The sequence below is a fragment of the Pseudomonas sp. SJZ079 genome, from assembly GCF_007993865.1.
Taxonomy (GTDB): domain Bacteria; phylum Pseudomonadota; class Gammaproteobacteria; order Pseudomonadales; family Pseudomonadaceae; genus Aquipseudomonas.
In genome coordinates this window covers 55,135-105,981 of the sequence record NZ_VIUH01000018.1, presented here as the reverse complement: position 1 = coordinate 105,981, position 50,847 = coordinate 55,135, and the positions used below count along the sequence as shown (strand labels likewise).

Annotated in this window: 44 protein-coding genes and 4 pseudogenes (1 of these 48 only partly in view); 23 read left to right on the top strand and 25 right to left on the bottom strand. The window is 62.8% G+C overall.

Annotated elements, in window-relative coordinates; all coding sequences use genetic code 11:
- Nucleotides 1-433 precede the first annotated feature (433 nt).
- A pseudogene (locus tag FBY03_RS23520) lies at nucleotides 434-1,210 on the top strand (cache domain-containing protein); the annotation flags it as partial.
- Nucleotides 1,211-1,876: 666 nt separating this feature from the next.
- Nucleotides 1,877-2,392 (top strand): annotated as a pseudogene (locus FBY03_RS23515) (methyl-accepting chemotaxis protein); the annotation flags it as partial.
- On the opposite strand, the gene FBY03_RS16370 reads toward FBY03_RS23515, so the two are convergent.
- Nucleotides 2,389-3,285, bottom strand: coding sequence for a LysR family transcriptional regulator ArgP (locus FBY03_RS16370; protein ID WP_147173427.1), 897 nt, complete (start codon nucleotides 3,283-3,285; stop codon nucleotides 2,389-2,391). The pseudogene FBY03_RS23515 and the gene FBY03_RS16370 sit on opposite strands and share 4 nt — an antisense overlap.
- Before the next feature lie 95 nt (nucleotides 3,286-3,380).
- On the opposite strand from FBY03_RS16370, the gene FBY03_RS16365 reads away from it, so the two are divergent.
- From FBY03_RS16365 to FBY03_RS16350, 4 genes are all read left to right on the top strand, one after another.
- Nucleotides 3,381-3,782 carry an ACT domain-containing protein gene (locus FBY03_RS16365; protein WP_147173426.1) on the top strand — a complete coding sequence of 134 codons (402 nt, stop codon included), beginning with the start codon at nucleotides 3,381-3,383 and terminating at the stop codon, nucleotides 3,780-3,782.
- A 5-nt stretch (nucleotides 3,783-3,787) separates the two neighbouring features.
- Nucleotides 3,788-4,399 carry a LysE/ArgO family amino acid transporter gene (locus FBY03_RS16360; protein ID WP_147173425.1) on the top strand — a complete coding sequence of 204 codons (612 nt, stop codon included), beginning with the start codon at nucleotides 3,788-3,790 and terminating at the stop codon, nucleotides 4,397-4,399.
- A 189-nt stretch (nucleotides 4,400-4,588) separates the two neighbouring features.
- Nucleotides 4,589-5,170, top strand: a complete 582-nt coding sequence (gene sodB / locus FBY03_RS16355) for a superoxide dismutase [Fe] (RefSeq protein ID WP_147173424.1) — start codon at nucleotides 4,589-4,591, stop codon at nucleotides 5,168-5,170.
- Nucleotides 5,171-5,703: 533 nt separating this feature from the next.
- On the top strand, nucleotides 5,704-7,767 hold the full coding sequence (locus FBY03_RS16350; RefSeq protein WP_147173423.1) for a bifunctional diguanylate cyclase/phosphodiesterase: 2,064 nt from the start codon (nucleotides 5,704-5,706) through the stop codon (nucleotides 7,765-7,767).
- 103 nt (nucleotides 7,768-7,870) lie between these two features.
- Here FBY03_RS16350 and FBY03_RS16345 read toward each other — a convergent pair whose 3' ends face one another.
- The gene (locus FBY03_RS16345; RefSeq protein ID WP_147173422.1) at nucleotides 7,871-8,761 is read right to left on the bottom strand and encodes a GIDE domain-containing protein; all 891 of its coding nucleotides are present in this window, start codon (nucleotides 8,759-8,761) and stop codon (nucleotides 7,871-7,873) included.
- Between the two features lie 3 nt (nucleotides 8,762-8,764).
- Nucleotides 8,765-9,337 (bottom strand): LemA family protein, encoded by a 573-nt coding sequence (locus FBY03_RS16340; protein ID WP_147173421.1) that lies wholly within the window; start codon nucleotides 9,335-9,337, stop codon nucleotides 8,765-8,767.
- Nucleotides 9,338-9,535: 198 nt separating this feature from the next.
- Between FBY03_RS16340 and FBY03_RS16335 the strand changes: the two genes are divergently transcribed.
- The 6 genes from FBY03_RS16335 (at nucleotide 9,536) to FBY03_RS16310 (ending at nucleotide 19,032) form a co-directional block, all read left to right on the top strand.
- Nucleotides 9,536-10,870, top strand: coding sequence for an imelysin family protein (locus tag FBY03_RS16335; protein ID WP_147173420.1), 1,335 nt, complete (start codon nucleotides 9,536-9,538; stop codon nucleotides 10,868-10,870).
- Nucleotides 10,871-11,022: 152 nt separating this feature from the next.
- Entirely contained in the window at nucleotides 11,023-12,435 is a 1,413-nt protein-coding gene (locus tag FBY03_RS16330) for a di-heme oxidoredictase family protein (protein ID WP_147173419.1), read from the top strand.
- A 10-nt stretch (nucleotides 12,436-12,445) separates the two neighbouring features.
- The gene (locus FBY03_RS16325; RefSeq protein ID WP_147173418.1) at nucleotides 12,446-13,507 is read left to right on the top strand and encodes an imelysin family protein; all 1,062 of its coding nucleotides are present in this window, start codon (nucleotides 12,446-12,448) and stop codon (nucleotides 13,505-13,507) included.
- A gap of 9 nt (nucleotides 13,508-13,516) precedes the next feature.
- A complete protein-coding gene (locus FBY03_RS16320) occupies nucleotides 13,517-14,614 on the top strand; it encodes a DUF1513 domain-containing protein (RefSeq protein ID WP_147173417.1) in 1,098 nt (365 codons plus the stop codon).
- A gap of 190 nt (nucleotides 14,615-14,804) precedes the next feature.
- A complete protein-coding gene (locus tag FBY03_RS16315) occupies nucleotides 14,805-15,950 on the top strand; it encodes an efflux RND transporter periplasmic adaptor subunit (protein WP_147173416.1) in 1,146 nt (381 codons plus the stop codon).
- Nucleotides 15,951-15,978: 28 nt separating this feature from the next.
- Nucleotides 15,979-19,032: a multidrug efflux RND transporter permease subunit gene (locus tag FBY03_RS16310; RefSeq protein WP_147173415.1), complete on the top strand. Its 3,054-nt coding sequence runs from the start codon at nucleotides 15,979-15,981 to the stop codon at nucleotides 19,030-19,032.
- A 60-nt stretch (nucleotides 19,033-19,092) separates the two neighbouring features.
- Here the strand turns inward: FBY03_RS16310 and FBY03_RS23510 are convergent, their stop codons facing one another.
- The 5 genes from FBY03_RS23510 to FBY03_RS16285 form a co-directional block, all read right to left on the bottom strand.
- Nucleotides 19,093-19,221 (bottom strand): hypothetical protein, encoded by a 129-nt coding sequence (locus FBY03_RS23510; RefSeq protein WP_371920785.1) that lies wholly within the window; start codon nucleotides 19,219-19,221, stop codon nucleotides 19,093-19,095.
- 696 nt (nucleotides 19,222-19,917) lie between these two features.
- Nucleotides 19,918-21,564: a chaperonin GroEL gene (gene groL / locus FBY03_RS16300; protein WP_147173413.1), complete on the bottom strand. Its 1,647-nt coding sequence runs from the start codon at nucleotides 21,562-21,564 to the stop codon at nucleotides 19,918-19,920.
- A gap of 47 nt (nucleotides 21,565-21,611) precedes the next feature.
- On the bottom strand, nucleotides 21,612-21,905 hold the full coding sequence (locus tag FBY03_RS16295; RefSeq protein WP_131175485.1) for a co-chaperone GroES: 294 nt from the start codon (nucleotides 21,903-21,905) through the stop codon (nucleotides 21,612-21,614).
- A 295-nt stretch (nucleotides 21,906-22,200) separates the two neighbouring features.
- Entirely contained in the window at nucleotides 22,201-22,650 is a 450-nt protein-coding gene (locus FBY03_RS16290) for an FxsA family protein (RefSeq protein WP_147173412.1), read from the bottom strand.
- A gap of 63 nt (nucleotides 22,651-22,713) precedes the next feature.
- A complete protein-coding gene (locus FBY03_RS16285; RefSeq protein ID WP_147173411.1) occupies nucleotides 22,714-23,445 on the bottom strand; it encodes a HugZ family protein in 732 nt (243 codons plus the stop codon).
- 103 nt (nucleotides 23,446-23,548) lie between these two features.
- Here FBY03_RS16285 and FBY03_RS16280 point away from each other — a divergent pair, with 103 nt between their 5' ends.
- A complete protein-coding gene (locus FBY03_RS16280) occupies nucleotides 23,549-24,307 on the top strand; it encodes an SDR family oxidoreductase (RefSeq protein ID WP_147173410.1) in 759 nt (252 codons plus the stop codon).
- A gap of 75 nt (nucleotides 24,308-24,382) precedes the next feature.
- On the opposite strand, the gene FBY03_RS16275 is transcribed toward FBY03_RS16280, so the two are convergent.
- Nucleotides 24,383-25,387, bottom strand: coding sequence for a DUF481 domain-containing protein (locus FBY03_RS16275; protein ID WP_147173409.1), 1,005 nt, complete (start codon nucleotides 25,385-25,387; stop codon nucleotides 24,383-24,385).
- Nucleotides 25,388-25,594: 207 nt separating this feature from the next.
- Between FBY03_RS16275 and FBY03_RS16270 the strand changes: the two genes are divergently transcribed.
- The 3 genes and pseudogenes from FBY03_RS16270 to FBY03_RS23505 all read left to right on the top strand — a co-directional run.
- The gene (locus FBY03_RS16270; RefSeq protein WP_147173408.1) at nucleotides 25,595-25,972 is read left to right on the top strand and encodes an MGMT family protein; all 378 of its coding nucleotides are present in this window, start codon (nucleotides 25,595-25,597) and stop codon (nucleotides 25,970-25,972) included.
- 43 nt (nucleotides 25,973-26,015) lie between these two features.
- Nucleotides 26,016-27,560 carry an AmpG family muropeptide MFS transporter gene (locus FBY03_RS16265; RefSeq protein ID WP_147173407.1) on the top strand — a complete coding sequence of 515 codons (1,545 nt, stop codon included), beginning with the start codon at nucleotides 26,016-26,018 and terminating at the stop codon, nucleotides 27,558-27,560.
- A gap of 448 nt (nucleotides 27,561-28,008) precedes the next feature.
- Nucleotides 28,009-28,188, top strand: a pseudogene (locus FBY03_RS23505) (lipopolysaccharide kinase InaA family protein); the annotation flags it as partial.
- A 154-nt stretch (nucleotides 28,189-28,342) separates the two neighbouring features.
- Here FBY03_RS23505 and FBY03_RS16255 read toward each other — a convergent pair.
- Both FBY03_RS16255 and FBY03_RS16250 read right to left on the bottom strand, forming a co-directional pair.
- Nucleotides 28,343-29,170, bottom strand: a complete 828-nt coding sequence (locus tag FBY03_RS16255) for a mechanosensitive ion channel family protein (protein ID WP_147173405.1) — start codon at nucleotides 29,168-29,170, stop codon at nucleotides 28,343-28,345.
- 142 nt (nucleotides 29,171-29,312) lie between these two features.
- Nucleotides 29,313-29,792 carry a YajQ family cyclic di-GMP-binding protein gene (locus tag FBY03_RS16250; protein ID WP_147173404.1) on the bottom strand — a complete coding sequence of 160 codons (480 nt, stop codon included), beginning with the start codon at nucleotides 29,790-29,792 and terminating at the stop codon, nucleotides 29,313-29,315.
- A 97-nt stretch (nucleotides 29,793-29,889) separates the two neighbouring features.
- On the opposite strand from FBY03_RS16250, the pseudogene FBY03_RS16245 reads away from it, so the two are divergent.
- The 4 genes and pseudogenes from FBY03_RS16245 to FBY03_RS16230 all read left to right on the top strand — a co-directional run.
- Nucleotides 29,890-30,909: pseudogene (locus FBY03_RS16245) on the top strand (response regulator); the annotation flags it as partial.
- A 45-nt stretch (nucleotides 30,910-30,954) separates the two neighbouring features.
- Nucleotides 30,955-31,866, top strand: a complete 912-nt coding sequence (locus FBY03_RS16240) for a putative 2-dehydropantoate 2-reductase (RefSeq protein ID WP_147173402.1) — start codon at nucleotides 30,955-30,957, stop codon at nucleotides 31,864-31,866.
- 48 nt (nucleotides 31,867-31,914) lie between these two features.
- Nucleotides 31,915-33,933, top strand: coding sequence for an ATP-binding protein (locus FBY03_RS16235; RefSeq protein ID WP_147173401.1), 2,019 nt, complete (start codon nucleotides 31,915-31,917; stop codon nucleotides 33,931-33,933).
- Nucleotides 33,934-33,935: 2 nt separating this feature from the next.
- On the top strand, nucleotides 33,936-34,517 hold the full coding sequence (locus FBY03_RS16230) for a cob(I)yrinic acid a,c-diamide adenosyltransferase (protein WP_147173400.1): 582 nt from the start codon (nucleotides 33,936-33,938) through the stop codon (nucleotides 34,515-34,517).
- 48 nt (nucleotides 34,518-34,565) lie between these two features.
- Here the strand turns inward: FBY03_RS16230 and FBY03_RS16225 are convergent, their stop codons facing one another.
- The 6 genes from FBY03_RS16225 to FBY03_RS16200 form a co-directional block, all read right to left on the bottom strand.
- Nucleotides 34,566-35,459 carry an RluA family pseudouridine synthase gene (locus FBY03_RS16225; protein ID WP_147173399.1) on the bottom strand — a complete coding sequence of 298 codons (894 nt, stop codon included), beginning with the start codon at nucleotides 35,457-35,459 and terminating at the stop codon, nucleotides 34,566-34,568.
- Between the two features lie 377 nt (nucleotides 35,460-35,836).
- On the bottom strand, nucleotides 35,837-36,232 hold the full coding sequence (locus tag FBY03_RS16220; RefSeq protein ID WP_371920787.1) for a diacylglycerol kinase: 396 nt from the start codon (nucleotides 36,230-36,232) through the stop codon (nucleotides 35,837-35,839).
- A complete protein-coding gene (locus tag FBY03_RS16215; RefSeq protein WP_371920784.1) occupies nucleotides 36,222-36,947 on the bottom strand; it encodes a lipopolysaccharide kinase InaA family protein in 726 nt (241 codons plus the stop codon). The genes FBY03_RS16220 and FBY03_RS16215 overlap by 11 nt, the downstream gene beginning before the upstream one ends.
- A 2-nt stretch (nucleotides 36,948-36,949) precedes the next feature.
- Nucleotides 36,950-37,639 carry a class I SAM-dependent methyltransferase gene (locus FBY03_RS16210; protein ID WP_147173397.1) on the bottom strand — a complete coding sequence of 230 codons (690 nt, stop codon included), beginning with the start codon at nucleotides 37,637-37,639 and terminating at the stop codon, nucleotides 36,950-36,952.
- A gap of 90 nt (nucleotides 37,640-37,729) precedes the next feature.
- Nucleotides 37,730-38,998: a HAMP domain-containing sensor histidine kinase gene (locus FBY03_RS16205; protein WP_147173396.1), complete on the bottom strand. Its 1,269-nt coding sequence runs from the start codon at nucleotides 38,996-38,998 to the stop codon at nucleotides 37,730-37,732.
- Nucleotides 38,988-39,671, bottom strand: a complete 684-nt coding sequence (locus FBY03_RS16200) for a response regulator transcription factor (RefSeq protein ID WP_147173395.1) — start codon at nucleotides 39,669-39,671, stop codon at nucleotides 38,988-38,990. The genes FBY03_RS16205 and FBY03_RS16200 overlap by 11 nt, the downstream gene beginning before the upstream one ends.
- A 122-nt stretch (nucleotides 39,672-39,793) precedes the next feature.
- Between FBY03_RS16200 and FBY03_RS16195 the strand changes: the two genes are divergently transcribed.
- On the top strand, nucleotides 39,794-40,069 hold the full coding sequence (locus FBY03_RS16195) for a hypothetical protein (RefSeq protein ID WP_147173394.1): 276 nt from the start codon (nucleotides 39,794-39,796) through the stop codon (nucleotides 40,067-40,069).
- Nucleotides 40,070-40,167: 98 nt separating this feature from the next.
- Nucleotides 40,168-40,917: a phosphatase PAP2 family protein gene (locus FBY03_RS16190; RefSeq protein ID WP_147173393.1), complete on the top strand. Its 750-nt coding sequence runs from the start codon at nucleotides 40,168-40,170 to the stop codon at nucleotides 40,915-40,917.
- A 39-nt stretch (nucleotides 40,918-40,956) separates the two neighbouring features.
- On the opposite strand, the gene FBY03_RS16185 is transcribed toward FBY03_RS16190, so the two are convergent.
- From FBY03_RS16185 to FBY03_RS16160, 6 genes are all read right to left on the bottom strand, one after another.
- Nucleotides 40,957-42,075 carry an HPP family protein gene (locus FBY03_RS16185; protein WP_218570789.1) on the bottom strand — a complete coding sequence of 373 codons (1,119 nt, stop codon included), beginning with the start codon at nucleotides 42,073-42,075 and terminating at the stop codon, nucleotides 40,957-40,959.
- Between the two features lie 82 nt (nucleotides 42,076-42,157).
- Nucleotides 42,158-43,099 carry a Nudix family hydrolase gene (locus tag FBY03_RS16180; protein WP_147173392.1) on the bottom strand — a complete coding sequence of 314 codons (942 nt, stop codon included), beginning with the start codon at nucleotides 43,097-43,099 and terminating at the stop codon, nucleotides 42,158-42,160.
- Nucleotides 43,096-43,728: a glutathione S-transferase family protein gene (locus tag FBY03_RS16175; protein ID WP_147173391.1), complete on the bottom strand. Its 633-nt coding sequence runs from the start codon at nucleotides 43,726-43,728 to the stop codon at nucleotides 43,096-43,098. Before FBY03_RS16175 ends, FBY03_RS16180 begins: the two co-directional genes overlap by 4 nt.
- Before the next feature lie 136 nt (nucleotides 43,729-43,864).
- Nucleotides 43,865-45,082, bottom strand: a complete 1,218-nt coding sequence (gene argJ / locus FBY03_RS16170) for a bifunctional glutamate N-acetyltransferase/amino-acid acetyltransferase ArgJ (RefSeq protein WP_147173390.1) — start codon at nucleotides 45,080-45,082, stop codon at nucleotides 43,865-43,867.
- A 165-nt stretch (nucleotides 45,083-45,247) separates the two neighbouring features.
- Nucleotides 45,248-47,983, bottom strand: coding sequence for a preprotein translocase subunit SecA (secA, locus tag FBY03_RS16165; protein ID WP_147173389.1), 2,736 nt, complete (start codon nucleotides 47,981-47,983; stop codon nucleotides 45,248-45,250).
- A 119-nt stretch (nucleotides 47,984-48,102) separates the two neighbouring features.
- On the bottom strand, nucleotides 48,103-49,029 hold the full coding sequence (locus tag FBY03_RS16160) for a M23 family metallopeptidase (RefSeq protein WP_147173388.1): 927 nt from the start codon (nucleotides 49,027-49,029) through the stop codon (nucleotides 48,103-48,105).
- Nucleotides 49,030-49,110: 81 nt separating this feature from the next.
- Between FBY03_RS16160 and FBY03_RS16155 the strand changes: the two genes are divergently transcribed.
- Nucleotides 49,111-49,566 carry a DciA family protein gene (locus FBY03_RS16155; RefSeq protein ID WP_147173387.1) on the top strand — a complete coding sequence of 152 codons (456 nt, stop codon included), beginning with the start codon at nucleotides 49,111-49,113 and terminating at the stop codon, nucleotides 49,564-49,566.
- 93 nt (nucleotides 49,567-49,659) lie between these two features.
- Here the strand turns inward: FBY03_RS16155 and lpxC are convergent, their stop codons facing one another.
- Nucleotides 49,660-50,571, bottom strand: a complete 912-nt coding sequence (gene lpxC, locus FBY03_RS16150; protein WP_147173386.1) for a UDP-3-O-acyl-N-acetylglucosamine deacetylase — start codon at nucleotides 50,569-50,571, stop codon at nucleotides 49,660-49,662.
- 111 nt (nucleotides 50,572-50,682) lie between these two features.
- On the bottom strand, nucleotides 50,683-50,847 hold the 3' end of the coding sequence (gene ftsZ, locus FBY03_RS16145; protein ID WP_147173385.1) for a cell division protein FtsZ. The gene runs 1,029 nt beyond the window's last position; only the last 165 of its 1,194 coding nucleotides appear in the window; the start codon falls outside the window, past its right edge; it ends in the stop codon at nucleotides 50,683-50,685.

Sequence of the window (50,847 nt, the reverse complement as noted above, 5' to 3'; positions counted from 1 at the left end):
ACCAGCTCAGCCTTCGGTCGGCCTGTTCTCATAGCCCCGCCTCCGCCCCTCAATACACTCGATTAATAGTAGTTATTTGAGGGACGGAACACTAGGGGCCCGCTTGAGGGGAAACAGCAACGCCCCCCCACAGTGAACCGCTCGGACTCGCAACGGCAGCGCTCAGGCCCCCTGCGCCGCCACACGAGTTGCGCAGCGCTGCACAGCCGAGCGCCACGCTCGGCCTGCCTCTCCCACGAGTCGCCCCTGACTCCGTCCCCTCGCGCCTAGGCGTATTCACGGTGCCTGTGGCGCTTTCGCTGTCGCGCCTGCACAACACGCCTGGGCCGATTCGATCAGTATTTTTTACGATCGTTAATTTAATTGCACGAATATTGCAGGATTTCAAACACCCATAGCGATCTGTCACTCTTCTACCCACGGAGCCCTATCCATGTCGTTACGCCTGAAGCTTGCGCTGAGTTACCTGATTATTGGTCTGCTTCCGGTCTTGGCCATGGCGTTCACCGTGTACCACCAGGCCAGTCAGGCGCTCCAGGAGCAGACGCTGAATGCCTTGGAAGCCGTAGCGAATATCAAACAACAACAACTGCAGGACAACTGGCAATCCCGGCGTAACCAGCTCAATACCCTGGCCCGCAACCTCGGCGCCAGCTATCTCGGTTTGGACAGCCAGGCACTGATCAGCGCCGCCAACTATGATCGGGCGATCTTCGAGAACTTCATTGCAACCTTCGGCTACCGCGAACTGAAACTGATCTCCAGCGAAGGCAAGGTGGTGTTCAGCGTGTTGCGCGGTGATGACTACCAGCAGAACCTCAACGACAGCCGCTGGCGCGATACGCCCATGGCCCGTCTGGCCCTGCTTGGTCTGCACAGCCCGCAGGCGCTGATCGGCGACCTGGACGTCAACCCGCAAACCGGTGAGCCCAGCCAGTTCCTGGTCGCGCCGGTGCTCAGCGAGGGCGAGTTGCAGGCCCTGCTGATGCTGGAGTTACCCATCGCCCCACTGAACAGCGTGATGCAAACCCGCCAGGGTCTCGGTGACGCGGGTGAAACCTATCTGGTCGGTGCCGACGGCCTGCTGCGTTCCGACTCGGTGCGCTTCGCCGAACAGCAGGTCCTGCGCGGCGAGCGACAGGCTTCGCCACTACTCGGCCAGGCCATCAACCTGGCGCTGCAAGGCCAGCAGGGCCGCCTGAGCGAACCGGGGCTCGATGGCCTGCCCGCGCTCAAAGCCTTTGTCCCGCTGCAGGTCGGCGAGCAACGCTGGGCGCTGATCGCCGAGATGGATCAAGCCCAGGCATTTGCCCCGGTACGCGGACTGATGTGGCAGGTGCTCCTGCTGGGTCTGGCGACCATCGCGGCAGTGCTGTTGGCCACCTGGCTGATCAGCCGCAGCGTGATGCGCCCGCTGGGCGGCGAACCGAGCAGTATGGCCGCCCTGGCGCGACGTCTGGCAGCCGGTGAGCTGCATATAACCAGCGGGGAGCAGAACCACAGCGGTTTGATGCAAGCCTTGCATGAGATGGCCGCCGCCTGGCGCGAGGTAATCGAACGCCTACGCCAAGCCAGCCAGGCGGTGGGTGATGCCAGCGGTGACATTCTCGGCGCCGCCGGACGCACCAGCAGCAGCCTCGATCAGCAGCAGGAAGCACTGGAAATGGTGGTCAGCGCGGTCGACCAGATGGCCGCAACAGTGCAGGAGATCGCCGCCAGTGCCAGCCAGAGCGCCGATGGCAGCGCCGCCGCCCGCGAGGCCTTCACCACCATGCAGGCCACCCTGCAACGCATGATCGGCCGCCAGGATCAACTCCTCGGCGGCTTGCGCCAGGCCGACCACGTGGTACAGGCGCTGGCCGGCGACAGCCAGCAGATCGGCTCGGTGCTGGAGGTGATCCGTGGCATCGCCGAACAGACCAACCTGCTCGCCCTCAACGCCGCCATCGAAGCCGCACGCGCCGGCGAACAGGGCCGCGGCTTTGCCGTGGTCGCCGACGAAGTGCGCAACCTGGCCATGCGCACCCGCACCGCCACCGAAGAGATCGTGCAGATCATCGGCGCGCTCGGCGACTCCTCCAGCGAGGCACTGACCAGCATGCAGGGTTCCACCGAGCAGGCCCGCGCCCTGGAAGACGAAACCCAAGCGGTGCTCGGCTCCCTCAACCACCTCGACGACTCGCTGCAGAGTGTGCATGCCCTGGCGTTCCAGATTGCTGCCGCCGCCGAGGAGCAAGCCTCAACCACCCAGGAGGTCAATCAGCACATGCATCGCCTGCACGCCATGACCGGAGAGAACCGGCAGACCGCCGCGCACACCCGCGACTGTGGCGAACACTTGCAGAAGGTAGCGGGAAGCCAGGAGCAATTGGTGGCGCATTTCCAGCTTTAGCCGTCGGGCGCAACCAGCCAGACGCGCGCTGCGCGCTGCAGATGACCGGTGAGGGTGGCCAGTAACTCACCGCCGCTGCGCCAGTGATGCCAGTACAGCGGTACGTCCAGCGGACGCTCGGGGATTATTTCGACTAACGCGCCGCTGGCCAGCTCTTGCTCGACCTGCAGCTCGGGCACCAGCCCCCAGCCAAAGCCCGCGCAGGCCAGGCGCACGAACCCCTCCGAAGACGGACACAGGTGGTGGGCGAAACCGCCTGGTACGCCCAGTCCGGTCAGGTAGCGATGCTGCAACAGATCGTCCGGGCCGAAGACAATCGCCGGAACCCGGGCCAGTTGCTGCGCCTCGACCCCGTGGGGGAAATGCCGAGTGATGAACGCCGGACTGGCCAGGGCGCGGTAACGCATAGCCCCCAGTGCCAGTGACCGCGCCCCTGCGACCGGGCGCTCGGCGGCACATACGCAAGCCGCCACTTCGCCCGCGCGCATGCGCTTGAGGCCGACGTCCTGATCCTCCACCACCAGATCCAGCAACACGCCATGGTTGGCGCAAAAATCGCCCACCGCCTGTGCCCACCAGGTGGCCAGGCTATCGGCATTCAGGGCGATGCGCAGACGTTCGGGCAGCCCTCCTTCATCCAGTGCCGGCACCTGCCCCTGCAGGTCGCGCTCCAATAGTCGTACCTGCTGCACATGGTTGAGCAGGCGCCGGCCGACGTCAGTCGGTACCGGGGGCGTCACCCGCACCAATACCGGCTGGCCGACCCGGGCCTCGAGCAGCTTGATCCGCTGCGACACGGCCGACTGCGACAACCCCAGTACCTGGGCGGCCCGCTCGAATCCGGCCTGCTCCACCACTGCGGCCAGGGCCGCCAACAACTTGTAGTCGAACAAATCAGTTTTCCTAATGATAGATCAGCATGATTTGTTTCTCTTATACAGCCACGCACAGCAGACTGGCTACCTCCCCACCACTCAAGGACATCCTCATGACCGGCGAGACTTCGCTCCCCACGCTACTGCGGAGCATGAGCCCAACCCTGAACGACGGCGACTACGTGTTCTGCTGCCTGGCAGATGCCACGCCACCGGCGAACCTGCAAGCGCTCGGCAGTTTCCGCGAGCGCGAGGGCCTGAGCCTGATCCTGCCGCGCCAGCAGGCCGAGCGGCTGGGCCTGGCGTTCGACTATATCGCCGCCTGGATCACCCTCGAGGTGCACTCGGCGCTCAATGCGGTCGGCCTCACCGCCGCGGTGGCCAGCGCCCTGGCCGACCATGGCATCAGCTGCAACGTGATCGCCGGTTACCACCACGATCACCTGTTCGTCGCTAAAACCGATGGCCAACGCGCCGTGGCAGTGCTGCAACAACTGGCCAAGCAGGCGGAGTGACAAGCATGTGGCAGAGCTATTTGAACGGTTTGCTGATCGCCGCCGGACTGATCATCGCTTTGGGCGCACAAAACGCCTTCGTCCTGGCGCAGAGCCTGCGCCGTGAACATCACCTGCCGGTGGCGGTGCTCTGCGTACTCTGCGATGCCCTGCTGGTCACCGCCGGGGTGTTCGGCCTGGCCAGCCTGCTAGCGCAGAACCCGACGCTGCTGACCATCGCCCGCTGGGGCGGCGCGGCTTTTCTGCTGTGGCTGGGCGTTCAGGCGCTGCGCCGCGCGCTGCACCCGCAGGCACTGAGCCAGGCCAGCCAAACCGGCCCGCGCTCACGCCGTGCGGTCCTGATGACGGCCCTGGCGGTGACGCTGCTGAACCCCCACGTCTATCTGGACACCGTACTGCTGATCGGCTCCCTCGGCGCGCAACAGGCGGTGCCCGGCGCCTACGCGCTGGGCGCCGCCAGTGCCTCGCTGATCTGGTTCTTCAGCCTGGCGCTCGGTGCCGCCTGGCTGGCGCCCTGGCTGGCGCGCCCGGCGACCTGGCGCCTGATCGATCTGGCGGTGGCCTTGATGATGTTTGCCGTAGCCGGGCAATTGCTGAGCAATCCCCCAGGCGCTTGAGCCTACGCAGAGCTGCGCGCGAAAAGGCCCTGGCACCGGCTTTTCCACACAGTTGCTGCGTGGTTATGGCGGAGACCCGGTGCTATGATCTCGGGTCTGCGGCGCAAGGAGGACAAACTCCCGCCGCTTGTCTGGCCGCCCGTGATCGGCCTCGCGCTCAACGCACCTGTCCTGATTAGGAGATAAACCATGGCTTTCGAATTGCCGCCGCTGCCGTACGAGAAAAACGCCCTCGAGCCACACATTTCCGCCGAGACCTTGGACTACCACCACGGCAAGCACCACAACGCCTACGTGGTGAACCTGAACAACCTGGTGCCCGGCACCGAGTTCGAAGGCAAAACCCTGGAAGAGATCATCAAGACTTCCTCGGGCGGTGTTTTCAATAACGCGGCACAAATCTGGAACCACACCTTCTACTGGAACTGCCTGAGCCCGAACGGCGGCGGCCAACCGACTGGTGCCCTGGCCGACGCGATCAACGCGGCCTTCGGTTCCTTCGACAAGTTCAAGGAAGAGTTCAGCAAGACCTCCATCGGCACCTTCGGCTCCGGCTGGGGCTGGCTGGTGAAGAAGGCCGACGGCTCCCTGGCCCTGGCCAGCACCATCGGCGCCGGCTGCCCGCTGACCAGCGGCGACACCCCGCTGCTGACCTGCGACGTGTGGGAACATGCCTACTACATCGACTACCGCAATGCCCGTCCGAAGTATGTCGAGGCATTCTGGAACCTGGTCAACTGGGACTTCGTAGCCAAGAACTACGCAGCCTAAGCGTTTAGGTGCAGGTACGAAAAACCCGGTTTAGACCGGGTTTTTCGCTATTGGCAGGTGCTGCGCCACTCGCGCCCCGGTTACCACCTGTTCACGCGGCGGATGGCCGTAATGCCAAAAAAGCTACTCCTCCAGGAACACCCCATCGTCCCGACGCAACCGCCCCCATGCAGGCCCGCCGACCAGAGCCCAATCCTGAGCATCGACGCCAGCAACAGCTGCAGTTAGCTCGGTCGCGACAGGCGCAAATTAACGCACCTGCATCGGCCCGAGCCAGTTAAACGCTTCCGCCTGTCACTGGACAGGCTACCGCAAGGCCCTGTATCAAATGCTAAAGTGCCGAACGGTACTCAAGTCCGCGCCACATTGCACCGACACACTGATACAAGGTCAACGCCCGCCGACCCCCGCACCCTTGCCGTGCAGTCGGTCGGCAAGCGCCCGATTGGAGTAATGGCCCTTTGACGGCAACCGCGAGTTTGCTAATACTCACACCCGTCTGATGCCTCAGGTATCGAACAAGGAATCGTCACTTGAAGCTGGAACTCAAGAACAGCCTGTCCCTAAAATTACTGCGCGTCGTATTGCTCTCGGCCCTGGTCGTCGGGGTGGTATTGAGCTGCGCGCAAATAGTCTTCGACGTGTACAAGACCCGTCAGGCGATAAACAACGACGCCCAGCGGATTCTCGGCATGTTCCGTGACCCCTCGACCCAGGCGGTGTACAGCCTGGATCGCGAAATGGGCATGCAGGTCGTCGAAGGCTTGTTCCAGCACGAGTCCGTGCGCGTCGCCGCCATCGGCCACCCCAACGAACCGATGCTCGCGGAAAAATCGCGCAAGCCGGTGCAGCTGCCCACCCGCTGGCTGACCGACCCGATCCTCGGCCAGGAACAGCACTACACCACCAAATTGGTCGGCCGCGGCCCCTACAGCGAGTATTACGGCGACCTCAGCATCACCCTCGACACCGCCCCCTATGGCGAGGACTTCGTCACCAGTTCGGTGATCATCTTCATCTCCGGCGTGCTCCGCGCCCTGGCCATGGGCCTGGTGCTCTACCTGGTCTACCACTGGATGCTGACCAAACCGCTGGCGAAAATCATCGAGCACCTGAGCAACATCAACCCGGACCGGCCCAGCGAGCACAAGTTGCCGATGCTCAAAGGCAACGAGAAGAACGAACTCGGGCTGTGGATCAATACGGCCAACCAGCTGCTCTCCTCCATCGAGCGCAACACCCACCTGCGCCGCGAAGCGGAAAACAGCCTGCAACGCCTGGCCCAGTACGACTTCCTCACCGGTCTGCCGAACCGCCAGCAATTGCAGCAGCAACTCGATCAGATCCTCGAAGATGGCGGTCGCCTGCAGCGACGGGTCGCGGTGCTCTGCGTGGGTCTGGACGACTTCAAGGGGATCAACGAACAGTTCAGCTACCAGACCGGCGACCAGCTGCTGCTGGCCCTGTCAGACCGCCTGCGCAGCCACAGCGGTCGTCTCGGCGCCCTGGCTCGACTAGGCGGCGACCAGTTCGCCCTGATCCAGGCCAACATCGAGCAACCCTACGAGGCCGCGGAGCTTGCCCAAAGCGTGCTGGACGACCTGGAAACGCCGTTCATGCTCGATGACCAGGAAGTCCATCTACGCGCCACCATCGGCATCACCCTGTTCCCAGAAGACGGCGACAGCACCGAGAAGTTGCTGCAGAAAGCCGAGCAGACCATGACTCTGGCCAAGAATCGCTCGCGCAACCGTTACCAGTTCTATATCGCCAGCGTCGACAGCGAAATGCGCCGGCGCCGGGAACTGGAGAAAGACCTGCGCGAGGCCCTGACGCAAAACCAGCTGTACCTGGTCTACCAACCGCAAATCAATTACCGCGATCATCGGGTAGTCGGCGTCGAGGCCCTGTTGCGCTGGCAGCACCCGCAGCACGGTTTGGTCCCGCCGGATCTCTTCATTCCACTGGCCGAGCAGAACGGCACCATCATCGCCATCGGCGAGTGGATTCTCGACCAGGCCTGCCGCCAGTTACGCGAATGGCTCGACCAGGGCTTCAGCGACCTGCGCATGGCGATCAACCTGTCGACCGTGCAACTGCATCACGCCGAACTACCGCGCGTGGTCAACAACCTGATGCAGGCCTATCGCCTGCCGCCACGCAGCCTCGAGCTCGAAGTCACCGAGACCGGTCTGATGGAAGACATCAGCACCGCCACCCAGCACCTGCTCAGCCTGCGCCGCTCCGGTGCGCTGATCGCCATCGACGACTTCGGCACCGGTTACTCCTCGCTGAGTTACCTGAAGAGCCTGCCACTGGACAAGATCAAGATCGACAAGAGCTTCGTCCAGGACCTGTTGGAAGACGATGACGACGCCACCATCGTGCGCGCCATCATCCAGCTCGGTAAGAACCTGGGCATGCAGGTGATCGCCGAGGGCGTGGAAACCGCCGAACAAGAGGCCTACATCATTGCCCAGGGCTGCCACGAAGGTCAGGGCTATTTCTACAGCAAACCGCTGCCAGCCCGCGAGCTGACCCTCTACCTCAGGCAGGCCCGGCGCCTCAGCACCGAAACCAACTCAGCCACGCTGTAACTGCCCATCAAAAGCCCGCTGCGGCGGGCTTGTGATTTTCGCAGAGCCGGCCATCCCCACTTGCGCATCGCAGGCCAGCGCAGCACTAGCGCCTGGTCGAGCGCTACGTCACCCCCAGCAACCAGGCCGCAGCCAAGGCCCCGGCCAGGCACAGCACGGCGCCACCGGCGGCCTGCCAATAAAACTGCCGCGCCAGCTCGTCCTCCCCGGCGCACGACAGGATAAACGGCATCGCTTCACGCGGCTGGCCCAGCTGGTGCTGCGCAGGCTGCAGACTCTGTCGGCGGTGGCGATCTTCGGCCTCCAGCTGCGCGGACAGACGCACACGATTCCATTCCTGCGGGTCGAGCTGGCCATTGTTATCGCTGTCGAAGCGCTGCAGCAAACCGGCGAAATCGCCCTTCCACTCGCGGATCACCGCGCCCTGTGCCGTGCTCAGATCAAGGCCCTGGCGGCCACCGCCGCTGCTGCGGAAATCGCCGATGGCATACAGCGGCTGCCCGGCATGCAGGCGCTCCTCGGTGTAGCGATAACGCTTGCCACTGCTCAGCAAGCCCAGCCAGCCGCTGTTCACCGGCCCGCGCGGATGGCGCAAGTGGCCCTGCCATACCTCGCGCGTGGAGGGGCGCACTTCGGCACCGCGCGGGTTGATCAGACAATGACCAGTGCCGTCGTCCAACCGCAGCCAACTCTCGCAACTGCCGCTTTCCAGGATCCGCCAGCTGCGTTTCTTGTCATCGTCCCGGTATTCCTCGATCTTGAAACGCCACCACAGGCAGGGCTTTCCGCTCAGCGGCGCGACTATCACGCTGTCCGGCTGTGGCTGCAATACACCATAGAACTCGGCATAGCCCTGCGCCGCCGAACGGATTTTCGAGGTCGGCGTATCCAGCAGATGGCGTGCCTGGACCAAGCGCCGCAGGCACCACCAGCCACCGCCGGCCGTTGCGCCGACGCTGAGTGCCAGACCGATCAGCAACCCGTCGATGGCCACGCCTCAGCCGAACAGGGCTTTGAGGTCGACGTCGGCCTTCTCCGCCTCGCTGAACTCCAGCAGTTCCCTGGAGTTGAAGGCAAAGGCCCGAGCGAGCAGCACATCGGGAAACTGCTCGATGCGCACGTTGTTCAGGTTGACCGCCTCGTTGTACAGCTCGCGGCGGTCGGCGATGCCGTTTTCCAAACCACTGATGCGCTGCTGCAGGTGCTGGAAATTGTCATTGGCTTTCAGCTGCGGATAGTTCTCGGCCAACGCGAACAGCTGCCCGAGACCGGCCCGTAAACCACTTTCCGCCTGGCCGAGGGCGCCGATGTCGCCCTTCTCGCGGGCACTGGACACGGCCTGACGCGCGGCGATCACCCGCTCCAGGGTGGTGCGCTCATGCAGCATGTACTGCTTGCAGGTCTCGACCAGCTTGGGCAACTCTTCGTGGCGCTGCTTGAGCAACACATCGATATTGGCCCACGCCTTGCTCACCCCATGCTTCAAGCGCACCAGGCCGTTGTAGAGGATCACCGCGTAGGCGGCGGCGAGAATCAGAACCACGATAACGGCGACACTGGTCAGGCTCATGCAGGTTTCTCCATCTCAACTGCAGGGTTGGAGGCGGCATTCTAGTGGCAGCAGGCCATCCAGGCCGAGAAATTGCGCACGCTCCACCCGACAATTCCATCACGGCCCTTTACACATAATGCAAATCTTTCGCATTATGGTAGCGTTTTACAGGTACTGCCGAGTGCCTCTCTCACTTACCTCGCAAAGGATTTCGTCATGATTCGTATGCCCCTGGCCTCCGCCAGCCTGCTGGCTATCGCCATTTCTCTCGCCGGTTGCGGCGAAGAAAAGACTGCTGCCACCCAGACCACGGCGTCCGTCGCCACTGCCGCCAGCGCCCCGGCCGCCGCTACGAGCCAATTCGACGAAACCGCCGCCAGCGCAGTAGTCGTGCATTACGCCGACCTCGCCCTGGCGGTATTCAGCGACGCGGCCAGCACCGGCAAAACCCTGCAAAGCGCCATCGACGCGCTGCTCGCGCAGCCCAACGCTGACACCCTGAAAGCCGCTCGCGAAGCCTGGCTGGCAGCTCGCGCGCCCTACATGCAGAGCGAAGTGTTCCGTTTTGGCAACGCCGTGGTGGATGACTGGGAAGGCCAGCTGAATGCCTGGCCGCTGGACGAGGGCTTGATCGACTACGTCGCGACCGACTACCAGCACGCCCTGGGCAACCCCGGCGCCAGTGCCAACATCATCGCCAACAGCACGATCCAGGTCGGTGAAGACAAGCTCGATGTGAGCACTCTCACCCCCGACACCCTGGCCAGCCTGAACGAGCTGGGTGGCTCCGAAGCCAACGTCGCCACCGGCTACCACGCCATCGAATTCCTGCTCTGGGGCCAGGACCTGAACGGCAGCAACCCTGGTGCCGGCGAGCGCCCGGCGACTGACTTCGTGGTCGGCGATGGCGCCACCGGCGGCCACAACGAGCGCCGCCGTGCCTACCTGAAGGCCGCCGTTGACCTGCTGGTCACCGACCTGGACGAGATGGTCGGCCAGTGGCAGCCCGGCGTGGCCGACAACTACCGCGCCAGCCTGGAAGCCGACTCGGCGGCAAACGGCCTGCGCAAGATGCTCTTCGGCATGGGCAGCCTGTCCCTCGGCGAACTGGCGGGCGAGCGGATGAAGGTCGCCCTGGAAGCCAACTCCACCGAAGACGAGCAGGACTGCTTCAGCGACAACACCCACAACTCGCATTTCTACGACGCCAAAGGCGTGCGCAACGTCTACCTGGGCGAGTACCGCAAGGTCGACGGCAGCACCCTGCAAGGCCCAAGCCTGTCCTCGCTGGTGGCCAAGGCGGACGCCCAGGTCGACGCCACCCTGCAAGCCGACCTGCAAGCCACCGAAGGCAAGCTGCAAGCCATGGTCGACAGCGCCAACGGTGGCCAGCACTTCGATCAACTGATCGCGGCTGACAACAGCGCCGGTCAGCAGATCGTCCGCGACGCCATCGCCGCCTTGGTCAAGCAGACCGGTGCCATCGAGCAAGTTGCCGGCAAGCTGGGCATCGGTGACCTCAACCCGGACACCGCCGACCACCAGTTCTAAGCAACCCGCGCATCACGCCGATGCCTGTCAGGGCATCGGCTTTTTTATGCCTGCGGCTTTTTGCCCTATCGCTAACGCAAATCCGTCTTATTTAAATTCAGCCAAACTGATAAGCTTACCCGCCTCGAAATTGCTGCCGCGGATATTTGTCGATGCTTGCGCTGTCTCGTCGCCTGCTGCCCTTCCTGGCCTTGGCCCTGGCTGCCTGTGACCAGTCGCCGCGCTTCACCCAGGCCGAGCCCGGCGAAGCCCTTTCCGCCGGGAGCGCCACGGTATTCAAGCGCGACCACAACGCCTTCTCCCTGCCGTCCGCCAACCTCTCGCCGCTGCGCCGCCTGGACTTCAGCGTCGGTAACAGTTTCTTCCGTAATCCCTGGGTGATTGCCCCCTCGACCACCATCGCACGCGACGGCCTGGGTCCGCTGTTCAACACCAATGCCTGCCAGAACTGCCATATCAAGGACGGTCGCGGCCACCCGCCTGGCCCGGATGCGCTCAGCGCCGCCTCGATGCTGGTGCGCCTGTCGGTGCCGGCCACCGGCGCACAGGCCGACACCTTGCAACGCCTAGGGGTTATCCCCGAGCCCACGTACGGCGGTCAGCTGCAGGACATGGCCAATCCCGGCGTTGCCCCCGAAGGCAAGGTGCGCATCCGCTATAGCCCGCTCACGGTGCAATTCGCCGACGGCAGCCAGGTCGAGCTGCGCCAGCCGACGCTGGCAATCAGCCAGTTAGGCTACGGCCCCCTGCACCCGCAGAGCTTATTCTCCGCACGGGTCGCCCCGCCGATGATCGGCCTCGGCCTGCTCGAAGCCATTCCCGAGGCTGCACTGATGGCCCATGCCGATCCGGACGACACCGACGAGGATGGAATTTCCGGGCGGGCCAATCGGGTCTGGGACGATGTACGGGAAAAGACCGTACTCGGGCGCTTCGGTTGGAAGGCCGGGCAACCCACGCTGAACCAGCAGAACGCGCACGCCTTTGCCGGCGACATGGGTTTGACCAGCAGCCTGATGGCGAGCGATGACTGCACCGCCTGGCAAACCGCGTGTCGTAATGCGGTCAACGGCGGCGAGCCCGAAGTCAGCCCGGAGCTGCTCGCCAGCGTGCTGTTCTACACCCGCAATCTGGCCGTGCCGGCCCGCCGCGATGTCGACGCGACGCAGGTCCTGAGTGGCAAGGGCCTGTTCCACCAGGCCGGTTGCCAGAAATGTCATGTGCCCAGCTTTACCACCGCCACCGAGGCCGCCGAACCCGAACTGGCCAAGCAGTTGATCCGCCCCTATAGCGACCTGCTGTTGCACGACATGGGCGAGGGCCTGGCCGATAATCGCGGCGAGTTCCTGGCCAACGGTCGCGAGTGGCGTACCGCACCGCTGTGGGGCATCGGCCTGACCGAGGCGGTCAACGGTCATACCCAGTTCCTGCATGACGGCCGCGCGCGTAATCTGCTGGAGGCCATTCTCTGGCACGGCGGCGAAGCCGAAGCGGCCAAGCAACAGGTCCTCACCTTCACAGCCGAAGAGCGCAGCGCGCTCTTGGCGTTCTTGAACTCGTTGTAAGGAGCCACGCATGACTCGTTCGCCGCTTACCCTCGCCCTGCTGGGCCTGGCGCTCAGCGCCTGTACCCCCAGCGACCCGCAGCAGCAACTCAGCACGACCCTGACCGATGGCGTACTGCTGCCGGCTTACAGCGCCTGGGTTGAGACCGACCGGCAACTGGCCGCCAGCGGTCAGGCCTTCTGTGCCGGCGAGCAAACCTTGGCCGACGCACGCCAGGCCTTCGTCACGGCGCAAAGTGCCTGGTCCGGACTGCAGCCCCTGCTCATCGGCCCCCTGGCAGAGGGCAACCGCGCCTGGCAGGTGCAGTTCTGGCCGGACAAGAAAAACCTGGTGGCACGCCAGGTCGAAGGCCTGATCAAAAGCAAGCCCCAGCTGACCCCGGCCGACCTGGATAAATCCAGCGTGGTCGTGCAAGGACTGACTGCCTATGAATATCTGCTGTTCGACCCGGCCATCGACCTCAGCGAATCCGCGCAGAAAACCCGTTACTGCCCTTTGATCGTGGCCATCGGTCAGCACCAGCAAGCGCTGGCGAGCGACATCCTCAGCCAGTGGCAAGCCGCAGACGGCATGGCCGCCCAGCTGAAAAACTTCCCGAATACCCGCTTCGCCGACGCCCCGGAAGCCGTGGCAGAGTTACTGCGCACTCAGGTCAACGCCCTCGATGGCCTGAAAAAGAAACTCGGCACCCCGCTCGGCCGGCAGACCAAGGGCACGCCACAGCCCTACCAGGCCGAAGCCTGGCGCAGCAACGCCAGCCTGGCCAACCTGGCCGCCAGCTTGGCCAGCGCCGAACGGATCTGGCACGGCGCCGAACAAGATGGCTTCCAGAGCCTGCTGACCCAGGAACAGAGCGAGCTGGGACAACGCATCGATGCCGCCTACGCCGACACTCGCCAGCGCCTCGCAGCCCTGCAACGGCCGCTGGCCGATCTGCTTGGCGATGACAGCGGGCGAGCCGAGCTGAATGCGCTATACGACAGCCTGGGCGCCCTGCATCGCCTGCATGAGGCCGAGCTGGCGAAGACCCTCGGCATCCAGCTGGGCTTCAATTCCAACGACGGAGACTAGAGCGTACCCATGAAGCGTAGAGCCTTTATCGGCCTCGCGGCCGCGACCCTAGCCGCCAGCGCCTTGGGTGGCTGGACGCTGGCCCAGCACGGCCGCCAGCCGCTGCTCCTGTCCGCGCGCAACGATGCTGCCGGCAAGCACTATGCCGTAGGCTTCCGCCTGGACGGCACTCAGGTCTTCGCCACCCGGGTCGACGAGCGCTGCCACGATGTGGTGGCGCACCCGAGCCTGCCGCTGGCGCTGTTCGTCGGCCGCCGGCCCAGCACCCAGAGCTACCTGATCGACACCCGCGACGGCCGCCTGCTGCAAACCCTGCAGTCCCCGCCCCAGCGGCACTTCTACGGCCACGCGGTATTCCACGCCAGCGGCGATTGGTTGTACGCCACCGAAAACGATACCTCCGACCCCGGCCGCGGAGTGATTGGCGTCTATCGCCTGGAGGGCCAGCAACTGCGGCGCAGCGCTGAGCTGTCGAGTCACGGCCTCGGCCCGCACCAGCTGCTGTGGCTACCCGATGGCGAAACCCTGGTGGTGGCCAACGGCGGCATCCGCACCGAGGCCGACAGCCGGGTGGAAATGAACCTCGACGCCATGCAGTCCAGCCTGGTGCTGCTCAAGCGTGACGGCACATTGCTCAGCAAAGAGCAGCTCCCCCAACGCATGAACAGCGTGCGCCACCTCGCGGTCGCCAGCGACGGCACGGTGGTCAGCGGCCAGCAATACATGGGCGAAACCGGCGACATGGCTCCTCTGCTGGCCATCAAACGTCCCGGACAAGCCTTCCAGCCCTTTCCGCTGGCCGAAGCGCAACGCCTGGCGATGCACCAGTACACCGCCAGCGTGGCGATCAACAGCGAGCTGCGCCTGCTGGCCCTGACCGCGCCGCGTGGCAACCGGGTCTTCATCTGGGACCTGGACAGTGCCGAGCTGCGCCTGGATGCAGCGCTACCCGACTGCGCCGGCGTCGGCGCGGTGGCCGAGGGCTTCGTGGTCAGCGCCGGCATTGGCCGCTGCCGTCTTTACGACTGCCGTACGACACAGATCCTTGCTCAGCCGCTGCAACTGCCGACAGGGCTGTGGGACAACCATCTGCGTCTGGCGAGCTGAGTGCCGCCCAGATAAGCCCCGGCCGCTGCGCCGAGTAATACTCGCGCAGCGGCCGCCGGGCATTTCAGCACCTGCATAGTGCTGCGTAAGCTTTCGCCAAGCCCCTTCTTTGACTTGCTCAGGCAGGGGTACTAATGTGCTTTCCTTGCCTATTCCCAGGCCCCCACTTGTCTTGCCAAGGAACCGGAATATGTTGCTCCGCCGCATGCTGATCATGCTGGGCGTCGTAGCCCTCGTGGTGCTCGCCCTCGCTGCCTACAAAGGCTGGTCCATTTACCAGCAGGTCCAACAGTTCTCGCAGCCGCAACCGGCTATCAGCGTGGCCGCAGAACCGGCCGTGGAACGTCCCTGGCAGAGCCGCTTGCCGGCCATCGGCACACTCAAAGCCTTCCAGGGCATCGACCTGACCGTGGAAGTCGGCGGCATCGTCCGCGAAGTGCTGTTCAGCTCTGGCGAAAAGGTCGAGCGCGACCAGCCGCTGCTGCAGATGGACAGCGAGGTCGAGCGGGCCATTCTGGCGACCTCCGAAGCCGAAAGAGGCCTGGCCCGTGTCGAGTTCGAACGCGGACGCAGCCTGGTCAGCCGGCAGAACATCTCCAAGAGTGCCTTCGACACGCTCTCCGCCGAGCTGCAAAAAGCCAACGCCAGCGTCGCCCAGCTGCAGGCGCAACTGGCGAAGAAGCGCATCCTCGCGCCCTTCGCCGGCACCATCGGCATCCGCCAGGTGGACCTCGGCGACTACCTGGCGCCCGGCACCGCCATCGCCACCCTGCAGGACCTGTCCAAGCTCTACGTCGACTTCTTCCTGCCCGAGCAGGTCGTACCGCAACTGACCGTCGGCGAGCGTGTGCGCTTCAGCGTCACGGCCTACCCGGGCGAAGTATTCGAGGGGAAGATCGCTGCGATCAATCCCAAGGTCGAAGACACCACACGCAATGTCCAGGTACGCGCCCAGCTGGATAACCCCGACGACAAGCTGCTGCCAGGCATGTTCGCCAACCTGGAGGTGCTCCTGCCGGGTGAGCACCGGCGCGTCGTGGTGCCGGAAACCGCCATCACCTACACCCTCTACGGCAATTCGGTTTACCTGATCGAGGAGCAAAAAGACTCGGAAGGCCAGCTGGTCAAAGACCCGCAGGGGCAAACGCAGCTCGTCGTGGAACGTCGCTTCGTCGAGACCGGTGAGCGTCGCGAGGGGCAAGTGGTGATTAGCAAGGGCTTGCAGGCCGGCGAACGGGTAGTCACCGCCGGCCAGCTCAAGCTGGACAACGGCGCCCACGTCACGCTCGCCGAAGCCCCGGCCGATGTGGCCAGCCAGCCCAGCGCCGAACACTAAGCCGACACGGGCGTAAAGGAACTTACCTATGGCTTTTACCGATCCCTTCATCCGCCGGCCGGTGCTGGCGACCGTGGTCAGCCTGCTGATCATCCTGCTCGGCCTGCAGGCCTTCAGCAAACTGACCATCCGCCAGTACCCGCAGCTGGAAAACGCCCTGATCACGGTGACCACCGCCTACCCCGGGGCCAACGCCGAAACCATTCAGGGCTACATCACCCAGCCGCTGCAGCAGAGCCTGGCCAGCGCCGACGGCATCGACTACATGACCTCGGTCAGTCGGCAGAACGTGTCGATCATCTCCATCTACGCGCGCATCGGCGCCGACAGCGACCGTTTGTTCACCGAGTTGCTGGCCAAGGCCAACGAGGTGAAGAACCAGCTGCCGCAGGATGCCGAAGACCCGGTGCTGTCCAAGGAGGCCGCCGACGCCTCGGCGTTGATGTACATCAGCTTCTACAGCGAGCAGCTGTCCAACCCGCAGATCACCGACTACCTGTCGCGGGTCATCCAGCCCAAACTGGCCACCCTGCCCGGCATGGCCGAGGCGGAAATCCTCGGCAACCAGGTGTTCGCCATGCGCCTGTGGCTCGACCCGGTGAAACTGGCGGCCTATGGCGTCACCGCCAGCGACGTCAACGACGCCGTGCGCGATTACAACTTCCTCGCCGCCGCCGGCGAAGTGAAGGGTGAGTATGTGGTCACCAGCATCAACGCCGAAACCGACCTGAAGTCCGCCGAAGCCTTCGCCGCCATTCCCCTGAAGACCGTCGGTGACAGCCGCGTGCTGCTTCGCGACGTGGCACGGGTGGAGATGGGCGCGGAAAACTACGACTCGGTCAGTTCGTTCGATGGCATTCCTTCGGTGTATATCGGCGTCAAGGGCACGCCGGGCGCCAACCCGCTGGACGTGATCAAGGAAGTGCGCAGGCTCATGCCGGAGCTGCAAGCCCAGTTGCCGCCCAACCTCAAGGTTTCCATCGCCTACGACGCCACGCTGTTTATCCAGGCCTCGATCGACGAGGTGGTGAAGACCCTGTTCGAGGCGGTGCTGATCGTCATAGTGGTGGTGTTCCTGTTCCTCGGCGCGCTGCGTTCGGTGCTGATTCCGGTGATCACCATTCCGCTGTCGATGATCGGCGTGCTGTTCTTCATGCAGCTGATGGGCTACTCGATCAACCTGCTGACCCTGCTGGCCATGGTACTGGCCATCGGCCTGGTGGTGGACGACGCCATCGTCGTGGTGGAGAACATCCACCGGCATATCGAAGAGGGCAAGACGCCGTTCGATGCGGCCATCGAAGGCGCACGCGAGATCGCCGTGCCGGTGGTCTCGATGACCATCACCCTGGCCGCGGTCTATGCGCCGATTGGCTTCCTCGAAGGCCTCACCGGTGCCTTGTTCAAGGAGTTTGCCCTGACCCTGGCCGGCGCCGTGATCATCTCCGGCATCGTCGCCCTGACCCTGTCGCCGATGATGTGCGCCAAGCTGCTGCGCCACGACGAGAACCCCTCCGGGCTGGCGCACCGCCTCGACCTGATCTTCGACAAGCTCAAGCGCCGTTACCAGGGCGCCCTGCATGGCACCCTGGAAACGCGGCCGGTGGTCGTGGTGTTCGCCCTCATCGTCATGGCGCTGATCCCCGTGCTGCTCAATTTCACCAAGAGTGAGCTGGCGCCGGAGGAAGACCAGGGCATCATCTTCATGATCGCCAACGCCCCGCAACCGACCAACATCGAGTACCTGAACAAGTACACCGATGAGTTCGTAGCGATCTTCAAGGAGTTTCCCGAGTACTACTCGTCGTTCCAGATCAACGGCTTCAATGGTGTGCAGTCGGGCATTGGCGGCTTCCTACTGTCGCCGTGGAACGCTCGCGAACGCACCCAGATGGAGCTGCTCCCCGAAGTGCAGGGGCGCCTGGCGCAGATACCCGGCCTGCAGATCTTCGGCTTCAACCTGCCCTCCCTGCCCGGCACCGGTCAGGGCCTGCCGTTCCAGTTCGTGATCAATACGCCCAACGACTACGAGTCGCTGCTGCAGGTGACCGACAAGATCAAGCAGCGCGCACTGGAGTCGGGCAAGTTCGCCTTCCTCGACGTCGACCTGGCCTTCGACAAACCGGAAGTGGTGGTCGAGATCGACCGGCAGAAAGCCGCGCAGATGGACGTGTCGATGCAGGACCTCGGCTTGACCCTGGCCAGCCTGCTCGGCGAGGGCGAGATCAACCGCTTCACCATCGACGGCCGCAGCTACAAGGTGATCGCCCAGGTCGAACGTGCCTACCGCGACAATCCGGGCTGGCTCGGCAGTTATTACGTGAAGAGCAAGAGCGGCGCGATGCTGCCCCTGTCGACCCTGATCACGGTCAGCGACCGCGCCCGCCCGACTCAGCTGAACCAGTTCCAGCAGCTCAACTCGGCGATCATCCAGGGCGTGCCGATCGTCAGCATGGGCGAAGCCATCGACACCCTGCGGCAGATCGCCGACGAGGAAGCGCCGCAAGGCTACGCCTTCGACTACGCCGGCGCCTCTCGCCAGTTCGTGCAGGAAGGCAGCGCGCTGTACCTGACTTTCGGCCTGGCGCTGGCGCTGATCTTCCTGGTCCTGGCCGCTCAGTTCGAGAGCTTCCGCGATCCGCTGGTGATTCTGGTGACAGTGCCGTTGTCGATCTGTGGCGCGTTGATCCCGCTGTTCCTCGGCCTGTCCAGCATGAACATCTACACCCAGGTCGGGCTGGTCACGCTGATTGGCCTGATCACCAAGCACGGGATTCTGATCGTCGAGTTCGCCAATCAACTGCGCCGCGAGAAGGGCTTGTCGCGCCGCGCCGCCATCGAGGAAGCCGCGTCGATCCGCCTGCGCCCGGTGCTGATGACCACTGCCGCCATGGTATTCGGCATGGTCCCGCTGATCCTGGCCAGCGGCGCCGGGGCGGTCAGTCGTTTCGATATCGGCCTGGTAATCGCCACCGGCATGTCGGTGGGCACCCTGTTCACCCTGTTCGTGCTGCCGTGCGTGTACAGCTTGCTGGCCAAGCCCGATCCACAACCGACTGGGCAACTTGTCAGCGAACGCTGATCCGCCAGCACGAAAAAGCCCCGCAACTCAGCGGGGCTTTTTTTGGCTCGGGCACTCACCTCAGCCCTGAGGCCCCATGCCCTGGGACAGACCGAACATGAACAACAGCAGATCCTGGTCCGGCCGCAACTGCGGAGCCAGCTGCGCCTGTGGCGGCAGCGGACAGTAGCCGAGACCGTTGCGGGTCAAGACCTCTACACCAGGTTCGTGCCAGGCGGCTACCGCGAGCGAGGCAACGCCGAACGCAGCGACAAGGAACAAACTTCGTGCGATTTCTAGCTTCATTACTGCAACCTCTTGATAGCGCTGCCAAACGCTGTTTGCTAACCCTAGATCACTGAGTACCACAACGTCGATTTCAGCGACGAACGGCAACGCCTACAGCTGATTCGTCGACTGCTCGGCCAGCAGCAGTGTTGTGCCCGCTCACCGAGTGCCCGCGAATGCCAGCAGGCTTGGAACAACAGCGCACTCGAATAGTTCCGCCGATCACGCCACCCGACATGTCACGGGGCATCGGTTCACCCGCGAGCGGCGTTGCAGTAACACCCAACAGTCACCTAAGTGCCCAGTTGGGTCGCCGCCGTACCGCGGCACGGAGCAGCGCCTAAGCAACGGAGGGACGCCGCAAAAAAGCCCGCAAAGTCCTAAGCCTCAGCGGATAACCGCGTGCTAGAACCCACACCAGTGAAATCAATAGCCGAACGAGAGGACGCTGACACAACTAACTGCAGCCCAACGACGTGCAACAAACCGATAACGCTGAAATAGTTAAGCAAGTGGCGTACCCGATTTCCCCGCACACGCCCCAGTACACAAATAGCGGACATAAAAAAACCCCGCGACAGGCGCGGGGTTTTCGTACAGCTCAGGGAGCTGGGTGGCTTACATCATGCCGCCCATGCCGCCCATACCGCCCATGCCACCCATATCAGGCATGGCCGGCGCTTTGTCATCAGCCACTTCGGCGATCATCGCTTCGGTGGTGATCATCAGGCTGGCGATGGAAGCTGCTGCCTGCAGAGCCGAACGGGTGACTTTGGCCGGATCGAGAATACCCATCTCGATCATGTCGCCGTAGACGCCTGTTGCAGCGTTGTAGCCATAGTTACCCGAACCTTGCTTGACCTTGTCGACCACCACGCTCGGCTCATCGCCAGCGTTGGCGACGATCTGACGCAGCGGCGCTTCGACAGCGCGGCGCAGCAGAGCGATACCAACGTCCTGGTCGTCGTTGTCGCCTTTCAGGCCTTCGATGGCCTGCAGAGCACGTACCAGGGCAACACCACCACCAGGCACCACGCCTTCTTCGACGGCAGCACGGGTAGCGTGCAGGGCGTCTTCTACGCGAGCCTTCTTCTCTTTCATCTCGACTTCGGTGCCAGCGCCGACCTTGATCACGGCAACACCGCCAGCCAGTTTGGCCAGACGCTCTTGCAGCTTCTCTTTGTCGTAGTCGGAGGAAGTGTCTTCGATCTGCTTACGGATCTGCAGAACGCGCGACTCGATATCGGTGTGAACGCCAGCACCGTCGATGACCGTGGTGTTTTCCTTGCTCAGGATCACGCGCTTGGCGTTACCCAGGTGCTCCAGGGTCGCGCTTTCCAGGCTCAGGCCGATTTCTTCGGAAATCACGGTACCGCCGGTCAGAACGGCGATGTCCTGCAGCATGGCCTTACGGCGATCACCGAAACCCGGTGCCTTGACGGCAGCGACTTTGACGATGCCACGCATGTTGTTCACCACCAGAGTCGCCAGGGCTTCGCCTTCGACGTCTTCGGCCACGATCAGCAGCGGCTTGCCTGATTTGGCAACAGCTTCCAGCACCGGCAGCATTTCGCGGATGTTGGAGATCTTCTTGTCGACCAGCAGGATCAGCGGGCTGTCCAGCTCGGCGACCATGGTGTCCGGCTTGTTGATGAAGTACGGGGACAGGTAGCCACGGTCGAACTGCATGCCTTCGACAACCGACAGCTCGTTTTCCAGGCCCGAACCTTCTTCAACGGTGATCACGCCTTCTTTACCGACTTTTTCCATGGCTTCGGCGATGATGTCGCCGATGGAGTTGTCGGAGTTAGCGGAGATGGTACCCACCTGAGCGATGGCCTTAGTGTCGGCGCATGGCTTGGACTGCTCTTTCAGCTGAGCAACGATGGCGATAGTCGCCTTGTCGATGCCGCGCTTCAGGTCCATCGGGTTCATGCCGGCAGCGACGGCTTTCAGGCCTTCGTTGACGATCGACTGAGCCAGAACGGTAGCGGTGGTGGTGCCGTCGCCCGCGTCATCGTTGGCACGCGAAGCAACGTCTTTGACCAGCTGGGCGCCCATGTTCTCGAAGCGATCTTTCAGCTCGATTTCTTTGGCAACCGAAACGCCGTCCTTGGTGATGGTCGGAGCGCCGTAGCTCTTCTCGATGATCACGTTGCGGCCTTTCGGGCCGAGGGTCGCTTTTACCGCGTCAGCCAGGACGTTTACACCGGCCAGCATTTTCTTACGGGCGGAGTCGCCGAATTTGACTTCTTTAGCAGCCATGGAATTTGATCCTCAATTCTTTACGGTTAAACGGAAATTCGCGGGAATCAGGCTTCGACGACAGCGAGAATTTCGCTTTCGCTCATCACCAGCAGGTCTTCGCCGTCGACCTTGACGGTGTTGCTGCCGGAGTAAGGGCCGAATACCACTTTGTCACCGACCTTGACGGCCAGCGCACGGACTTCGCCGTTGTCCAGCACGCGACCGGTGCCTACAGCGACGATTTCGCCCTGATTCGGCTTCTCGGCAGCGGAACCCGGCAGCACGATGCCGCCTGCGGTTTTGGTTTCTTCTTCGCTGCGACGGATCACGACGCGGTCATGCAGAGGACGAAGCTTCATTGTCGATCTCTCCCAATAGGTTGGTTACATCGGCTGGTGTCTTCACCAGCGGGTTAGCAAAATCCGGCAGTGCCGGTTGCGCTGTGCCAGGCACAACGCTGAAGTCTGTTCTGCCGAGTCCGACAGAAAACCTTGCGGTGACCGCTACATAAGGGCGTACAAGGGGATTTCAAGGGCAAACGGTGAATTTTTTTAGCGACATTGAGCCCCGCTGTCGACTCATTGCCGGCCGTCACCGGGCGCGCTGGCACAACAGCAACCCCCCGAAAGCGAACGGGACTCAAGCAAGCTGCGGCTAGTCGCGACGCTCGTATTCACCTTCCAGTACATTCGGCCGGGTCTGCCCCGAACGTGCGGCCAGATCATCGGCAAAAGCCCGCTGGCGCAGGGCCTGTTCCTGGGCGCGCTGGCGCACCTTGTTGACTAACAAGCGGCGGGTGAAGGGAATCAGACAGAGCACACCGAAGATGTCGCTGATAAAGCCTGGCAACAACAGCAAGCCACCGCCAATCGCAATAAACAGGCCCTCGAGCACCTCCTGCTCCGGCAACTCGCCACGGGCCAGTTTCTCCCGGGCGCGCCACGCGGTGGCGACACCCGCGACCCGCAGGAGCACGCTACCGAGAATCGCCGTGCCTATCACCAGCAGCAGGGTGGGCAGGACGCCAATCGCGCTGCCGACCTTGATCAGCACAGCCAGTTCGATGACGGGGAACAGTAGAAACAACAGCAGGAAAACACGCATCAAAACATCCTTCGCGGAAGAAAGGCTTCCAATAAGAGTGAGATAGGGTGCATTGCGCTTAATTCAAGGCGCAGCACCGCCGCCGGTCGGCCAAGTCTCTGCGCGAGCCAGCTGCACCAAGGCTTGGCGCACCTCGCCAGGACTGTTACAGGATGTTGGAAAGGCCAGCCAGTACAGGCCCTGACCGATACGCAGGTGAAACCCCTCGTGGTCGATGCCCACCAGCCGCGCCGGGACATGGCTCGGCAAGCCCGCCAGCGCGACGTAATGCGCGATGGCGCTGGCGTGGTCAGCATTCATGTGCTCGAGCATGGCCACTTCCGCCTCACCAGCAAAGGCATTGGCCAACGCCACCTGATCCAGCCAGTGAATCGCGCCGAAGCCGCCGATATAGCGCCAACGTACCGGCTCCAGTACCCAGAAATCGAAATCATGGGCACGGTGGTAGTTTTGCGATTCGGGAAAATAGCGGTAATAACGCGCGGCCGCCGCTTCGATAGCGGCCTCGTCACACAATTGTCGTGCTTCGGCGAGCAGAGTGAGACGGCCAACCGCTTGTACGTCCTCGGCATCACGCTCACCGACCAGCAGCGAGCATTTGCCGTCCTGCTTGAGATTATGCGTGTGCTGGGCGATCCGACTGATCAGGATCAGCGGCCAGCCCTGAGCGTCCAGGCAGTAGGGCACCACCGATCCGAAAGGGAAGCCCGGCATGGCTTTCGAGTGGGTGGAGAGCACTCCACGGTATTCCTTGAGTAGCAATTCTCGGGCATGCTTGCCGGCTTTCACGCTCACCTTATGACTCCTCGCAAAGAATCCGTCATAAACGGACAGGCGCCTAGAATAGCGATTTCAGCGCGCCAGCGGGGCAAGACGAACCACATTGAGGGGCTATGCGATGCAACTGCAAGATAAAGTCATCATCATCACCGGCGGCTGCCAGGGTCTGGGTCGCGCCATGGGCGAATACCTGGCGGGCAAAGGCGCCAAACTGGCACTGGTCGACCTGAACCAGGACAAACTCGACGAAGCCGTGGCCGCCTGCAAGGCCCTCGGCGCCGAGGCCCGCGCCTACCTGTGCAACGTCGCCAATGAAGAGCAGGTGACCCACACGGTCGCCCAGATCGCCGAAGACTTCGGCGCCATCAATGGCCTGGTGAACAACGCCGGTATTCTCCGTGATGGCCTGACCATCAAGGTGAAAGATGGCGAGATGAGCAAGATGAGCCTGGCCCAGTGGCAGGCGGTGATCGACGTCAACCTGACCGGCGTGTTCCTCTGCACCCGCGAAGTAGCGGCGAAGATGATCGAACTGAAGAATGAAGGCGCGATCGTCAACATCTCTTCGATCTCCCGCGCCGGCAACATGGGCCAGGCCAACTATTCCGCGGCCAAGGCCGGCGTCGCCGCCGACACCGTGGTCTGGGCCAAAGAACTGGCGCGTTACGGTATTCGCGTCGCCGGCGTAGCGCCGGGTTTTATCGAGACAGAGATGGTCGCCAGCATGAAGCCCGAAGCCCTGGAAAAAATGACCTCCGGCATTCCGCTGCGACGCATGGGCAAGCCGGCCGAGATCGCCCATTCGGTGGCCTATATCCTGGAAAACGACTATTACACGGGCCGTATCCTCGAGCTGGACGGTGGTCTGCGCCTGTAAGCGCGCCACTCGTCCAGAAAAAAGCCCTGCACGAGCAGGGCTTTTTTCTGGCTGCAAACCTGGTGTTCGAGCCTGTTACCAGCCCACGCCAAAACCCAGGCTGTAGTGGGTCTCGTCCAGATCGCCTTCGGAGCCACTGACCAGGTCTTTCTCGGCCTTCATATGCAACGAAGCCCAGTCGGTGACCTTGTAGCGCAGACCGACTTCGGCCTCCAGGGTGTAGTCGGCGACATTGGCCAGTGGTTTGCCGACCTCGCCGGCGCTGAACAGCTCGAAGCTCTTGCCGACCAGGTAACGGTTGTAATCCCACTTCATGCTCAGCGCATAGAAGTTGTCTTTATCGCCATTGGCAAACAGGTAGTCGGTGCGATTGAGCAGACCGGCCACCGAGAAGGCGCCCAGCTCGTTGTCCCAGAACTGGTAACCCGGACCGGTACCCAAGGTGCGCTGACGCCGCAGGTCCTCGATCTGATCGTGCTGGTATTCGGCACGCCCCTGCCAGAACCAGTGCTCATCGAGAAAGCGGTCGAGGGCGTACTCGGCATTCCAATTATCCGTGGCCACCACACCGTCCTGGTACTCGCGGTCGTAGCCGGCCTCGGCATTGTGCCGCCACAGGCCATGCCGCGCCTTGGTCTTGATATCCACGTCGTAGTCGTCGGTATCGTGTTCGGCGCGCTTGTAGTCCAACGCCGCGTCGATATTGCCCTTCCAGGTAAAATCCTCGACTAGCGGCTTGGGCTTCATGATCTGTTGAATGCTGGCAAGCTCGATGGTCCGTGGCGCCTCGCCGTTGGCCAGGATCACCTTGCCCGCCTCGGCGGGCTGCAGCGACTTGGCCACTTCGCCCTTGACCGCGCTTTCCTTGACCAGCAACTTACGGTCACTTTCCAGGGTGGCGATCTCTTTCCAATCCAGGGCAATCGAGCCACCGTATTCGGTCTCCAGCAGCAACTTGCCGCCATCGAAGAATTTGATCTTGCCCGTCAGGCGATCACCGTTTTTCAACCAGACGGTATCGGCCAAGAGAGGGGTGGCGGCCATTGAAAGGGCCAGGCACAGCAGGGTTCTGGAAAACATAAAGGGTCGACAACTGATTAGATGGGCGAAAGGCCGAGCATTATCGGCAAGTCCGGCGCTTGAGCAAGCATTGACCGATAGAATGAGGGCAAGTTCAAGGCATGCGACCAGCAGTACGTCGGCAAAGCGGGTGGGCCATGCCCGCTCGCCGCAGCCCAGTAAGAGGGCTAAGTCCATGGCAACGATAACAACAGGGCACATAGCGCCATGACCCATCGACAAGGGGCGGAGCAGACCGCAACGACCCAACACACCGCCTCGTCTCTGGCCATACGACGCGAGGCCCTGTATAGCGTGCTGGCGCAGGTGCCGGCCGGCAAGGTGGTCAGCTACGGGCAGCTCGCCGAGCTGGCGGGACTCGGTCGCGCTGCGCGCTGGGTCGGGCGTACCCTCAGCCAGTTGCCGCAGGACACCACGCTGCCCTGGCACCGGGTGATAGCGGCGAGCGGCCACCTGAGTTTGCCGGCGGGCAGTGCCTCCGGCGCCGAACAACGCGCCCGCCTGCGGACAGAGGGAGTGCTAATCGACGAAGAGCGGGTGGATATCCGCCGGCATGGCTGGCGCCCGATGGAGTACAGCGGTTAGAGTGCGGCCTTTGTTCCGTAATCCGTAGGCAGATACCCGCTCAATGCCCCGTAAAAGCTGGCGCGATGCCATCGCCGCCTACTCCAGCCCTGCCACCCTGGCGCTCCTGATACTCGGGTTCGCCGCAGGCCTGCCCTATATGCTGGTGTTCTCGACGCTCTCGGTGTGGTTGCGCGAGGCTGGCGTGGCGCGCGAGACCATTGGCTTCGCCAGCCTGATTGGCCTGGCCTATGCGTTCAAATGGGTCTGGTCGCCCTTGCTCGACCAGTGGCGCCTGCCCCTGCTCGGCAAACTCGGCCGTCGACGCTCCTGGCTGGTGCTGGCCCAGGTACTGATTGCCATCGGGCTGGCCGGCATGGCGCTGTGCGACCCACAAACCCACCTGACCTGGCTGATCGCCCTGGCGGTATTGGTGGCGTTTGCTTCGGCCACCCAAGACATCGCCGTCGATGCCTATCGCCTGGAAATCGTCGAGGAAACCCGCCAGGCGGCGCTGGCTGCCAGCTATATGGCCGGTTATCGCATCGCGGCGCTGCTGGCCACTGCCGGCGCGTTGTATTTCGCCGAGGGTTTCGGCTCCACCGTGCAACTCTATCAACACAGCGCCTGGGCCGGCACTTACCTGGTGTTCGCCCTGCTGATGCTGCCAGGCCTGCTGACCAGCCTGTGGATGCGCGAACCGCCGGTGCCCCTGCAAACCCAGCTGGCCGCTGCGCGCTACGGCTTCAGCCATCAAATCGTTTCGGTGTTGGTGCTGATTGTTCTACTGGTCTCGGTACCGGCGATGTTCACCCAGCTGTACTACACCGATTTCGCCAGCCTGGTGCGCGGCGAAGCCAGTTTGCTCGACCTGTTGCTGGAGGATCGCGCCTTCCTGCGCGCCCTGCTCTACACCATTCTCACCAGCCTGTGCCTGTCCACCATGGGCCGGCGCGGCTTGGCGCCGGTACTGACGCCGATCAACGACTTCATCCTGCGCTACCGCTGGCAAGCCCTGCTGCTGCTCGGCCTGATTGCCACCTACCGCATGTCGGACACGGTGATGGGGGTGATGGCCAACGTGTTCTATATCGACCAAGGCTTCACCAAGGACCAGATCGCCAGCGTCAGCAAGCTGTTCGGCTTGGTCATGACCCTGCTCGGCGCCGGGATTGGCGGCCTGTTGATCGTGCGCTTCGGCATCTTGCCGATCCTGTTCATCGGCGGCGTGGCCTCGGCGGCGACCAACTTGTTGTTCCTCATGCTGGCGGGCATGGGCGCGGACTTGCAGATGTTGATCCTCACCATCAGTGCCGACAACTTCAGTGCCGGCCTGGCCACGGCGGCGTTCGTCGCCTACCTGTCGAGCCTGACCAACCTGAAGTTTTCTGCGACCCAGTACGCCCTGCTCAGCTCGATCATGCTCCTGCTGCCGCGGCTGATCGGCGGTTACTCCGGGGTCATGGTGGAAAAGCTCGGCTATGCCCAGTTCTTCCTCATCACCGCCCTGTTGGGGGTACCGACCCTGGTGCTGATCGCCTTGCAGTGGAAACGCGAAGGCCCGCAGACCAATGGCTCGACGTCAGCCACCCCGCCCGAGCAGGCGTAGCACTCTTCGCCGCCTGCCAGTTGGCTGAGCGACTACCACCCTGGGTTGGACGACTCAAACCTGCGCATTCTGCATGCAGAGCGCAGTCCCTCATCGGCTGCTGCCAGCCAGGTAACCGGCAGCCGGAGTCGTCAAGCGTTTTACCCCCAGAGCCCCTGAACCAAGGCTGCACGAGCGATTCGCGGGCACGCTGCCGGCCTTCGTCAGAGTGAGGAAGGGTCCCCGGCGCGGCGCAAGACGGTAACTTTTGTTATCCAGGCCTCTGCACACGCCAAGCCGATGCGGGAGTTCCCGAGATCGTCTATTGCGCGGCCGGACAAGGCCCCGAGGTTGGTGGGGGGTTACTGATCACCGCCCTGGACGGTTTCCAACAGCTCGACGACTGGTATGCCCAGGGGGACGCGAGCGCCATGGTGAGCAACTGCACCAGCGCCTGCTGCAAGAAGTCGTGGGCAACCTCGCACGCCTGCATCTAGCGCGCTGGCGGCACAGCGGCCTCTACTTCAAGCACAGCTACGTACGGGTCAGGGCAAAGGGTGAAACGGCGCAGATCGCCGTGGCACCACTCGACCTGGAGAAGTGCCGCCGCCCCCTCACACGCACCCAGGCCGCCTTGCACGACCTTCACCAACCAAGACGCCACTCGCCGTGGAATGAAGCGCACTGGCAATGCCTGCTGGACACCTATCGGGCCACCTGCGGGAGCGCTAGTAAGGGCTATCCCCTGAACGGAATGTACGGCCAAGCGCCATTACAAGCGCTTCGCCGCACCCTCTTGCTCCTCAGCTGGCCTGCACCAGATGCACCACTCGCTGCGGGAACGGAATGCCGATGCCAGCTTCGTCCAGACGCTCCTTGGCCAACTCGGTGAACTCGAAGGTCACCGGCCAGAAATCCGCCGTGGCCACCCAGACCCGCAGCGACAGGTCGACTGAACTCTCGCCCAAGCCCACCACAAACACCACCGGCGCCGGGTCTTTGAGCACCCGCGGGTCCTCGGCGATCTTCAGCAATACCTCACGCGCCTGTTTTATGTCGCTGGAGTAGTCGATGCCCAGTTTGATCTCCGCACGACGCTTGGGCTCACGCGAATAGTTGGTGATATGGCCGTTGGACAGGCTGCCATTGGGCACGATCACTACTTTGTTGTCTGCGGTCTTCAGCGTGGTATGAAAGATATGGATGCTGTCCACAGCGCCCGACACGCCTTGCGCCTCGATCCAGTCGCCCGCACGAAACGGGCGGAACATCATGATCAGCACTCCACCGGCAAAATTCGCCAGGCTGCCTTGCAGCGCCAGGCCAATTGCCAGACCGGCGGCACCGATGACGGCGATAAAGGAGGTGGTCTCCACGCCGATCATCGAGGCCACGCTGACCAGCAGCAGCACCTTGAGGACGATGCTGGCCAGGCTGCCGATAAAACTGTGCAGGGCGCGATCGACGTTACGCGTGTCCAACAAAACGCCGACTTTGCGGGTCAGTGCATTGATCAACCACCAGCCGACCAGCAAGGTGAGCAGGGCCAGAGTCAGCTTGCCACTGTAGTTCAACACTACCGGTAGCCAGGTCTCCGACATCTTCGCCAGTTGCTCGACATTCATTTCCATCAGACGCTCCTTTTCAACGCTTTTTAGCCAACAAGCGTGTTCCAACACATAAAATGCAACCGCCATGGCAAGCCATGGCGGTCAAATTGCTATCACAGCCGCTACGGCGCCAATCCGCCGCATGAATTCACTATCTCGCGGATCAATCGCGAAAATTGTTGTACTGCAGCGGCATACCGAATTCCTTGGCACGCAGGGCGGCGATTGCCTCTTGCAGGTCATCGCGCTTCTTGCCGGTAATGCGCACCTGCTCACCTTGAATCGCAGCCTGGACCTTGAGCTTGCAGTCCTTGATGTGGGCGACGATCTTCTTCGCCAGCTCCTTGTCGATGCCTTCTCGGAGGGTCACCTCCTGCTTGACCACCTTACCGGAGGCGTAGGCATCCTTGGTTTCCAGGCACTGACTGTCGATCTTGCGCTTGATCAGGTTACTGCGCAGTATCTCGAGCATCTGCTCGAGCATGAAGTCCGCTTCGGCGGTCAAGGTGACGGTCAGGTCCTTGTGCTCCAGGCTGCATTTGCCGCGCAGGTCAAAACGACGTTCCAATTCCTTGACGGCATTGTCCATGGCATTGGTGAGTTCGTGCTTGTCCAGCTCGGACACCACGTCGAACGAGGGCATGGGCTTCCTCCTGATAGACGGCGCAACCCAAGTCACAGATGGGGCGCGCCAGGCTTGTTGATGATTAAAATGCGCGGTCATTATATAACCGTAGCGACAGACACTGCCCGGGCATGTTCCGGCCCCTTTTTTTAGCCCAGCGAGCCTGCCCATGCCAAACCCCCATCTCAGTATCCTGGTGGTGGACGACGCCAAGTTCTCCAGCGCGATGATTGGCCGGGCCTTGAGTCAAGCCGGCTATCAGGATCTGCGCTTCGCCAACAGCGCCGCAGAAGCCATCAAACTACTCGAACAACGCCCCGCCAGCGTATTGTTGGCGGACTGGCTGATGCCGGAGATGGATGGCCTGGAACTGACCGGCCGGGTGCGTCAGCTGGACGAGATGACCGATCACTACACCTACGTCATATTGTTAACCGGCAAAGAAGGCGATCGCGTCATGGCCGAAGCCTTCGACCGCGGTGTCGATGACTTCATCAGCAAGGCGGCCATGCACGAACAGCTGGTGCCGCGGGTGTATGCCGCCGACCGACTGTGCAACACCTTGCAGCGCCTGCTCCATGAAAACCACCTGTTGACCGAAAACATCGCCAGCCTGGAGCAACGCAACCTGGTCGACCCACTGACCGGCCTGGGCAACCTGCGCTACCTGCAGCAAAAACTGCTCGACAGCCTGCGCCAGGTCGAGTCACGCGGCGGCGCGCTGTGTTACCTGTTGATCGGCTTACACAATGCCGGCGAGCTGCAGCAGAAACACGGCAATAACTTTTATAACGAGTTACTGCATGGCGTTGCCCGCCGCTTGCAGCAGCTGGTGCGGCCACTGGACGTACTGGTACGCCTGAACGACCACCACTTCGCCCTGATCACCCTTATCGAAGACCTGCACGAGTGTTCGCCCAGCAGCTTCAAACGCCTGCACGACGGGCTGAACCTCAAGGCATTCAAAACCAGTGAAGGCTTCATCAATCTCAAGGCCGGTATCAGCCTGGTGGGTCTCGACGCCAAAGCCCTGCCCATCGACCCGGAAAGCCTGATCGGTCATGCTGCCAAGCTGTTACCCGAGTCTTACGCCAGCGAGCGGGTCACCGCCATGCGCCTGCCGCTGGCGAAATAAATAGCAACCGGAACGCCTCATGCGACTGATTCAAAGCGCACAACGATGAGCTGGCACATTCTCGGCGCCGGCAGCCTGGGCAGCCTGTGGGCCGTCCGCTTGGCCCGCAGCGGCCTGCCGGTACAACTGATCCTGCGTGACCAGAGTCGCCTTGAGGCGTATCACCGCGCCGGCGGTTTGACCCTGGTCGAGCAGGGACGCCCCCAACTCCACCCAATCGCCGCGCAAACGGCCGACCATCCCGCGCCGATTCAGCGCCTGCTATTAGCCTGCAAAGCTTATGACGCCGAAGCGGCCGTTGCCCGCCTGGCGCCGCGCCTGACCGCCGATGCCGAGCTGATCCTCCTGCAAAACGGCCTGGGCAGCCAGGCGGCGGTGGCCGCCCAAGTTCCTCAGGCTCGCTGCATTCTTGCCAGCAGCACCGAAGGTGCTTTCCGTGAAGATGACTTTCGCGTGGTGTTCGCCGGCCATGGCCACACCTGGCTCGGCGACCCGCTCGACCTCAGCCCGCCCAGTTGGCTGGACGATCTCGAGCGCAGTGGCATCGTGCATGACTGGAGCCTGGATATCCTCAGCCGGCTGTGGCGCAAACTGGCCTTGAACTGCGCGATCAACCCATTGACCGTGCTGCACGACTGCCGCAATGGCGGCCTGAGCGAGCATCCAGCGGAAATCACCACGCTCTGCGCCGAACTGGGCGAACTGCTTGAAACCTGTGGTCAACCGGCTGCCGCCGCGGATCTACATGACGAAGTGCTGCGCGTGATCCAAGCCACCGCTGCGAACTACTCCTCGATGCATCAGGATGTGCGGCAAGGTCGCCGTACCGAGATCGCCTACCTGCTCGGCCACGCCTGCGCCGCGGCCCAACGCCATGGGCTGGCGTTACCGCACCTGCGCGCGCTGCATACGCGGCTGGTCAAGCACCTGAACGCACACGGATTGCCCAGCCAATAAGCCGCGCGTTACCCTGCTCGCACTTCCGCCATAGCGACGTACCTACCCATGCTTCTGCGTCAGCGCCTCGAAAACCTGCCCGTCGGGCGCAAGCTGCTCGCCGCCCTGTTGGTCCTGCTGATGGCGGTACTACTGGTCGCCAACCTGGCGTTTATCAGCGCGGCCTACTGGATCTCTCAAGAGAGCATGGCGCCGCAAGCCTTGCACACCCTCGGCCGGCTGATCGCCAGCCCGCCCCTGAGCCATGAGGCGCTGAGTTCGGCGAGCGCCGCCGAAGGCCTGCTCAAACGCCTGGATGATTATGCACCGCTGCGCGCAGCGGTGATCTACGGCAGCGACGGCGCCAGCCTGGCGCAGCTGCAACGCGGCGAGGAGCTGCGCTTGCCGCTGCGCGTCGAGCAGCTGGACTCCTGGCGCTACAGTGAATTTCGCACCAACCTGCTGGTCGAACTGCCGCAGCCCGGCACTCGTCCTGGACACTTGTTGCTGGTGGCCTCGGGCGAGCTGCCTGGCGCCTTCTACACTGGCACCCTGACCGCCAGCGGGGCAATTCTGTTCGTCAGCATCCTGCTGTGGTTTACCGTCGCGCGCCAGATCCGCCGCCTGGTGACCAAACCGATCCGCCGACTGGAAGAGCTGTCGCGCCAGGTCACCCGCGAAGAGAACTACGCCCTGCGCGCCGGCCGCGGCAATCAGGACGAGATCGGCAGCCTGGCCGATGCGTTCAACACCATGCTGATGCGCATCGAGGCGCGCGAGCAGCAACTCAAGCGCGCCCGCGACGATGCTCAGGAGGCCTTCGACCAAGCGCAGAACCTGGCCGAGGAAACCCGTCACTCCAACCGCAAACTGGAGCTGGAAGTCCAGGTACGCAGCAAGATCGAAAAGAAGCTCACCGGGTTCCAGAACTACCTCAACAGCATCATCGACTCCATGCCCTCGGCGCTGATTGCCCTCGACGAGCAGCTCTACGTGACGCAATGGAACCAGGCCGCCAGCGCCCTCTCCGGTACCCGATTGGACGAAGCGCTGAACCAGCCGGTGTTTCTCGCCTTCCCGCCACTGAAAGCCTTTCTCGCGCAACTCAAGCACTGTGTCGAACAGCACAAGGTCGAGGAAGTCGAACGGGTGACCTGGAGCAAGGGCGAAGAGTCGCGCCACTATGCGCTGACCTTCTACCCCTTGATGGGCGGCACTGGGCGCGGCGTGGTGATCCGTATCGACGACATCACCCAGCGTCTGAGCCTGGAGGAAATGATGGTGCAGTCGGAAAAGATGCTCTCGGTCGGCGGCCTCGCCGCCGGCATGGCCCACGAGATCAACAACCCGCTCGGTGCCATCTTGCATAACGTGCAGAACATCCGCCGTCGCCTGTCGCCGGAGTTGGCGAAGAACCAGCAACATGCCGAGCAGATCGGCGTGAGCCTGGAGGCCATCGACCGCTACCTCAACGCTCGGGAAGTGCCCCACCTGCTCGACGGAATCCAGCAGGCCGGCACTCGCGCGGCGAAGATCGTCAGCCATATGCTCAGTTTCAGCCGCCTGAGCAACCGCCAGCTGGCGCCCTGCCAACTGCCGGCGCTGATCGATCAGGCACTGGAAATCGCCAGTAACGACTTCGACCTGACGGAAAGTTTCGACTTCAAGAGCCTGATCATCCAGCGTGAGTTCGACCCCAAGCTCGGCCCCGTCCCGGGTATTGCCAACGAACTGGAACAAGTACTGCTCAACCTGCTGAAAAACGCCGCCCAGGCGATTCACCAGCGCGAGGACGACAACCAGCCCGGGCAGATAACCCTGCGCACCAAGCTGGCGCCACCCTGGGTGGAGGTGCAGGTGGAAGACAACGGTATCGGCATGCCCGAGTCGGTACGTAAACGCATCTTCGAACCCTTCTTCACCACCAAGGAAGTCGGCGAAGGCACCGGGCTGGGTCTGTCGGTGTCTTACTTCATCATCACCAACAACCACAAAGGGCAAATGGAAGTGCAGTCCAAGCCGGGCCAGGGCACGTGTTTCACCCTACGCCTGCCGCTGCCTGCGGCCCCTACACATTCAGGTCTGTAAATATGGGTTATCGACTGTCAAAGATCTACACGCGCACCGGCGACAAGGGTGAAACCGGCTTGGCCGATGGTCGGCGGGTCAGCAAGGATCATCCGCGCGTGGAGGCCATGGGCGAAGTCGACACGCTGAACAGCCAGCTCGGCCTGCTATTGGCCGAGCTGGCTGTGCAGGCGTTGCAGCAGCCCGCGCTGAGCGAAATCAGCGAGGTGCTCGCACCCTGTCAGCATCGCCTGTTCGACCTCGGTGGCGAGCTGGCGATGCCGGACTACCAGGCGCTGCATGAGGATGAAGTCGAACGCCTGGAGGCGGCTATCGATCGGTGGAACGAAGAGCTCGGCCCGCTGGAAAACTTCATCCTGCCCGGCGGCTCCCGCCTGATTGCCCAAGCCCATGTATGCCGAAGCCTGGCACGCACAGCGGAACGGCGTTGCCAGCAGCTGAATGCCGCGGAGCCTATCCGCGCCGTCGGACTGGCCTACGTCAACCGGCTGTCCGATCTGCTGTTCGTCGCCGCACGCCTGATCGCCCGCCGCCAGCAGATCGCCGAAGTGCTCTGGCAGGCGGCGCCGAAACAGCCGGGTTAGCCTCGAGGCGCGTGTAAAAGTTCGCCGCCCGGCGTCCCAGCGAAACGCTCAGAGCAGACTCAGGCGACTCTCGAAGCGCCGTTGCTCGCCACTCAGCGGGTCGCTAAACGCCAACGCCTGGGCCAGCAGCTTGAGCGGCCGGGTGTAATCGTCCACGGCGTCCGCCGCGTCGCTGACCTCGGGATAGAACGGATCGTTGCAGATCGGCGCCCCCAGGGCGGCCAGGTGCACGCGCAATTGATGCTTCTTGCCGGTGACCGGGTACAGCGCATAGCGCCACAGCTCGCCGAGCCGCTCGGCGACCTCGATGCGGGTTTCCGTGTTCGCCTCGCCCGCGGCCTCCTGCATGCGGAAGAACGGCTCGCCCGCGACCAGCCGCGTGGCCCGCAGCAATGGGAACTCGACCCCCGGCAGGGCCGGCGCCAGGGCTTCGTAGCGTTTGACCATCTGCCGTTGACGAAACAGCGCCTGATACTGGCCGCGGCTCTGTGGGTTGGTCGAGAACAGCACCAGGCCGGCGGTATGCCGGTCGATACGGTGCAGCGGCACCAGATCGGCATTGCCCAGGCGCTTGACCAGGCGCGCCTGCAGGGTCTGCTCGACGTATTCGCCGGCCGGCATCACCGGCAAGAAATGCGGTTTGTCGGCCACCAGCAGATGCTCGTCGACATGCAGGATCGATTCGACGAAGGGAATCGGAGTCTCCGCCGCCACTTCGCGAAAATAGTGCACGCGCAGCCCGGCCCTATAGACATGCTGCGGTCCAAGCGGCACGCCGTCGGCATCCAGTACCTTGCCGCGCGTCATACGCTGCAGCCACACCTCGCGGCCGATTGCCGGAAAATGCGCGGCCAGGCAATCGAGCACGGTAGTCCACTGGCCTGGCGGCAGATGCAGAGTACTCGGTCGCATATTGGACGGGGAACGGGCCTGCACGGACATGACGACACTCGATGGACACGGCGAGCGCCCATTAGGCCGCAGCCACATTGCTGTCGTCAAAGGTGCAGCGCACCTGCCCCCCGGATGAACAGCCTACGCAGAGATCGCAGCTAGGGTCTGTTGCCGTTTCATTCGCGGCCGCGCCGTAGCCTGTTTTTGCGCGAGGCAAGGCACGAGGAGCGCGGTTTGGTTGTTCCAAATGAGCGACGAGAAACGCCGCATCGCGCAAAAACAGGCCCGGCCCTTCGGGTTGCGCGGGAAATGGCCCCCGCTGTTGTTGCAGGACTTGGCAAGGGAATGACCATTACCTGCGTCCTGCGCCTAATCGGGGGCCATTTCTCGCGGCAACGCGGCTCGCAATGAAACGGCAACAGACCCTAGAGCAGAATCACCGCCCAGACCAGGCCAATCAACAGCAACGCGACCAGCTGTGCCGCACTGCCCTGATCCTTCGCCTGCTTCGACAACGGGTGCAGCGCCAGCGAAATACGGTCGACCGTGGCTTCGATCGCCGAGTTGAGCAGTTCGACAATCAGCGCCAGCAGGCAGACCGCGATCATTAGCGCGCGCTCGGCCCGGCTGACATCCAGACTGAACGCCAGCGGAACCAGCAGCATGTTCAACGCCACCAGCTGACGAAAGGCCGCCTCGCCACGAAACGCAGCCTGCAGGCCCGCCCACGAGTAACTGGCAGCATTGAGGATGCGTCGCCAACCGCTTTTACCTTTTAACGCGCTAGCCTCAAGCGGCATGGTCAGTGGTTCAGAGTTCATCATGGCGGTATGGCTCCACGGCCCGGATATAACAGTTGTACGCGTTTATCAACAATTGCCAGTCGCCCTCGGGCATCGCCCCTTTGTGGCGATACAACTGCTGCAAGTCCTGCTGCGATGCCGTGGCAGTGAGCAGCCGACGACGACTCTTCTCCAAATCGAGCAACGCCACCTCAGCCCAGTCGCCGTCCGCTGTCTGGTGGCGCTTGATAAAGATGTGCTTGGAGTACAGGCAACCATGCTGCCAGGCGGCCCGATGCAGGCGACTGAGCATGATCGACAGCTGTTGCAACATATCCCGATTGAGCTCACCGCCATCGCGTTGCGGCTCGCCGCTGGCATACCACTGATCCAGATTGACGAACCCCTCCAGTGCTTCGGTGACCAACAGTGCCCGCCATTGCCCGGCCTCCTTTTGCGCACCGCAATAAACCAGGTGCGGGACGCGGATACCGAGCTTGCTCAGGGCCTGCAGCGCATGCAGCTCACGCAACACCGTGGGTCGTCCCAAGGGGTGGCGCCAGGAGCGATAGAGATGCCCGACCTGGCGCTTGATATACAGCAGCTTGTGGTTTTTATCGCGCACCCTCTGCACACCGCTCTCGCCCGCACGACGTTGATTAGGTGCCTCGACCCACTCGCCCCGGGTTTGCCACCAGCGCTCGAACGTCGTCGGGCTGTGCTCGCCCTGCCTTGCCGCGATCAGACTGCCCATGTTCAACCTCTCTTGCGCAGTACATAGACCCGCCACATAGCGTAACCCGGCAAAAAATCGTGGCGACTGAGAATCTCGAAACCCACCTGTTTGAACTCGGTTTCGATGACGTCCCTAGCAATGATGAAGCGGTTCTGGTTCTCCGCCGCGCCCCTCGCGGCTGCCCGCCGGGCCTCCAGGCGCCGACGTTTCCAGGCCTTGAAATTGCCGTCGACCCACAAGGACACAATCAGCGTATCGCGCGTCACCCGGTAAAACTCGCGCAGCATGGCCAGGCGATATTCGGGATCGGCGATATGGTGCAGCAGACGCATGCAGAAGATGCTGTCGACCGCATTTTCCGTCAGGTCGATAGCGAAGGCCGAGGTTTGGAACGTCTTCACCCGGGCCACGACATCCGCAGGTTGCCTGGTCATGGCAATGGTCAGCATGTCGCGCGAATTGTCCGCGGCGAGGATCACCCGGTTCGGCCGTTCGGCCAACAGCGGCCAGAAACGCCCGGCGCCGCAGGGCAGGTCAAGCACCAGATTGGGCTCGCCTGCCCGTTTCAGAGCCCGTCGGGCCAGCTGCACGTCACGCCAATGGGACAACCGCCGCGCCAAACCGTCCTGATGCTTGTGCAAATACTGCTGGGCATGCTCGCGGTCATATTTGCGCGAAAACTCAAGCTCAATGGGCTTGTTGGTCGACATTACAACCTGCTCCGATAGGGAATCCATGGTCGTCAGGCTATCGTCGCGCCCATAAAGCCACTGTCAAAAGCATGTGAAAAATACGTGAACTCAGCCCTGCAAACTGACCTCGAAGCGACTGCCCTGCGGTGGCAGGTCACTGACCCGCACCGCCCACCCCTGATGGGTGCAGATCCGCTTGACCAGGGACAGGCCTAAGCCCAACCCCTCACCACGCTCCTCGGCGCCCCGGACGAAGGGCTGAAACATCTGTTCGTGCTGATCCAGGGGAATACCGACACCACTGTCTTCCACACGAAAGCCACCGGTCTCGAGAATCAGCCGTACGCCCCCCTGCTCGGTGTAATGCAGGGCATTACGCAGCAAGTTGGACATGACCGTGCGCAAAAACGTGAGGTTGTACTGCGCACTATCGGCGCCCTGCTCGATCAGCTGGAACTGCAGGCCTTTCTCCTCGATCAGCGGCGCCCAGCGCCTGCTCTGCTCGTCCGCCACCTCGGCCAGAGAGGCGCTGCCGCCCTGCCTCGACTCTTCCGGCTTGGCGCGGGCCAGCATCAGAAAGGTCTGCACCAGCTCACTCATTTCTTCCGCCGCACGCCTGATGCGTTGCACCTGCTCGCGCGGCCGTGGCCCAAGGCCCTGTGCTTCGGCCAGCAGCTCGCAGGAGCTGGCGATGATCATCAGCGGGGTACGCAGCTCGTGACTGACGTCACTGGTGAACAGCCGCTCACGCTCCAGGGTTTGCCGTAGCTGGCCCAGCGTACCGTCGAAGGCGCCCGCCAGGTGGCCGACTTCATCATCCGGATAATCCGGCGCCAGGGCCGGCGCCAGGGCATGCAGCTGATCGCGATGACGCACCTGACTGGCCAGGCGGATCACCGGCGCCATCACTCGCCGTGCCAGCAACCAGCCGAGCCCCCAGGCAGCCACCACACTCAGTAAAAAGCCGGCCAGTACGACATCGAACAGCACCCGCTCACGCGCCTCGAATTCATGCTGCTCTTGCACCAGCATAAACACCTGGCCGTTCTCAGTGCGCTTGAAGGCGTAGAACGCCTGATCGCCCTCGACCACCTCGGAAAACCCGTTTCTGACTTGGGCAAACTGCTGCGGCACCGCATACTCGGCCAGCTGCGAGGCGAAGAACCGGGTGCTGGAGTCCACCCTGGGACGCTGGCCGCGCTGCAGGTCCTCATGGATCACGTTGCTCAGCTCGCGATCCAACTCCTGGGAGACCAGGTGTTCCTCAACGAAATGCACGCTGGCAACGATACTCAAGGAGAGTACCCCGCTGACGGCCAGGGTCATCAGCACGAAGGCGATGACGATGCGCCAGCGTAGCGGCTGCTTAAAGTCCATCGACGGACTCCGCCAGGCGATAGCCGATACCGTGCACGGTATGCAGCAGCGGCTTGGCGAACGGTTTGTCCAGCACCTGGCGCAGTTGGTGGATGTGGCTGCGCAAGCTATCGCTGTCCGGGCAATCGTCGCCCCACAAGGCCTCTTCCAGTGCTTCACGGCGGATTACCGCGGGGCTTTTCTGCATCAACACCGCGAGCAGTTTGAGCCCCAGCGGATTGAGCTTGAGCGCTTGGCCCGCGCGGCTGACATGCAGGGTATCGAGGTCGTAAAGCAGCTCGCCGACCTGCAGCTGGCGCTTACGACTGCCCAGGCTGCGCCGCAGGACAGCCTCGATGCGCGCCACCAGCTCGGACAGCGCGAATGGCTTGAGCAAGTAATCGTCGGCCCCGGCGTTCAATCCTTGCAGACGATCATCCAGCGCGTCGCGGGCGGTCAACATGATGATCGGCGTATCGCGTCGAGCATCCTCGCGCAGACGTTTGCACAACTGATAACCGTCCATGCCCGGCAGCATGATATCCAGCACTATCAGGTCGTAATGTTCGGTCGCTGCCAGGTGCAGACCGCTCAACCCATCCTGCGCACAGTCGACGCTGTAGCCCTTCAGAGACAGGTAGTCGAGGACATTGGCGAGAATGTCCCGGTTGTCTTCCACCACAAGAATACGCATGTTCGGCTACCCCTTCAGACCACGGCTGGTTGCAACTTTGACGTTTTTTTCACGCTGTTTTTACGTACGGCTCACGCCCACACCAACAGACTGCGGCGCACTCACCCGAGCTGGATCATACGATGTCGCCGCTCCACTTTGCTCAGCTTCGCTACCTTTCACTGTTTTTTCCAGCCTGGCTGGCAGTGTTCTGCATGACTCACGCGGGCGTGCTGCTCGCGTACCTGGCGACTGTCCGCGCCAATGGCAGCGAGCCTATCCCGGCTGATGCCATTGGCCTGTGGCAGGACCCGGGCTTTCCCCTCTACGCCGCGTCGCCGCTGGCCCTGCACCTGCTGCTCGGCCCGCGCAAGGCCACGCGACGCCACGATAATGCGCTCGCTATCAGCCACGCGTAGAGCGTGCCGGCGAGCGATCTGCTGACCACCGCCGCTTTCGAGCAATCCTAGTCATCTTGCGCCCTGTCCGCGCGGGGCTTAGCCAAAGGAACAGCACCATGCACACCGAATCACCAGCCGCCTCGCGGCCGTTCAACTTCTATTTGGGCTTCGGCATTCCGCTTGGCGTGATGCTATTGCTCCTGCTGGCAGACCCGACGACCCTGGATTTCACCATCGCCAACTGGGCCTACGACCAGCAGAGCGGCTTTATCGGCCGGCACAGTGCGTTTCTCGAAGACATCCTGCATGACCGCGCCAAACAGGCGGTGATCGTCATTGGCGTACTGGCCATAGTCGGGTTCGTACTGAGCCTGCTGAGCAAGAAGCTCCAGCACTGGCGCCGCCCCTTCGGCTACCTGGTGCTGGCGATGGGCCTGACCACCAGTATCGTCACGCCCCTGAAGGCCCTCACCGGGGTGCACTGCCCATGGAGCCTGAGCCAGTTTGGCGGCGAGGAGACTTACACGCCGCTGCTCAGCGCGCGTGCGCCTACCGCCGAGCCAGGACGTTGCTGGCCGGGCGGCCATGCCGCCGCAGGCTTCGCGCTGTTCGCGCTGTTCTTCGTGCTGCGTGATCGGCGCCCGCGCACCGCCAAGGCCGCGCTCTGGTTTGCCCTGGCGTTAGGCACCACCTTTTCGGTTGGACGGATGCTGCAAGGCGCGCACTTTTTCTCCCACAACCTGTGGACCGCACTATTTTGCTGGGTGATCTCGCTGGGTGCCTATCGACTGGTGCTCTATCGCGCCGCGCAAAGCGACCATGACACTGTCGCCGCGCTATCCGCGAGCGAGGGTGCGGCAGGCTAAGCCAAGCAAGCAACCGCGCGACTAAACGGATCAAACGGATCAAACAGCCTGCGCGGCGACTCTACCCGGGTGGGTTTCCAGGGACACCCGAAACAGTGCAGCCACCAGGTCGGTCTGGGTGACGATGCCCAACAGCACGCCATGCTCATCCAGTACCGGCACTTTATGCACGCTGCCATCGGACAACAGCTGTATCAGGTAGGTAATGGGCCAGTCCGGCCGACAGCTCGGCACCTTGCGCTGCATCAGTTGCCCGACCTGTACCTGCTCGGCCTCGGGCCCAAGCTGCATCGCGTCATGCAGATAGAGCATGCCGTGCAGCGTGCGCTGCGGATCGACCACCGGCATGGCACTCAGCCGGTGTCCATGCATCTGCTTCAGGGCCGCGCCGACAGTGGCGTCCGGGGCCAGGCTCAGCACGTCCTTGGACATGATGTCGACACAGCGCGTCTCGCCGAAACGCCGTCGATAGGCCCGCTCCTCGGTTTGCCGCAAAATCTCTTCCAGGTCGCCACGGGCGATATCCAGCAGTTCGCCGCGCGCATTGAGCACCGCATCCAGGTCCTCGGGGGTAAAGCCCAGGCGGTCACGCGGGATCGGGTCGGCGGTCTTATGCACGTTGCCATGTTCAACCGGACGGTGCGGGTAGCGGCGTCTGAGTGCGTTATTGAACAGCAGGGCTATCAGCAACAAGCCCAGGACATTCAGGGCGACCGGGTACAGCACGAAGTGATAACCGAGCCGCGTCACTTCCTCGCCGCCCAATACGGCGGTCAAGGCGATGGCCCCACCCGGTGGATGCAGGCAACGCAGGGCAAACATCGCGGCAATCGCTACAGCACCGGCGACGGCAGCCGCCAGCCCGGAATGCCCCAGCCACTTGGCGCAGCTCACTCCCACCAAGGCGGCGAGCAAACTGCCTCCGACCACCGACCAGGGCTGTGCCAGCGGACTGGAAGGCACGGCAAACAGCAAGACAGCGGACGCGCCCATCGGCGCGACCAGCCAGAGGCTGGCACCGCCCATGGCCTGGCGACAAAACCAGCCGGTGAACAACAAACCGAGCAAGGCCCCGACACAACTCAAGCCCTGCTCGCCTCGACTGATGGTCATCGGGGCCGGCCAGAAACCCTGCAACCAGCCCTTAAAACTATTCACCGCTCACGCCCGCCTGTCTTTGCACCGTTTCAGGGCGTGCAATATACCTTCCCCAGGCTCATCACGGTCAAGTCACGACTGATTAGTCCGGCCAGAACGCGCGAATCCCCGCCACCCCCTGCGCCCCGATCTGCCACGCCCGCTCAAGCTCGGTCGGGCCCACGCCGCCGAGCAGATACGCCGGTTGCTTGAAGCCCTGCAACAATTCGCTCGCACGGGTCCAGCCGAGTGGTTGTGCCTGCGGGTGAGTGGGCGTCGCTTGCAGCGGCGACAGGGTGACGAAATCCACCCCCAACTGCGCCGCCAGCGCCAGTTCTTCAGCCGAGTGACAAGACGCCGCCAGCCAGCGCTCGGCCGCTAACGGCCGTCCGCTATCTGCCAGTTCGCGCAGCTGTTGGGCCGTCAGGTGCCAGCCAGCGGCGGGAAAGTCGCTCAACCATTCCAGCGGCCCCTTGAGCATCAGCTGCGCACGTCCAGCGCACAGCCCCACGGCATCCAGCGCCAGGTCACGGTACTGCGGGTCGAACATCGCCGGGGCGCGCAATTGCAGCAGAGCGATGCCGCTGTCCAGCGCACGCTGGATACCGCGCAATAATTCTGCTGGCCCCAGTCCATCCGGGGTGATCAGGTAGCGCTCGGGCAAGCGCGCGGCGGCAACGATGGGGCGATTGGCGGCCGGAAACTCATAGTCGCCCAACTGCCGCGGATTGACCCAGGCCAGCGGTTGCCCTTCTGCGCCATGCGCTTGGCCAGCGAACGCCGAGACCTCCCAGACGTCCAGCAGCACCTGCTTGTCCGGGTAGTCGTGACGCACCTGGATCAACGGCCGCGCCGCTGTCGGATGAATGCCCAGCTCTTCCTGCAGCTCCCGAGCCAGGGCCGCCTCAATCGCCTCGCCGTTTTCCACCTTGCCGCCGGGAAACTCCCAGAGGCCGCCCTGATGGCTAGCATCCGCCCGCTTGGCGATCAGGATGCGTCCGTCCGCGCCACGAATCACCGCCGCAGCCACATGCACGCGTTTCACCCTAGCTGCTCCTTGAGAGCTGCCTGATACCAACGCTGAAACGCCGGCCACTGATAGACGGTGGCCACATAGGCCGCCGCGACCTCGGGCAAATCGACCTGGTAACTGCGCAACCGCGCAGCCGCCGGCGCAAAATAGGCGTCCGCCAGGCTGGCATGGCCGAACAGAAACGGGCCGTCCTGGCCGAAGCGCTCACGGCATTCGGCCCACAGCGCGCAGACTCGCCGAATGTCGGCCAGGGCGTCGTCCGGCACCTCGGCCAGCGCCTGATCGCGCTTGAGGTCCATCGGCAGGTGCGTACGCAACGCAACGAAGCCGCTGTGCATTTCCGCACACACGCTACGGGCCAGCGCGCGGGCGTACTGACCGCGTGGCCAGAGGTGGGCCTCGGGGAAGCGCTCGGCGAGGTATTCACCGATCGCCAGGGAGTCCCACACCGGCCCCTCCTCGGTTTTCAGCAACGGTACCTTGCCGGTCGGTGAGTGCTCACGGATACGCGCCTGGGTATCCGCGCGATCGAGCGCAATCAGCTGTTCCGTATAAGGCGCGCCGCTCAGCTCCAAGGCCAAGGCCGCGCGCAGCGACCAGGAGGAATAGCGCTTGTTGCCGATGATCAGATTCAGGGACATGGGGTCGCTCCGTGCGTTAACCAGTGAGGACAGCTCAGTCGACGGTAAAAGGCGGCCCTGCGAATAGCAAATTCCCGTTGTTCATGGGCCCATGAGCAACGGGAATAGCGACAGCGTTACAACGCATACACCCCGATCAGGTGCGGTACTCGGCGTTGATCTTCACATACTCGTGGGACAGGTCGGTGGTCCAGATGGTTTCGCTGCAGCTGCCGCGGCCCAACTCGATGCGGATGGTGATTTCCGCTTCGGCCATCACCGCCGAACCCTGCGCCTCGGTATAGCTGGCCGCGCGGCAGCCGCGACTGGCGATGCACACCTCGCCGAGGAACACATCGATCTTGCTCACGTCCAGTTGCGCCACCCCGGCACGCCCGACCGCCGCGAGAATCCGTCCCCAGTTCGGGTCGGAGGCGAACAGCGCGGTCTTGATCAGCGGCGAATGAGCCACGGCATAACCGACGTCCAGGCACTCCTGGTGAGTCGCCCCGCCATTGACCTGCACGGTGACGAACTTGGTCGCGCCCTCGCCGTCGCGCACGATGGCCTGGGCCACTTCCATGCACACCTCGAACACCGCCTGCTTGAGCGCGGCAAACAACGCCCCGCTGGCCTGGGTGATTTCCGGCAACGCCGCCTTACCGGTGGCGATCAGCATGCAGCAGTCGTTGGTCGAGGTGTCGCCGTCGATGGTGATGCGGTTGAACGACTTGTTCGCCGCATCGCGCAGCAGATCGCGCAGCACGCCTTGAGCGACCTTGGCGTCGGTGGCGATATAGCCGAGCATGGTCGCCATGTTCGGCTTGATCATCCCCGCGCCCTTGCTGATGCCGGTGACGGTCACCGTGACGCCGTCATGCACGAACTGACGGCTGGCGCCCTTGGGCAAGGTGTCGGTGGTCATGATGCCCACGGCGGCCTCGGCCCAATGCTTCTCCGACAAATCGTCCAGCGCGGCCTGCAACGCGCCCTCGATCTTCTCCACCGGTAACGGCTCACCGATTACCCCAGTGGAAAACGGCAACACCGTGCTTTCCTCGACACCCGCCAACTGGGCCAGCGCCGCGCAGGTGCGGGAAGCATCCTGCAGGCCAGGCTCGCCGGTGCCGGCATTGGCATTGCCGGTGTTGGTCAACAGGTAGCGCACGGGGCCCTGCACGCGCTTCTTGGCCAGAATCACCGGGGCCGCGCAGAAGGCATTGAGGGTGAACACGCCGGCGACACTGGAGCCCTCGGCGCAGCGCATCACCACCACATCCTTGCGCCCTGGGCGCTTGATGCCGGCCGAAGCGATGCCCAGTTCAAAACCTGGAACCGGGTGCAGGGTAGACAGCGGGCCAAGACCAACAGCCATAAGAAACGCTCCTTGAAGTAATAAAACGTCGTATCGCCTGGTGTGTGCACTCGATGGCAAAACCGATGGTAAAACGCCGCGAGCGGTTAAACCGTTCGCGGCGTCATCCCGGCAGGGTCAAGCATAGCCAAACCCCATGCCCGTACTACTGTACGGCTCGCCCGATCAGCTGATCTGACCGTGGCAGTGCTTGTACTTCTTGCCGGAACCACAGGGGCAAGGCTCGTTGCGCCCCGTCTTCTGCTCGCTACGCACCGGCGCCGCGGCGACCGCCACATCACCCTCTTCGGCGGTGTCGGCAGGCCGATCCAGCGCCGAGGCCTCGGCATGCTGGAACTGCATGCGCTGCGCCATCGCTTCGGCTTCCTGGCGCAGACGCGCCTCTTCCTCAATCGGGTCTTCGCGGCGTACCTGGACGTGGCACAGCACGCGGATGGTGTCACGCTTGATCGAGTTGAGCAGCTCCTGGAACAGGGTGAAGGACTCGCGCTTGTATTCCTGCTTGGGATTCTTCTGCGCATAACCACGCAGGTGAATGCCGTGGCGCAGGTGATCCATGGTCGACAGGTGGTCCTTCCACAGGTCGTCGAGCACGCGCAGCAGAATCTGCTTCTCGAAGGTGCGCAAGGCTTCGGCGCTGGCCAGCTCTTCCTTCTCGTTGTAGGCCGCGATCAGCTCTTGCAGAATCCGCTCGCGCAAGGTTTCTTCATAAAGCTTGTGGTCATCGTCGAGCCACTGCTGGATCGGCAACTTCAGGCTGAAGCTGCTGAACAGCGCGGCTTCCAGACCGGCAATATCCCACTGTTCGGGCAGCGACTGCGGCGCGATGTGTTCATTGATGGTGCCGTCCAGCACCTCCTGACGGAAGTCGACGATGGTCTCGCCAATATCGTCGGCCGCCAGCAGGGTATTGCGCATGTGATAGATCACCTTGCGCTGTTCGTTGGACACGTCATCGAATTCGAGCAGTTGCTTACGCATGTCGAAGTTACGCCCTTCGACCTTACGCTGGGCCTTCTCGATGGCGTTGGTCACCATGCGGTGCTCGATCGCTTCGCCCGCTTGCATGCCCAGGGCCTTCATGAAGTTCTTCACCCGATCGGAGGCGAAGATGCGCATCAGGCTGTCTTCCAGCGACAGGTAGAAGCGGCTGGAGCCCGGGTCGCCCTGACGACCGGAGCGGCCGCGCAGCTGGTTATCGATACGCCGCGACTCATGCCGTTCGGAGGCAATCACGTGCAGGCCGCCGGCTTCGATTACCTGCTGGTGACGTTTCTGCCAGTCGGCCTTGACCTGAGCCACCTGTTCGTCGGTTGGACTTTCCAACGCCGCCACTTCGACTTCCCAGTTACCACCCAGGAGGATGTCGGTACCGCGACCGGCCATGTTGGTGGCGATGGTCAGCGCGCCAGGGCGGCCGGCTTGGGCAATGATCTCGGCTTCTTTTTCATGGAACTTGGCGTTGAGCACCTTGTGCTCGATGCCTTCTTTTTCCAACAGCCGCGAAACGTATTCGGAGGTTTCGATGGTCGCCGTACCGACCAGAATCGGCCGACCTTGGGCCTGGCATTCCTTGATATCGGTGATGATCGCGGCGTACTTCTCTTCCTGGGTCAGGTAGACCAGGTCGTTGAAATCCTTACGCGCCAACGGCCGGTTGGTCGGGATGACCATCACCGCCAGACCGTAGATCTGATGGAACTCGAAGGCCTCGGTGTCGGCGGTGCCGGTCATGCCGGACAGCTTGTTATACAGGCGGAAGTAGTTCTGGAAGGTGGTCGAGGCCAGCGTCTGACTCTCGGCCTGAATACTCAGACCTTCTTTGGCTTCGATCGCCTGGTGCAGGCCTTCCGAAAGACGCCGCCCCGGCATGGTCCGACCGGTGTGCTCGTCGACCAGGATGACCTGATCGTTCTGCACGATGTATTCGACGTTGCGCTGGAACAGCTTGTGCGCACGCAGGGCGGAATACACATGGGTCAGCAGTCCCAGGTTGTGCGCGGAGTACAGGCTCTCGCCCTCGGCCAGCAAACCCACCTGAGTCAGCAGCTCTTCGACGAACTGGTGGCCCGCCTCATTCAGCTCGACCTGACGGGTCTTCTCATCGACCGAGTAATGGCCTTCCTGAGTGACCACGCCTTCCTCTTCCTCGATGTGCTGCTTGAGGCGAGGGATCAGCTTGTTGATCTCGATATACAGCTTGGAGCTGTCCTCGGCCTGACCGGAGATGATCAGCGGCGTGCGCGCCTCATCGATGAGGATCGAGTCGACTTCGTCGATCACCGCGAAGTTCAGCTCGCGCTGGAACTTGTCCTCCAGGCTGAAGGCCATGTTGTCGCGCAGGTAATCGAAGCCGAATTCGTTGTTGGTGCCGTAGGTGATGTCGGCGGCATAGGCCGCGCGCTTCTCTTCCGGCGGCATGAAGGGCGTGACGATACCGACCGACAGACCGAGAAACTCATACAGCGGACGCATCCAGTTGGCGTCGCGACGGGCCAGGTAGTCGTTGACCGTGACCACATGCACGCCCTTGCCGGACAACGCATTGAGGTACACCGCCAGAGTCGCCACCAGGGTTTTACCTTCACCGGTACGCATCTCGGCGATCATGCCTTCATGCAAGGTGATGCCACCGATCAGCTGGACGTCGAAGTGACGCATGCCGAGTACGCGCTTGCCCGCTTCACGGGCCACGGCAAAGGCTTCCGACAGCAGCGCGTCGAGGGTTTCTCCTTTGCCCAGGCGGGCCTTGAATTCGTCAGTTTTGGCGCGCAGTTGCTCATCCGAGAGCGCAAGCATCTGCTCCTCGAAGGCATTGACGGCCTGAACCGCCTTGAGCATGCGCTTGACCTCACGCTCGTTCTTGCTTCCAAAGAGTTTTTTCAACAAAGGCGCAAACATATCGACAGGATCTTCCCACGCGTATGGATGGAGGGCGGCCCCGTGAGTCGCCCATGCAGCCCTCATGGCTGCGTGCGAAGGGGGCATTCTACCCGGAAACGAGGATGAAGAAAGCGGCGTTATTCGACGCCGCTGACGCGCGCGATGTAGCTGGCGGGATTGACCACACGACCATTCAAGGTAACTTCGAAGTGCACGTGGTAACCGGTAGAGCGCCCGGTACTGCCCACCTTGGCGATGGTTTGGCCGCGCTGCACCAGGTCGCCGACCTGCACTAGATTGCGCTGGTTATGCGCATACAGCGTGACATAGCCGTCCGCATGACTGACCTCCACCGTATTACCGTAGCCGGAACGACGCCCCGAAGCGGTCACCACACCGGCAGCCACAGCCACCACAGGGCTGCCGGCCTTGGCGGCGAAATCCACGCCTTTGTGCATACTCAAACGACCACGCAAAGGATCGGTACGCCGGCCGAAAGGAGAGGAGATATAACCCTGTAAGACCGGGCGCCCCGCCAAATACTCGGCTTCGTTGAGGCGGCGTTCGGCCAGCAGGTCTTCCAGCACTTCGAGCTGCTGCTCACGGCTGTCTACCCGCAACGCCAACTCATCCAGACTGCTGAGAAACGATGGCGGCGCATAGGCGGCGGCATCGAGCGGCTCTTCCAGGCCGCCCTGCCCCACACTCAAGGAAAAATCGAATTCACTGGAATCCAGCTCGGCCAGCTCGGTCAGCCGCTCGCCCAGTGCATCCAGACGCGTCAGGCGCGCCTGCAACTCGGCAACATGCACGGCGAAGGCATCCAGTTGACGCTGCGCATCGTTGCGTGCCGCGCCGACCTCTGCACGCTGCTGATCCAGCGCCTGGGTCAGTTGCGCATTGTCCTGTTCGCTGAGCGATGGCGGCGCCCACCAGGCACCAAACGCCGCCCCCGTCGCCAGCATCGCGCCGATCAGCACGACCAGCACCAGCAACAGCCAACGTAAATCCAGGCTGAGTGAACGTGCGGCGCCGTGACGCCGACTGAGTAAAATGATGTGCATGGCTTCCCCTTTACGGTGGAGCCCAAGTTGGCAGCAGGGTTTCTGCTACCATGGCGGCTCCACAATTTCAGGCGTCCTGCCATGACGTTTCGTCCCTTGCCGGCCCGAGCACCCGCCGCGCTGCTGCGCGAAGCGAAGCCCTTGAAAGCGTTATTCAATCAGGCGCAACGCCTCGATCACCTGCAACGCTTGCTGGAAAGCCAGCTGCAACCTGCGGCCCGCGAACACTGCCATGTCGCGTCCTGGCGTGAGGGCTGCCTGCTTCTTATCGTGACCGATGGCCACTGGGCCACCCGTCTACGTTATCAACAGCGGCGCCTGCTCAGACAGCTGCAAGCACTCGAAGAGTTCGCGACCTTAGCGAAAATCCTCTTCAAGGTGCAACCGCCGACCGCCGAAAGGCGTGCAGTCGGTCGCACTATGCACTTGTCCAGTAGCGCTGCCGAGAACATCCAGGCCACTGCCGACGGGGTCCGCGACCCTAAATTACGTGCCGCCCTGGAGCGTCTGGCCAAACACGGCAAACCCAGCGAATAACCTGACCCGGGTCTTCCGTGCGGTCAAAGCCAGTCTCCAAAAAAAAGAGGCCACCCCAGGGTGGCCTCGAATCAGAAAGGAAGAGAGTCTTGCTTACACGGCCGCAACCGGGCGCATATATGAAATGGGGGCAGTCTTGGCATCGTCGAAGGTGACCATTTCCCAAGCATCCGGCTGCTCGATCAAGGTGCGCAGCAGAAGGTTGTTCAATGCATGCCCTGACTTGAAGCCACGGAACTCACCAATCAGGCTGTTACCGAGCAGGTAGAGATCGCCGATGGCATCGAGAATCTTGTGTTTGACGAACTCGTCCTCGTAACGCAGGCCGTCTTCGTTCAATACACGGTACTCATCCACCACGATGGCGTTGTCCACGCTGCCGCCGAGCGCCAGGTTCTGCGAACGGAGGAACTCGATGTCACGCATGAAACCGAAGGTACGCGCCCGGCTGACCTCCTTGACAAAAGAGGTGCTGGAAAAATCCACGCTGGCCGACTGGGTACGATTGCGGAAAACCGGGTGATCGAAATCGATCTCGAAGCTCACCTTGAACCCCTCGAAAGGCACGAAGGTGGCGCGCTTGTCGCCCTCTTCAACCGTGACTTCGCGGATGATGCGGATGAACTTCTTATGGGCTTCCTGCTCTTGCAAACCAGCAGATTGAATCAGGAATACAAAAGGACCGGCACTGCCATCCATGATCGGTACTTCGGATGCGGAGAGTTCGACGTAGGCGTTATCGATGCCCAGGCCAGCCATGGCCGAAAGCAGGTGCTCTACCGTATCCACCTTGACGTCACCATTGACCAAAGTGGTCGACATGGTGGTTTCACCGACATTGCACGCCCGCGCGGGAATTTCCACCACGGGATCAAGGTCGGTACGACGGAACACGATACCGGTGTCCACAGGTGCCGGCTTCAGGGTCAGGTATACCTTCTCCCCGGAATGCAGGCCGACGCCAGTGGCGCGGATAATGTTCTTCAGGGTGCGTTGTCTGATCATGGCTTGGCCGCTATAGCGCTAGTTGCGAATTGTTTTCAACAATGGCCGGCGATAATAGCAGAACCGGCCCTTGCTGAACACCAATCGATTCCATGCTCCTGATACACTCCATCAATCGGCTTGACGACGCAAGAACGCTGGGATGTCCAGGTAGTCCAGGTCATCGTGCGCGTTCAGTTTGGCCGCAGTAGCTGCACCGGAGTGGCTCTGGCGCTGGACCGTGGGCCGTTCGTAGTCCTTGTAGTTGACACTCTGCTCGCTGCGCGCAGGGGCTGC

What these genes read in the sequence shown, in the direction of transcription:
- FBY03_RS16290 (WP_147173412.1), bottom strand. Translation starts at nt 22,650, where the DNA reads ATGCGTGTTTTCCTGCTGTTGTTTCTACTGTTCCCCGTCATCGAACTG.
- FBY03_RS16190 (WP_147173393.1), top strand. Translation starts at nt 40,168, where the DNA reads ATGCACACCGAATCACCAGCCGCCTCGCGGCCGTTCAACTTCTATTTG.
- FBY03_RS16325 (WP_147173418.1), top strand. Translation starts at nt 12,446, where the DNA reads ATGACTCGTTCGCCGCTTACCCTCGCCCTGCTGGGCCTGGCGCTCAGC.
- FBY03_RS16215 (WP_371920784.1), bottom strand. Translation starts at nt 36,947, where the DNA reads ATGGGCAGTCTGATCGCGGCAAGGCAGGGCGAGCACAGCCCGACGACG.
- argJ (WP_147173390.1), bottom strand. Translation starts at nt 45,082, where the DNA reads ATGGCTGTTGGTCTTGGCCCGCTGTCTACCCTGCACCCGGTTCCAGGT.
- FBY03_RS16175 (WP_147173391.1), bottom strand. Translation starts at nt 43,728, where the DNA reads ATGTCCCTGAATCTGATCATCGGCAACAAGCGCTATTCCTCCTGGTCG.
- FBY03_RS16275 (WP_147173409.1), bottom strand. Translation starts at nt 25,387, where the DNA reads ATGTTTTCCAGAACCCTGCTGTGCCTGGCCCTTTCAATGGCCGCCACC.
- groL (WP_147173413.1), bottom strand. Translation starts at nt 21,564, where the DNA reads ATGGCTGCTAAAGAAGTCAAATTCGGCGACTCCGCCCGTAAGAAAATG.
- FBY03_RS16340 (WP_147173421.1), bottom strand. Translation starts at nt 9,337, where the DNA reads ATGAGCCTGACCAGTGTCGCCGTTATCGTGGTTCTGATTCTCGCCGCC.
- FBY03_RS16270 (WP_147173408.1), top strand. Translation starts at nt 25,595, where the DNA reads ATGACCCATCGACAAGGGGCGGAGCAGACCGCAACGACCCAACACACC.
- FBY03_RS16365 (WP_147173426.1), top strand. Translation starts at nt 3,381, where the DNA reads ATGACCGGCGAGACTTCGCTCCCCACGCTACTGCGGAGCATGAGCCCA.
- FBY03_RS16265 (WP_147173407.1), top strand. Translation starts at nt 26,016, where the DNA reads ATGCCCCGTAAAAGCTGGCGCGATGCCATCGCCGCCTACTCCAGCCCT.
- FBY03_RS16205 (WP_147173396.1), bottom strand. Translation starts at nt 38,998, where the DNA reads ATGGACTTTAAGCAGCCGCTACGCTGGCGCATCGTCATCGCCTTCGTG.
- FBY03_RS16320 (WP_147173417.1), top strand. Translation starts at nt 13,517, where the DNA reads ATGAAGCGTAGAGCCTTTATCGGCCTCGCGGCCGCGACCCTAGCCGCC.
- FBY03_RS16210 (WP_147173397.1), bottom strand. Translation starts at nt 37,639, where the DNA reads ATGTCGACCAACAAGCCCATTGAGCTTGAGTTTTCGCGCAAATATGAC.
- FBY03_RS16330 (WP_147173419.1), top strand. Translation starts at nt 11,023, where the DNA reads ATGCTTGCGCTGTCTCGTCGCCTGCTGCCCTTCCTGGCCTTGGCCCTG.
- FBY03_RS16195 (WP_147173394.1), top strand. Translation starts at nt 39,794, where the DNA reads ATGTCGCCGCTCCACTTTGCTCAGCTTCGCTACCTTTCACTGTTTTTT.
- FBY03_RS16225 (WP_147173399.1), bottom strand. Translation starts at nt 35,459, where the DNA reads ATGTCCGTGCAGGCCCGTTCCCCGTCCAATATGCGACCGAGTACTCTG.
- secA (WP_147173389.1), bottom strand. Translation starts at nt 47,983, where the DNA reads ATGTTTGCGCCTTTGTTGAAAAAACTCTTTGGAAGCAAGAACGAGCGT.
- FBY03_RS16250 (WP_147173404.1), bottom strand. Translation starts at nt 29,792, where the DNA reads ATGCCCTCGTTCGACGTGGTGTCCGAGCTGGACAAGCACGAACTCACC.
- FBY03_RS16235 (WP_147173401.1), top strand. Translation starts at nt 31,915, where the DNA reads ATGCTTCTGCGTCAGCGCCTCGAAAACCTGCCCGTCGGGCGCAAGCTG.
- FBY03_RS16335 (WP_147173420.1), top strand. Translation starts at nt 9,536, where the DNA reads ATGATTCGTATGCCCCTGGCCTCCGCCAGCCTGCTGGCTATCGCCATT.
- FBY03_RS16160 (WP_147173388.1), bottom strand. Translation starts at nt 49,029, where the DNA reads ATGCACATCATTTTACTCAGTCGGCGTCACGGCGCCGCACGTTCACTC.
- sodB (WP_147173424.1), top strand. Translation starts at nt 4,589, where the DNA reads ATGGCTTTCGAATTGCCGCCGCTGCCGTACGAGAAAAACGCCCTCGAG.
- FBY03_RS16200 (WP_147173395.1), bottom strand. Translation starts at nt 39,671, where the DNA reads ATGCGTATTCTTGTGGTGGAAGACAACCGGGACATTCTCGCCAATGTC.
- FBY03_RS16255 (WP_147173405.1), bottom strand. Translation starts at nt 29,170, where the DNA reads ATGGAAATGAATGTCGAGCAACTGGCGAAGATGTCGGAGACCTGGCTA.
- FBY03_RS16295 (WP_131175485.1), bottom strand. Translation starts at nt 21,905, where the DNA reads ATGAAGCTTCGTCCTCTGCATGACCGCGTCGTGATCCGTCGCAGCGAA.
- FBY03_RS16240 (WP_147173402.1), top strand. Translation starts at nt 30,955, where the DNA reads ATGAGCTGGCACATTCTCGGCGCCGGCAGCCTGGGCAGCCTGTGGGCC.
- FBY03_RS16155 (WP_147173387.1), top strand. Translation starts at nt 49,111, where the DNA reads ATGACGTTTCGTCCCTTGCCGGCCCGAGCACCCGCCGCGCTGCTGCGC.
- lpxC (WP_147173386.1), bottom strand. Translation starts at nt 50,571, where the DNA reads ATGATCAGACAACGCACCCTGAAGAACATTATCCGCGCCACTGGCGTC.
- FBY03_RS16360 (WP_147173425.1), top strand. Translation starts at nt 3,788, where the DNA reads ATGTGGCAGAGCTATTTGAACGGTTTGCTGATCGCCGCCGGACTGATC.
- FBY03_RS16310 (WP_147173415.1), top strand. Translation starts at nt 15,979, where the DNA reads ATGGCTTTTACCGATCCCTTCATCCGCCGGCCGGTGCTGGCGACCGTG.
- FBY03_RS16315 (WP_147173416.1), top strand. Translation starts at nt 14,805, where the DNA reads ATGTTGCTCCGCCGCATGCTGATCATGCTGGGCGTCGTAGCCCTCGTG.
- FBY03_RS16230 (WP_147173400.1), top strand. Translation starts at nt 33,936, where the DNA reads ATGGGTTATCGACTGTCAAAGATCTACACGCGCACCGGCGACAAGGGT.
- FBY03_RS16280 (WP_147173410.1), top strand. Translation starts at nt 23,549, where the DNA reads ATGCAACTGCAAGATAAAGTCATCATCATCACCGGCGGCTGCCAGGGT.
- FBY03_RS16220 (WP_371920787.1), bottom strand. Translation starts at nt 36,232, where the DNA reads ATGAACTCTGAACCACTGACCATGCCGCTTGAGGCTAGCGCGTTAAAA.